This is a genomic window from Corynebacterium sp. ACRPE (assembly GCF_022347435.1).
GTDB lineage: Bacteria > Actinomycetota > Actinomycetes > Mycobacteriales > Mycobacteriaceae > Corynebacterium > Corynebacterium tuberculostearicum_D.
Genome location: NZ_JAKRNA010000015.1, coordinates 1 through 54,268, shown reverse-complemented (window position 1 = coordinate 54,268; position 54,268 = coordinate 1). Strand labels below are relative to the sequence as shown.

Genomic DNA, 54,268 nt, shown 5'->3' with positions numbered 1-54,268 from the left:
AGACGATAAAGACGTCTTTGACACCACGGTTAGAAAGATTGGCGCATACCTGCGCCCAAAATGAAGCGCCTTCTTCTTTGGCAATCCACAATCCTAAAATGTGTTTGATGCCGTCAAGGTCTACACCGATTGCCATGTACGCACTCTTGTTGACTACCCGGCCGCCATCGCGGACTTTAATGCGCAGCGCGTCCAGGAAAATGACCGGGTAGAACTCATCTAGCTGGCGGTTTTGCCAGACCATGACCTCATCCAAGACGGCGTCAGTAACCGCTGAAATCGTCTCATGGGAGATATCAACCCGCATCGCCGTTGCCATGTGGTGCTGGATATCCCTGATTGTCATCCCACCGGCGTACAAGCTGACAATCATGTCATCGACATCAGTTAAACGTCTCGAGCCTTTAGGGACCATAGTTGGGATAAACGTCCCAGTCCTGTCTCTGGGGATATCCACGGTGACCGGCCCGTAGTTAGAATCCACGGTCTTTGGATACGACCCGTTGCGGTGATTGTCTGTCCCAGCTGCAGCTTTGCCGCTCCTATCACCAGACTCGTAGCCGAGGTGGGCATCCATCTCGGCATTCAAACCCCTAGTAATCGAGGCTTGCAGCATGCCGCGAACCAGGTCATTGGCATCCGTTGTGGACGTGCCTAGGTCGTCAATCAGTTTCGCGATTTCAGGGTTAGCAAGAAGCTTCTTTTCAATCGCATCAATCTTGGCCTTATCGGCCGGATCTCGTCTTGTCACAGTAGTCATTCTGGCTTATCTCCTTATGCGGGATCGGTTCCCACACACAAACCATCAGACACTCTCTCAGCGGCCATCGCAGGGTACTTCCTTTCGAGGATAGGTAAGAGTTGATTCGAAAGGTACCCGCGATGGTCGCCTTCATGCACACCGGCACAAGACTTACCGCGGGCTACAGATACACCACGTTAGGGGACGCAACCAATTCAGCTCCATCCAATTCGGTAAAATTGACCATGCCATGACAAGTCGCTGGAATCACAACACGGCCTACCATTCTGAACTGCTCGCCGCTGCCCCGGGGCCGGATTCGAAAGTCCTTGACGTTGGTTCGGGAGACGGACTGCTAGTCAGCAAATTCGCGGAGGTAGTCCATGACGTAAGAGGCATAGACTCAGACCCCCATGCAGTCAAACAGGCTAGGGCCCTTCTGGCCACCGTCCCAAACGCAACTGTAATTCTCGGCGATGTTTTCGACGCCCCAGAACTACTAGGACAGCAGTTCGATCTCATCACGGCAGTGGCAACACTCCACCACCTCCCACTCGAACCGGCACTCAAACGGCTCGCAGAACTCCTATCACCCGGAGGAGAACTATTCGTGATAGGGATTGCCTCCAACAAAACTGCGGCCGACTGGTTCATCTCCGGAGCACTCGTCATCCCAGTACGTTTGATGAGTAAAGCCCATCGTGAGGAATATTATCCCGGTATGAAGACTTCAAAACCACAAAAGTCGCTGAAAGAAATTTGCGACATAGCCAAAATTGTTCTCCCCGGATGCCGCATTCAACGACGTTTTTACTACCGATACACACTCAGGTGGACTAAACCATCCGGCGGATTTACTAACTCCTAATCCAGCAACCCAACCACCTGGCACCGACACATTCGACAAGTCAGTAGCCCCTCGGTCAGGCCGGTAACCTTCCACCCCTGCACGAAACGGGGCGAGTGAAAAGCATTTTTGGAACCTCATCGACTTTGCTCTCCAAGAGAGCCCAGCACCTCTACTCACACCCCAAAACCGGAAAACCAAAACAGCAGATTGGAGACTCTTTCAAGCTTTCTGCTTTAAGAACGAGCCAAAAGGAAAGATCGACTTACAGAACCGACTTTCCCCTCTCTGTTAGGAAAATTCATAGCGATCAATAAGCGTTGATTTGACCTTTCCTAGGCATTAAATGGTTGTCATTGTGTAAAGTATATTTACGTCACCGACGTTAAAGACATCCGAGGAGGAAATGTGACTAAGCAACGCACCCTGGTAGCAACCGTAAACGTCTTAATCATGATGGCCCTAGTGACTCTTTACTCTCAGGGTTGGGGCAATATCTATGTATACGCTGGCCTGGCAATGCTAGCGGTGGTTTTTGGCGGTGTTGCAGTGGCTCAGGCCGTTGATGTCAGTGACAAAGATGCAAACGCCCGATAGAACAAACAACATGCTAAGAACCACGCGAATTCGGAAAGGGCTAACCCAATCGAAACTTGCGGAATCCGCAGGAGTATCACGCCAAACAATCTATGCCGCTGAGCAGGGAGCCGATCTGCGCCTTTCGGTAGCAAAAAGGGTGGCAAATGTTCTTCAATCAACAGTGGACGAGCTTTTTAGCCACAGCCCGCGGTAAGACGTACGCGCATTCGCCCGATAAAGTAAAGGCTAGGGCATCTCTTATCAACAGGCTGAGGCTACCGGGCTGAACCCTTGAAAGTGGGCATCGGAGATTGAATCTATGCCGTCAATTTGAGGGTACGGAACAAAACCCGGGGCACTTCAATTCACAAATTCGCTATGCGCGATTTACACATTGACCGTAGGGTAAGAGTATGCCGCTGACACTCGTTTCCTTATCAACCGCCCCAACACCCGACTTGCTTCGAACACGCATCGGACAAGCACTTCGCCAAACGCGGATAGCACAATCCAAGACTCTCCAAGACGTAGCCGATGAGGCAAACCTGTCACGATCCCACCTATCAGATATTGAACGTGGCAGGAAAGAAGCATCCTCAGAAGTCATTCGCAGCATCCACCAATCCTTAAACCTCAGCATCGACGATTTACTCGACCGCGCCTCACACTCGTCGAATCAGGGCCTGTGCCTAGCAGCCTAAACACATCCAAGCACCGATTTACAGTCCGCCTGAGGCCGTAATCATTTGGCCAGTAACCCAGCGCGACTCTGGCCCCGCAAGGAAAGCGGCTACCTTTGCAATATCTTCCGGGCGGCCCAACCTACCCATAGGGGTCATCTGTGCGAGCTGTTGCCTTAGTTCCGGGTCCGGATTGGCCTCTTGCTGGCCGTCGGTATCTGTTACTCCTGGCCGAATTGCGTTGACCGTAATATCTTTAGCTGCAAGTTCTTTAGCAGCTACTTGCGTCAGTGCTTCCAAAGCAGACTTCCCCGCGCAATACTCAGCGATCCCAGGTTGCGGCAACAAAGTATTCAACGACGAAATATTAATAATGGAACTTCCCTGAGGCATCGAAGGAGCAAGATGCTTAATAAGCAGGAAAGGGGCCGTCGCATTAATAGTGATGGCCTTATTCCATTCGTCTAACTCAGTATCAACTATGGGCCCGATCTCAGTTCCGGCACTGGCGTTGTTGACAACGACATTAAAAAGACCTTCTTGCGCTAGCTCTTTAACCGTTTCTTCGACAGAATCACTGGCACTTAGATCTGCACGTACAGCACGAACCTGATAGCCCCGGGACGACAAATCAGTGACCGCCTCATCCGCAGCGGTGCGGTTACTATTCCACGTCAGTACAACGTCGTACCCACCCCGTGCAAGGGTTTCTACTACCGCACGTCCAATACCACGCGACCCACCAGTAACTAATGCGGCTTTCTTCGTTGATTGTTCCATGCCGTCAATAATCCCCATCCCCACATGAAAAAGCCACGGATTCCGCTCCTAGCGAAATCCCTCCGAACTCGCGAACCCATACCCCATCGTCACATCAAACATTGCCCTCAAACGGGATGTGCGCCCTCAATCCCCGCACGTTCAATCCTCGGCCCTTAAAAACCGGAAAACGAAAGAAACCGGAGGTAACATACCCTTTCGAGTTTGTTACTTCCGGTCGTGCAGTTTGTTCAACTGCTCATGGTGCCCGGGGCGGGACTTGAACCCGCACGTCCTTATCGAACACTGGCACCTGAAGCCAGCGCGTCTGCCAATTCCGCCACCCGGGCAGGGTGTGAATGTCTTAGCGACTTGATAAAGATACCACGAATGCTCCTCAGAACTACAAATCTGCAGGAAAAATAAACTATTTCGGGGAAGGAGCGGCGAAATTTCTGGGAACTTTCGCGTCGCCATCTACGTTTCGAGGGGGTGAACAAACTATACTGATCGCTACTGATCGCTGCATGGTGGAAAGGAGAATGGCTCGTGGCGTTTTTGGAAAAGCTGGCGAAGCTGGACTCTGCCATGCAACGCGGCCTTGATAACGGCATGGCCCTTGTTTTCGGCGGCAAGGTCGTTCCCGCAGAAATTGATGAGCTTTTGAAGCAAGAGGCTCAGGACAATCTCGCGCGCGGCGACGATGACAACCTTTATAGTCCGAACGTAATGACTGTGGGTGTCTCCTCCAAGGATTTGGAGAACTTGTCGCAAGATCGCAATGTGCCGGCCGATTGTGCAGACCAGTTGACGCGCTTTATTCGCAATAGCGGATGGTCCCTCGCGGGCCCCGTGATTGTGCGAGTGGCAGAAGAATCTGGTTTGCGCACGGGTCAGCTTCGCGTGTCCTCGTTTATTGATCACGAGCCCACGGAAGAGACCGGTTTTGAGGCTATTTTCCACGACTTTGATGGTCAGGAGGACCAGATGACAGAGCAGCACGAGAATACTGCTGATGATGCGGTAACTACCGCTTTCATTGCTCCAGATAGTCAACCCGCCCCGCAGCCGCAGGGCCCCGCAGTCAACCTGATGCTGCAGGATGGCTCCTCGCGCGTTTATCACGTGCAGGAAGGCTCCAATATTATCGGCCGCAGCAACGACGCGGACCTGCGCCTTCCGGATACGGGCGTATCCCGCCAGCACGCGGAAATCACCTGGAACGGCCAGGATGCGGTTCTGGTGGATTTGCAGTCCACTAATGGCACCACCGTGAATGAAACGCCGATTGATAATTGGCTGCTGGCCGATGGCGATGTGATCACCATGGGCCATTCCCACATCGAGGTCCGCATCACGGGCCTTGATTCGCACAGCTACTAAGTTCAGTTAAGGAAGGGAGGTCGCCATGGATGCAGTCATCATGCTGGCGCTTCGCATCGGCTTGTTGGCTCTGCTTTGGATTTTTATCCTGGTGGCCTTAAACGCCATGCGCCGCGATACTAATAAATCTGCTGGGGCTATCCGCCAGCAATCGAAGAAGGTGGGGGCACCGCGGCGTCGGGAAGCGATTAAGCAACTGTCCATCGTTGAGGGCCCCTTGCAGGGATCCCATATGGAATTGGGCACGTTGGAGGACTGCACGCTAGGCCGCGCCTCTGACTGCGACTTTGTCACAGGCGATGATTATTCTTCCGGCCACCATGCTCGGCTATTCCGCCGCGGTAGCGAATGGGTTGTGGAAGATTTGGAATCTCGCAATGGCACCTTTGTCAATGGCGTGCGCATCGACCAACCCGAGGTAGTCGGCGCGGACTCCGAAATTAAGCTGGGGCGCACTACCGTGAGGTTGAACGCATGACACTGAAGCTGAACTTCTTTGCTAAGTCCGATCGCGGCCTCATTCGCGACAACAACGAGGACTCAGGCTACGCCGGTCCTCACCTTTTGATCTTGGCCGATGGCATGGGTGGCCACGCGGCGGGCGAGGTTGCCTCCGAGCTGATGGTCAACCACCTAGAAATCTTGGACCAAGATCCGGGCCAGGAAGACACCAAGGCCCTGCTGGAAGCGGCCGCCGAGCAGGCCAATGAGGCCATTAGTGATCACGTCAAGGCCCACCCAGAAACCGAAGGCATGGGCACCACGCTGTCCACCATGCTCTTTAATGGCACTGATTTCGGTGTCTGCCACGTAGGCGATTCCCGCGGCTACCTGCTGCGCGACGGCAAGCTCAAGCAGATCACCAAGGACGATACCTATGTGCAATCCTTGGTGGATAAGGGCGAACTGGACCCAGGCGACGTCTCGTCGCACCCGCAAAAGTCCCTCATTCTAAAGGCCTATACGGGCCGCCCGGTCGAGGCAACGCTATTTACCCTCGACGCCAAGCCCGGCGACCGTATCCTGTTGTGCTCCGATGGGCTTTCTGATCCGGTAACAGCCTCCACTATTGAAACCGCACTGGGGCAAGGCAGCATCGAACAGGCGGGATCCGCGCTGGTAGACCTGGCCATCCGCTCCGGAGGTCCGGATAATGTCACCGTGGTTATCGGTGAAGTGACCGAGGAAAGCCCCCAGGAGCACGAACCATTCCGCGTAGGCGCCCTCGCGGGTCCTACGGAAGAACCAACCCATCCGGATTCTTCCGCCTCGCGGGCGGCACAGCTCTCCCGCAAACCCCAGGTAATCCCCCCAGCCGTTATGGCGGACAGGGAAGACGAGCGCACTGAGGCGAGCGATGACGAAGCGGAGGAGGAAACTTCCGGCCGAAAGATCGGCTGGAAGGTACTCATTGCCTTGCTCATCGTCCTAGCGTTGGTCATCGGTGCCGGACTGTGGGCGAAGAACTTCTTGTCCAATAATTACTACGTGGCTACCAACGAGGCACAGGAAATCACCATCCAACAGGGTGCTGATTACTCCGTCTTTGGCAAGGAACTACACTCCACGCACCAAAACGTGTGCATTAATGACAGCAACTCGCTGCTCTTTTCTAGCCAGCCGTGCGAGGGCGACTTCACGCCGCTGAAGGTCACGGACCTACCGGAATCTGAACGCAGCGCCGTCGACCATCTCTCCACTGGTGATCTAGGTGAGGTACAGCAGCAAGTCAATGATTTGGGCGATAAGGCGCTCAAGCCATGTATCACTGCGCCGAGCCAAAAAGATAAAAAAGATGCCAAGAAGAACAAGCCTGGCGTCACCTGCCGGGAGGTGTAGGTTGTGAAAAAGTTTTTTAGCCGAGGAACCGAACTCGGCCTGCTCATCCTAGCCGCCATCGTCTTTGCTATCACTTTGGTCAGCCTGGAGCTATCCCAAGACAACGCGCTGACCATGGATCTGGTTTATCTCATCGGCGGGTTCATTGGAGTCTTTACTGTCGCCCATTTGGTGATGTGCTTTTTAGCGCCTTATGCCGATCAGATCATGCTGCCAATGGTGGCGATCCTCAATGGCATCGGGCTCATCATGTTGGCCCGCCTGGATCTGGTCAATGAAAGCGGCCTCGCCGTGCGTCAGGTCATGTGGACCATCGTCGGACTCGTGCTCTTTGTGCTGGTCTTAGCTATTTTGAAGGATCACCGCTCGCTGACGCGCTACTCCTATATCTTGGGCGCCGCCGGCCTCGTCCTGCTGGCCCTGCCGCTAGTATGGCCGCAGCCCCCAGACGTGGAGGCACGCATCTGGCTAAATCTGGGGCCCTTCTCCATTCAACCGGGCGAGTTCTCCAAGATCCTGCTGATCTTGTTCTTCGCCATGCTGCTGACGCAGAAGCGCTCCCTCTTTACCGTCGCAGGCTACCGCGTATTCGGCATCTCCCTGCCGCGCCTGCGTGACCTCGCGCCCATCCTGATCGTGTGGGCCATCGCGATCGTCATCATGGGCATCTCCAATGACTTCGGCCCAGCGCTGCTGTTATTTAGCACCGTCCTTGGCATGCTGTTTATGGCCACCGGCCGGGTGAGCTGGCTGCTTATCGGCGTTGTCCTCGTCGGTGTGGGCGGTTTTGGTATTTATCAGATCTCCGCGAAGATCCAGCAACGCTTTTCTAACTTCCTAGACCCGCTGGGCAATTATGATGGCACGGGCTTCCAGCTTTCCCAGTCGCTATTCGGCATGTCTTCTGGCGGCATCTCTGGCAGCGGCTTGGGCGAGGGGCATCCAGAACTAGTTCCGGTGGCCCACTCGGATTTCATCCTTGCCGCAATCGGTGAGGAGTTCGGCCTCATTGGCCTAGCCGCCGTACTGGTGCTTTTCGGTATGCTGGCCACCCGCGGCTTTGGCACTGCGCTGCGCACCCGCGATACCTACGGCAAGCTGGTGGCTTCCGGTCTTTCTCTTACCTTGGCAGTTCAGGTCTTTGTGGTCACCGGCGGTATTTCTGCCCTGCTGCCGATGACCGGTTTGACCACGCCATTCATGTCTGCCGGTGGTTCCTCTCTCATGGCTAACTATGTATTGTTGGCGATCTTGCTGCGGATCTCTAACGCGGCTCGCCGCCCCATGCAGGAGACCTCGAGCAATGCGCCGAGCGATACCTCCATGTTCCCGTCGGTCCAGGAGGCTCACCGATGAATAGATCCATCCGTCTAGTGTCCTTATTTGCCGTCATTTTGACCGCTATTTTGCTGGTCAATTTGACGGTGATCCAGGCATTTTCTGAAGATAAGTACGCCCATAATCCACGGAATATGCGCGGCTTCATGGAAATGCAGACCACTCCGCGCGGCCAGATCTTTGCGGGCAATACCGTGTTGGCACAGTCGACGCAGAACCCGGATGAAACCTACTCGCGCTCCTACCCCATTGATTCACCGGCCTTTGGCAACTTGACCGGCTACTTGTCTAGCCAATTTGGTGCCTCGGAACTGGAGTCCTCCCAAAATGACATCCTCAATGGCTCTGATGATTCTTTAATGAAGCAAAACTGGCTGGATACTCTGGCCGATAAGCCGAAGCAGGGCGCAAATGTGGAGGTCACCATCGATCCTGCGCTCCAGCAGGCTGCCTATGATCAGCTGGTGGGTCCTGGCTACGAGGGCTCTGCGGTTGCCATTCAACCTTCCACCGGCAAGGTCCTGGCCATGGCCTCCAACCCTGGCTATAACCCCAATGATCTGATGGGCGATTCTGCCGAGGATAATTGGGCCAACCTGCAAGAGCAGGAGGGCCAGCCGCTGGTCAACCACGCCGGTGCAGAAACGCTGCCCCCTGGCTCCATCTTCAAGATCATCACCACTGCGGCAGGCCTAAACAATGGTTTTGATCCCTCTTCCACGCTGACCGGTTCCAACGTCATTACTTTGCCGGATACGGTTACGGAGCTGACCAACTACGCCAATCAAAAGTGCAATGGCCAGGATTCGGTAACGCTCCAGACCGCGTTTGCGCTGTCCTGCAATACCGCGTTTGTGGAAATGTCGGAGCAGATCGGCGCGGATGAGCTGCGCAAGTACGCCAAGGCCTTTGGCGTGGGTGAGAACTACGACCTTGGCGTGTCCACCTCCGGCGGCACCTTGGGCGATTTGCCGGACGGTGCGGCCACGGCGCAGTCTGCCATCGGCCAGCGCGATGTCACCATGACCGCGCTACAGGCCGCAGTCATGGCAGGCACCGTGGCCAATAAGGGTACCCGCATGCAGCCTTACCTGGTCAATCGCATTACCGACGCCCAGATGAAAGATGTCCGCACCACCAAACCCAAGAAGGCAGACCAGGCGGTTAATGAGGAGACCGCGGCTACGCTTACTGATTTGATGTATGCCTCTGAGCGTTCGTCCTGGGGCTATGACGGTAACGGCTTTGCCTCGAAGACCGGCACCGCCGAGCACGGCGAGGGGCTGGCCCCGCACGTGTGGTACGTTGCCTTCGATCCGGAACGCGATATCGCCGTGGGCGTCGTGGTGAAAAATGGTGGTAACTTGGGTGAGTCCGCTACGGGCGGCAAGGTTTCCGGCCCGATTGGCCGCGCCATCCTGCGCGCATACCAGGGGGAGCAGTAATGAATAGCGCTGAGAATAAAGAACATCTCCAAGAACTTATTGGCAGCGACTACGAGCTCCAGTGGATCATCGGCCACGGCGGAATGTCCACCGTGTGGCTGGCCGATGACACCCGCAACGATCGCGAGGTGGCGATCAAAGTCCTGCGCCCGGAGTTTTCCGATAATCACGAATTCCTCTCCCGCTTCCGCAACGAGGCGAAATCGGCCAAATCCATTCAATCCGAGAACGTGGTGGCCACCTATGACTACCGCGAGCTAGAGGATAACGGCCGCAAGTTCTGCTTCATGGCCTTGGAGTATGTGCGCGGCGAATCCCTCGCAGACCTTTTGGCGCGCGAAAATACGCTGCAAGAAGAGCTCGCTCTCGACGTCCTCGAGCAGGCAGCACATGGCCTATCCATCATTCACCGCATGGAGCTGGTCCACCGCGATATTAAGCCCGGCAACCTCCTCATTACGCAAAATGGCCAGGTCAAGATCACGGACTTTGGCATTGCCAAGGCGGCCGCGGCCGTGCCGCTGACCCGCACCGGCATGGTGGTGGGTACCGCGCAATATGTATCGCCCGAGCAAGCACAGGGCAACGACGTCACGCCGGCTTCCGACGTCTATTCGCTCGGCGTCGTCGGCTATGAAATGCTCGCCGGCAAGCGCCCGTTTACCGGAGATTCCTCCGTGTCCATCGCCCTGGCCCACATCAACCAGGAGCCGGAGCCACTATCGACGAATATCAGCGCCCCGGCTCGCGAGCTCATCCGCATTGCGTTGCGCAAGGACCCAGCGACCCGCTACGCCGATGGCAATGAGTTCACTCTGGCCATCTCCGCAGTTCGCTTGGGCAAGCGCCCGCCGCAGCCTAAGTCCGCACCACTAACACAACGCGCACCCGAGCCCTCGCCGTCCGCATCAACGGAGATGTTGGGCAACGTTGCCCAGCCCACCACGATCCATCCGGCTGCGGGCACCGCTCCGCACAAGGAGTCCAAGGGCGGATCCTCCTTCCTGAAGGGCCTGGGTATCACCCTGCTCCTCGCAGCCGTGGCCGGTGGTGGTTACGCCGCCTACCACAACTTGAGCGATAACGAGGGAGAAAGCGAACCCTCCAGTACCCCGGAGACCTCGGTGGTTACGGAGTACCGCGATCCCACCACCACCCCGCAGAACACTCCGGAGGAAGAGACGGAAGAGGCCCCGGCACCGGTGACGGTGACAGAGACCGAGCCGCAGGAATCCGATCAGGAAGAAGCCCCGCGTACCACTACTCACCGCGAGACACCCACGCGCCACTCGCCTACCCACCAGGAACAGCCCCCGGCCGTACCAACGCAACAGAATCCGCAGGATACGCACGTTGAAACTACACCTGAGCTGGATACTCCAGTAAACTCGCAGGCTAATGAGCTCCCCGGAGACTTAGCCGATCTAATTACACAGGAGGGTGACTAAGCGATGGTCAATGACCGCTATCGGAGAGGCGAGATCATCGGCGCCGGCGGCATGTCTGAGGTCTATGCTGCCGAAGACACCGTCCTAGGCCGCCAAGTAGCGGTAAAGATGCTCCGCCCGGAAATGGCGCGCGACGTCAACTTCCGCGAGCGTTTTTACCGCGAGGCGCAAAACTCGGGCAAGCTGAATCACCCCAATATCGTAGCGGTTTATGACACCGGCGAAACCGAACTGGATGGCATGACCATCCCTTATATCGTCATGGAGCGGGTCAACGGCCGCACTCTGCGCGATATCATTCGCGAAGACGGAGCCCTGTCCGCTCAAGAAGCGGCGGATATCCTCAAACCGGTAGCGGATGCACTGCAAGCCTCGCACGAGGCCGGAATTATCCACCGCGATATCAAGCCGGCAAATATTATGCTCACCAACACCGGCCAGGTGAAGGTGATGGACTTCGGCATCGCCCGTGCCTTGGATGATTCCACCTCGGCGATGACGCAAACTTCCGCCGTTATCGGCACCGCCCAGTACCTTTCCCCGGAGCAGGCCCGCGGTAAGAACGCGGATGCCCGCTCCGATGTCTATGCGCTGGGCTGCGTTCTCTATGAGGCGCTCACTGGCCATACGCCTTTTGAGGGCGAAACCCCCTTTGCGGTTGCGTATCAGCATGTGCAGGAAGAGCCGACGCCGCCGTCGGAGCTCATTGCGGATCCCTCGCTGACTCCTACCCAACGCGTCAATATCGATGCGGTAGTACTTACCGCTATGGCCAAGCACCCGGCGGATCGCTATCAGTCCGCTTGGGAGATGGCCGGCGATTTGGAGCGCCTGCGCAATGGGCAGGTCACCGCTGCAGCGCGCATGCACGTCAACGAGGAAGAAGACGAGCAGCCTACCGAAATGGTCGGCGCCGCCGCACCAGCTGCGGCCGCGCACCGCGCGCCAATCCAGTCCACCCGCCCCACCGAGGACGATGACAATCAGGGTGGCGGCTGGATGAAGTGGCTGGCAGCCTTCCTGGCCGCACTCTTGGTGGCCATCGTGGGCTACTTCGCCTGGGATTTCTTCTCCAACGATAAAGACTCTGAAGATAAGCCACGCCAGACCCAATCCGCTCAGCACGACAAAATTACCGTGCCCGAGGTGGAAAACCGCCCGCGCAACGAGGTGGTTAAGGAACTAGAAGACATGGGTCTGCAGGTCACCGTCAATGAGGAGGCCAACCCGGATATTCCACGCAATAATGCCATCCGCATTAATCCGGCCCCAGGCTCCGAGCTGCAGAAGAATGCCTCAGTCACGCTGACCGTTTCCTCTGGCAAGGAGATTACGGATGTCCCGGATATCACCGGCATGACCTTGGATGAGGCCGCCCAGGCACTCGAAGGGGCAGGCTTGGTGCTCAATTCCGATGTCTCGGAGGAAAACGATGAGTCCCCGGCCGGCCAAATCATCAAGCAGAACCCGGCCGGCGGCACGCAGTTGTCCAAGGGATCGAAGGTACGGGTAACGGTTTCTAAGGGCGTCGAAAAGAAGCGCGTGCCCAATGTCGCCGGCATGGACGTCGAGGATGCCCAGAGCCGTCTCGAGTCGAATGACTTTGATGTAGACGTCCGCGAGGTGGATTCCTTGGAGCCGAAGGGCACGGTGCTGAGCGTCTCCAACCAGGGCGCGGAGCTGGAAAAGGGCAAGCCGGTTACCGTTGAGGTATCCAATGGCATGCTCTTTAAGGCCCCTGACCTGGTACGCAAGAATCAAGGCCAGGCCGAGGCCGCGTTGCGGGAGGCTGGCTGGACCGGCCAGTTCGTCGTCGGCGAGCCGGCTCCTACCGGTGCCTTGGTGGATGCCAATAAGATTGGCTGGGCGTCTGTGAACCCGGGCGATACCATGCGCAAGGATCAAAATATTGATATCCGCCTGTGGAGTTTCGACCCCGCTGCACTTCTGCCGCAGCCATAACTGCTGGTATCCTAAGGCCTCAGTACGAACTTAGATAAGACTTTAAATCTAGAAAAGGTATCTTATGCCGAAGTCAAAGATTTCCCAGAGCTCCTCCGTCCCTACCTCGAGCTCTGCTACCAACCGCACGCCCGTCAAGATCAATTCTGAGGGCACCCCGAAGTGGTACGTCGCTATCATGCTGGGCCTGATGGTCATCGGCCTGCTGTGGCTTGTGGTCAATTACCTCGCTGGCCAGGACATCCCGTTCATGGCGGACCTCGGCGCATGGAATTACGGCATCGGCTTCGGCCTGGCCATCATCGGCCTGCTAATGACCATGGGTTGGCGCTAAGCTAAACGCCACAGCCTATTCCCTCGCTCCCTACTTTTTGTAGGTGGCGAGGGTTTTTCATATCTAGGAGCCACATGTCTCGCCATATTCTTGCCGCTGGCCTCATCATTTCGGTGGCCTACGCGGCCGTGCACATCGCGTTTGCCGACGCCACCCTACTCACCGGCGCCGCTCCCCTCCGCCTTTCCGTGCGCAACTACCTAGGCAACGTCTTGGGCTCGGGCATGGTGTGGGGAATCTTTAGCTACCTCATGGGTAAGGAATTTCCGGGCCGGTGGCTCAAGGCACTCCTGGCCGGTACGGGAATCATCGTGATGATGCTGGCGGTGCACTACACCTTGCTCGTGGTCTTCGGCGTGTATAACTGGCACGAGGCATTCGAGTACAACGCCCAGTGGTTCTTCCTGGCGCTCTTCTCTGGACCGGTACTGGGGCTGGCCGGCGCGGCCTCGGCACGGTTCCGCTGGTTCGATTACCTCGCCGTCCTTGGCTTCCTCCTCGAACCCGTGGTTGCCGGACTCGTCCCAGGCAGTTCCTACCTGCCCCGCACCACGACCATCCCTGGGTACTTCGCCGCCGCGACTCTCTGGCTCATCGGCGCCGGCTTCATTATTTGGCAGCGGCGAGCACGACCCAAGGCACAGCAGGATTAACCGTTAAGTGCGACCAAAAATACCACGGCGTTGTTTACGCAGTGTATGAGAAACGGTGCTGTGAGGGATCTAAACCACAGTCGCGCAACAATAAGTGATGTGCCTGCAAAGATTAAGTAGACCACCACCATAGGGATGCCGTGCATTACCGCAAAAATGGCCACCGTTAGAGAAGCAGCTATGGCAGTTGGCATTCTTCCTTGCAACCAATCAAAAAGAACTCGCCGGAAGACGACTTCTTCGATGAGGGGAATAACCACTGCACCGCACACGGCCGCGAGCACAGCAGCAACAGGACTGATGTCTATGCCATCAGCAATACTTGAAGATTCTTGCTCGGTACCGAATTGCCATCCAATCACTCCCGTAGCCGCACCACCGCCCAGCAGGGTAAGCGGTATCCACCATAGGAGGTGCCAAAGCGAATGTGTACAGGGAAGAAAGCCGAAGTCGCGGCGGGACCAGCCAAGACGCCGATAGAAGCCGTACCATAAAATGCCCAACCCACTAATCGCGCCGCCTAGTGAAACTCCCAAGGCAATCCAGGAACTATCCCCGTCGCAGGACAGCCCAAAGGCAATTCCGACAATCGCCGCGCCGGCGAACATGGCGGCTACACTTGCTGCCGCCCACGCCATATGCACGCCTCGGACCGGAGGGTGAAGCTGAGAATTCTTCAACGCTATAGTCATACAGCCTAGCGTTCCATCCCCCGTCTCATACTTGTGGATGAATTTATTTGTGAGCTAAGCGCTTCCTCCGCTGCCCACCACCCCGGCATGCCATGCACGCCAGCGCCGGGAGCGGCCGAGCTAGAGGCTATAAATACTCCCGGGGCGAGGCGGTGCGGATGGGCCGACAAGCGTGGTCGCAGGAAGGTTTGCAGTCCGGTCATGGAACCGCCGGCAATATCACCGCCCACCAGATTGGGATTCCATCGCTCCAGATCGGCCGGGCTCGTAGCGTGGGTCGACAGGATGGTATCCCGAAAACCGGGGGCAAAGCGCTCGATCTGGGCGGCAATCAGCTCGGTGACCTCACCCGGATAGCGCTCCACATAGCTGTGCGGGACATGCGCATAGGTCCACAGCGTTTGCCCCCGGGAGGGGTCTGCCACGTATTGCTGGCATGCTAAAACCAAGGGTCGCTTAGGCATTCGCCGCTTGCCGACGTCCCCCTCAGCCCCACATATTTCCTCCAGCGTTCCTCCCACATGCACGGTACCGGCCTGGCCCACGCAGGGATCGGTCCATGGCACGGGCTCACTGAGGTGGAAGTCCACTTTGAAGACGGCGCTGCCATAGCGCCAGCGCGTCAGGCTCCGCCGAGTGCCGTCCCGCAGCTCCAGCCCGCCCAGCCGCAGAACCTGGCGCGGGGTGAGGTTTAAAATGACCGCATCGGCCGGAGGCAGCTCCCGCAGGTCGGTGACCTCGCATCCGGTATAGAGGCGGGCGTGGTGGGAACGGAGGAGGTTAAGGAGGGCGTCGATAAGAGCGCCGGTGCCACCCTCCACCACGGGCCAGCCGCGGGTCATCCCTAGCCCGCCAAAGAGCAGGCCGAACGCCGAGGTAAAAGGCGTAGTCGGTGAGGCGATCGCGTGTACTGCGCTGCCCGCAAAGAGGGCGCGAGCCTGGGGTGTGCGGAAGGCCGCGCGCGCCAAGCTGCTGGCGGGCAACACCCCGGCCGCGCCAAATTGCGCCAAGCGCACAGGGCGATTGGGCCAGCGCACCAGCGGGGTAAGCGCATTATCCACATGCTCATCGATGTGGCGGACAATGTGCCCGTGCAGCCGCCTCCATGCCTTGGCATCGGTCCCCAATTCCGCCGCCGTGTCCGCCAAGGAACCGTGCAGGACCCCAGCCGGCGCGCCTTCTAACGGATGGGCCATGGGATAAGGAGCATTGCGCCACCGCACACCGTGGGCTTCCAAGTCGAGGGCGCGAAAGGCCGGGCTCGCTACGCCAAAGGGGTGCCCGGCCGCGCCGAGATCCACAATCGTGCCCGGGAAAATCTCCGCGGAGGATGCCGCTGCACCACCGGCCCGGCCGGCGCGCTCGTAGATATCCACACTCCATCCGGCCATAGCCAGCCGCGCCGCGGCCGTGAGCCCATTCGGGCCTGCGCCGACGATCACAGCGCGAGGTTGATAATCCACAATGCTCCTTATGCAGGTCAATGCCCAAATTTATCAGTCTTGTTAACACAATGGGTAGAAAGTTATCCACAGGCTGTGGAGAAAACCTGTGAAATGTGAATTTCACACAATTATTAACACCCTGTGGATAACTGTTTTCACGGGCTTCCACAGGCTGATTTTCACACTTTCGCACGGGCTAGACCAGCGTGATCAGGGAAAACTCCGGAAAAGCGTTCGGTAAATTACAAAAATGTAGTTATCCACAATGTGGATAACCATTGTGGAATTCTTTCGCACACGCTTTCCAGTGATCAAATTCCACAGTTATCCCCAAACCCCAGCTTGATGGGCTAATAGCGCGAGGACTACCACGGCCACCGCAGCAACGCCGCCCCAGCGGAGGGCGGGACTTTTTCGATAGAGGAAGAGGCTCAACACGATGCCTGTGCACAACCCGCCAAGGTGTCCCCACAGGGATACGCCATCGGCTAAAAAGGTATAGGCCACATTCGCCAAAACGAGGGCGATGGGTGCGCGGAGATCGAGCCCGCGCTGGCGGTAAGCACCCACCAGCATGGCCATGAGCGCGAAGAGCGCGCCCGAGGCGCCGACGGTGGGGGTCTCAAAATCGAATTTCAAGATCATGGCGGACGCGCCGAGGCAAGAAATGAGGTAGGCAGCGAGGTACAACCCGGTGCCAAGGGCCCGCTCCACCTCCTTGCCGATGAGCACAAGCATGATCATGTTCACCGCCAAATGGCCCGCGTCCAGGTGCATAAACGCGGAGGACAGGGCGGTCTGCGGCGCAATCGGGTATTGCGGGCCCCACAGGCCCCAGTCCACCGCGAGGTCGGATTCATAGAAGGTAGCGCCCAGCGTCCGTGCCTGCACCGCGGTAATAAGCCAGGCAATGATGCAGACGGCGGCGATGAGCGCGGTCGCCGGGGTGGCGCGTACATAGTTTCTCACCATGGTCATGAAGTTGTCAGTCCTTGGGGCGGATCTAGTGGTGGGTGGCTTGGGGTAAAACTGCAACGAGCCCGCCGCCGCATGGATAATGCGGTGACGGGCCCGAGGGAAAAGGTGATTACGCGATATCGATGGACTCGATAACAACGTCCTCGTGCGGACGGTCCATGCGGTCGGTATCAACCTTGGCGATCTTGGACACAACCTCCTGGGAGGCAGCATCGGTAACCTCACCAAAGATGGTGTGGTGGTTGTTCAGGTGCGGGGTCGGCGCCACGGTGATGAAGAACTGGGAGCCGTTGGTGCCTGGGCCGGCATTAGCCATGGCCAGCAGGAATGGGCGGTCGAACTGCAGCTCCGGGTGGAACTCGTCCTGAAACTGGTAGCCCGGGCCACCGCGGCCGGTGCCGGTAGGGTCGCCGCCCTGGATCATGAAGTTATCGATGATGCGGTGGAAGATTGCGCCGTCATAGAACGGGCCGGACTGCTCGCCCTTTGCGTTCTGGGTGGAGTAGTCCTTCTCGCCCTTGGCCAGGCCGATGAAGTTTTCAACGGTTACCGGTGCGTGGTTACCGAAGAGATCGATAACAATGTCGCCGTAGTTGGTATGCATCGTTGCAGTTGCGGTCTTCTGAGTCATGCCAGCCATTGTAAAGAATTTAACGCGCGCCTGCCGCGCATGACATAACGCTGTCAGCGATCGCGCTAGCCTGAAGGCATGATTCGCGCGCTACTTTTTGATCTGGATGACACCCTGCTCGACCACACCGGCGCGGCCCGGGACGCAGTGGATCAGTGGTGCCGCGAGCTAGGACTCCCCGAGGGCCAGCATGCGCGCTTTGCGGCCATCGAGCGCACCTGGTTCAGCGCCTACGAGCGCGGCGAGGTCACCCACCAGGGTCAGCGGGCGGCGCGCTGCCGCGAATTCCTCAGCCGGGAGATGAACGATGCCGAGGCGCTGGCCGCCTATGACGGCTATCTTTCCGCCTACCGGGAGCAGTGGCGCGCTTTTGCCGACGCCCTGCCCACCCTCACCTGGGCCCTCGAGTCCGGCTTTCAGGTGGGCGTGCTCACCAATGGCGAGCGCGAGATGCAGCAGGCCAAGCTGGAGGCCACGGGCCTTGCGCTTGCCGACGTCCTCCTCATCCCCACCGTCGACCTTGGCTGCCCCAAACCGCAGCGGGAGGCCTACCTCGCCGCCTGCGATCAGCTGGGTACGGCCCCCGTGGACACGCTCATGGTGGGCGATTCCCTAGCCAACGATGTGCAGGGCGCGCGCACGGCGGGGCTGCACGCGCTCCACCTCGACCGTGCGGGCGATGGGGATCTGCGCTCGCTTAGCGCGCTGAAAGAGGTTCTCCCCCAAAGAGCCAGCTGACCACGAGGGCGCCCGGATCGATTACTCCCTTGCTGCGATCTCCCAGATAGGAGGCGCGACCCTTCTTCGCGGCGAGGTCCTCGGTATCGAGGGCTCCGGCATGGGCAGCTGTGAAAAGCGCCTGCAAAGTCTCCGCATCCGGATCCTTCGCCCCCAGTTCGCGGGCCTTTTCGGCGGCCGGGATGAGGGCATCGAGCATGGTGCGATCGCGGCGCTTCGCGCCACCAAGCTCATGGATGAGGTCGGCCGCATCATTGAGCCCATCCGCCAGCGACTCCGCCCGAGCCAGCTCAGTAAAGAGCGTGCCGAAGACGGCCCCGGAAGTACCGCCGGCGAGGACGAGCAGGCGCTTGGCCAGCCCGGTGAGGATCTCCGTATCCGTACCGCGCAGGGGAAGCTCGATGCCGCCGAAGGCCGCCTCCATGTTCTGGCCAAAGTCGCCGTCGCCGGCCTTGCGGTCCAGCTCGGTCAGCGCCTCAAAGGATGCTTGGAGGCGTTCCACAAAGGCGGTAAGCCACTGGTTCTCCTCGCCCTCGGTGGGCAGCTCGTCCTGGAAGGTGATGGTGGCCGGTTCCACCGCCTTCGCACCGCCTAGGGTATGGGGCCAGGCGGGGGCGGAGGTGGGGGCGTCGATAAGCTCGAGCAACTCCACGTCCGCCTTGAGCAGCGTAAAAGAAGCGCCGTGCATATTGACCGCAGTGACATAAGAACCCACCAACGACCGGGCGACGGTGATGCCGCGCTGGGCCAGCTGCGCGGAGGCCTCGCCAAAGAGCAGGCTCAACTCCAGCGGGGTGGTACCGCCGAGGCCATTGACCAAGCACACCACCTCATCACCCTGGCCCAGGTCAAGGGCGGGCACGATCTTTTCCAGGACCTGGTTCACAATGGCACTCGCGCTACCCACCTGCTCGGTGTGGGTGCCCGGCTCGCCATGAATGCCCACGCCCACCTCCATCTGGCCGGCCTCGAGATCGAAGGTTTCGCGGCCGCTGGTCGGCATGAAGCCGGCGCCCAGCGCCACGGACATGCTGCGGGAATTCTCCGCGGCACGCTTGCCCAACTCAGCGACTGTGTCCACGTCATCGCCGCGGTAGGCGGCGGCGCCTGCGACCTTTTCCACCAGGATGGTCGCGCCGGTACCGCGGCGGCCGGGGCCGTCCTCATTGCCATCGGTGGCAAGATCATCGGCCACCAGCACCGTGCGGGTGTCTACCGCCTCGGCGGCGTTGCGGGCGACGGTGAAGTTCATGACGTCACCGGTGTAGTTCTTCACCACGTGGACTACTCCCCTGCCCTGGTCAGCCCACTGGGTGGCCTCGCTGACCTGGACCGCGTTCGGGGAGGTAAAGAGCAGTCCCGGGCAGGCCGCTGCGAGCATGCCCTGGCCGACGAACCCGGCATGCATCGGTTCGTGACCGGAACCGCCACCGGAAATCACCGCCACTGCCGGATCGCCGTCCGCGGTGCGCAGCGGCGTGGTGCGGCCAATGAAGCCGACGTCGTGCCAGCGAGCATCGGGATGGTTGGCGATGAGCCCAGCGAGGGCATCAGAGAGGAAAGTGTCTTGGCTATTGCGGAATGCGGAGTGGTTCATACCTCCACGCTAGTGATGTCGCTTACCCGGAAGCTAGGAGGAGAAAAGAAACATACCGGTTCCATTCAGACACCCAGCGGATTCGCAGCCACTTTGCAGTTTGCGGAGGATACTAAAAGAACTACTAAGAAAGGATCCACTCATGGATTTCTTGTCCTCCCTCCACAACCTCATGGACGCAGGCTCGCTGCTCCAGAGTTTCGGACCTTATATCCTCCTCGGCGTCGCCGTCGTCATCTTCATCGAGTCCGGCGTGCTTTTCCCATTCCTGCCGGGTGATTCACTGCTCGTAACCGCGGCCATCCTGCGCCACGAACTCGATATCAACGCCTGGCTGCTCTTTGTCGTGGCCGCGGTGGCCGCATTCGCCGGCGACCAGGTGGGCTTCTACTTAGGCCGCCGCTTTGGCCGCAAGCTCTTCAAGGACGATGCCCGCATCCTGCGCACCGAACACCTCGATAGCGCGGAGGATTTCTTCCAGCGCCACGGCCCGGTGGCCCTGGTATTGGGCCGCTTCGTGCCGATTGTGCGCACCTTCGTCCCCTTCGCCGCGGGTACCGCAGAAATGGGCTACTCCTCGTTCCTGCGCTGGAATATCCTCGGCGGCGTGGGCTGGGTAGGTTCCATGCTGCTCGTCGGTGTCCTGCTGGGCGGCATCCCCGGGATTGCCCACTCCATCGACATCATCATGCTGATCGTGGTGGCAATTTCCGTGCTGCCGATGATCATCGGCTGGATCAACAAGCGCCGCAAGGAAAAGCGCGAAATCCCGGCCACGTAAGAACTTTTATTCTTTACCCGGCCGGGATTGTGGTGCGATAAGGGAGGATTTAGAGGGACTCGCGCACCTCATCGCGAGCTAGCACCATATTGCGCAGGGAAGCCTCGGTCTCCTCGTAACCACGGGTCTTCAGGCCGCAGTCCGGGTTAACCCACAGGCGCTCGACCGGCACGTGCTTGAGCGCGGCGCGGATGAGCTCGGCCATCTCCGCCACGGAAGGCACGCGCGGGGAGTGGATATCGTAGATGCCCGGGCCGATTTCAGAGTGGAAGGTCTCGTCGATATCCTCCAGCAGCTCCATGCGGGAGCGGGCCGCCTCGATAGAGGTGACATCGGCATCCAGCCCAGCAACGGCATCGATGATTTGGCCGAACTCGGAGTAGCACAGGTGGGTGTGGATCTGGGTGGTCGGCTTGGCCTTGAGGGCTACCAGGCGGAAGGAACGCACGGCCCAGTCCAGGTAGGCCTTGCGGTCTTCCTCACGCAACGGCAACAGCTCGCGCAGGGCCGGCTCGTCGATCTGGATGATGTCGATGCCGGCCTCTTCCAGGTCATGCACCTCATCTGCCAGCGCGACGCCGAGCTGATCCGCGGAGACGGACTGGTGTACGTCATCACGGACGAAGGACCAGGCCAAGATGGTCACCGGGCCGGTGAGCATGCCCTTGACGTGGTGCTCCGAGAGCGACTGGGCGTACTTGGACCACTCGGTGGTCATCGCAGCCGGGCGGGAGATATCACCAACCACGATTGGCGGACGGGTGCAGCGGGAGCCATACGACTGGACCCAGCCGTTTTCGGTGGTGACGAAGCCATCGAGCAGCTCGGCAAAGTACTGAACCATGTCATTGCGCTCCGGCTCGCCATGGACGAGGACGTCGAGGCCGAGGCGCTCCTGCAGCTCAATGACGGACTTAACCTCTTCCTTGAGGGCAGCGTTGTAGTCGGCGTCGGAAAGCTCGCCCTTGCGGTGCGCCGCACGCGCCTGGCGGATCTCCTTGGTCTGGGGGAAGGAGCCGATGGTGGTGGTTGGCAGCTGCGGCAGGCCTAGTTCCTTCTGCGCCTCGTTGCGCTCGGCAAAGGCGGGCTCGCGCTTGACCTCGCCGGCCGGCAGCTTCTCGATGCGCGCCTTCACCGCCGCGTTGTGGATGCGCTCGGATTCGGCACGGGTGCGCACTGCGCGGTCGCTGATGCTATAAGCCTCCGGTGCCTCCAGCGGGCCCTGGGAGATGGCGACGACTTCCTTGACCTTCTCATTGGCGAAGGAGAACCAGGTGGCGACGTCTGCAGGCAGCTTGGTTTCTGCCTCCACGGTGTGCGGCACGTGCTGCAAGGATACGGAAGTCGATACGGACAGGGAGTCGAGGCTGCTCTCCAGGTCCTCGTACTTGGAGCGCAGGTCGCGCAGGTTGGCGGCCCAGACATTGCGGCCGTCGATAAGGCCGGCAACCACGTGGGACTTCAGGTTCTTCACGCGATCGAGGTACCCCTCATCGAGTGCCAGGGTGCCCACGGAAAGGTCCACATGGACGGCCTCCGGCTTGAGCTCGGCCAGGACCTCGAGGCCCTTTCGCACAGAGCCGTACGGCGTGGTGAGGTATACCTGCGGGCGGTTGTCCGCGGCCAAGATGGCCTCATAGGCGCGTTTGGTATGGGCGGCCAGTTCCTCATCATTGGCAATGGTCAGGTCCGCTACTAGGGCAGGCTCGGCGAGCTGTACCCACTTCACGCCGGACTTATCCAACTCGGCCAGTACCTCCTGGTAGGCCTTAACGGCATCATCCAGGCGGTCGAACGGAGACTTGGTAGCACCCTCTGCCTGCTTAGACAGAGCCAGCAAGGTGACCGGACCGACGAGGTATGGGCGCACGGTGTGGCCTGCCGCGCGGGCCTCTTCTACCAGCTTGATAACGCGCTGCGGGTGCGCCTTGAAGTCCTGGTCATCGGCGATTTCCGGGACGATGTAGTGGTAGTTGGTATCGAACCACTTGGTCATTTCCAGCGGCGCGGTGTCCTTATTGCCGCGGGCCAAGGTGAACTCATCATCCAGGGTCTCGCCGACCACGGCGCCAACGGTCAGTGCGGTCTCGAGCACCTGGTCGTAGTAGGCGACGTCAGCAGGAATGGCGTAGTCCTCAGTAAGGCCCAGGTCGCGCAGGCGGTTATAAGTATCCAGGCGCAGGGAATGTGCGGCGGACTCGAAGGTTTCCGCATCGATGCGCCCGGCCCAGTAGGATTCCAGCGCACGCTTAAGTTCACGGTTAGCGCCGACGCGAGGGTAGCCCTCAATCGTCGCCTTGGGGAAGTTAGTGTTCGTCATTGTCTACTCCGATTCGAGATAACAGGTCTTGCGTAATGTCCGGGTTGTTGTGGGTATAGATATGGAGGCCGTCCGCGCCGCCGGCCACGATGGTGCGGGCCAATTGGGCGGTAAGCTCCATGCCGATTTCGTATTCCTCTTCTGGGGTTGTCGCTGCCGCGAGCTGAGTGCGCACCCTCTCGGGTACGGTCAGCCCGGACAGCTGCCCCATTCGCTCCAACCGGCGCAGGCTGGTCATGGGCATAATCCCCGGAATGAGGGGGATCTTCACCCCGGCCAATTTCGCCCTTTGGGCGAAGCGGAGGAAGTCCTCCGCATCGAAGAAGAGCTGGGTGATGGCGAAGTCCGCGCCGAGACGCTGCTTATTGAGCAGGACGTCGAAGTCTTCGTCCTCGTTCTTGGACTCGGCATGGCCGCTGGGGTAGCACGCCACGCTTACCGCGAGGCGGCCGGCGGCGAAGCGGGCGGCTTGGTGGCTTTCCAGCTGGCGGATGAGGCGAACCAGCTCATCGGCATGTTGCAGGTAGTGCTCAGGCATGCCCCCTTCGGGGAGATCGCCGCGCAAGGCCAGCAGGCCGCGCACGCCGGCATCCACCAAGCGATTAATCCACCCAATGAGCTCGTCGCGCGTACCAGCCGTGCAGGCCAGGTGCGCCAGTGGGCGCATAGAGGTGTTCTGCGAAATCTTCTCAATGAAGGCCGCGGTTCCCTCCAACCAACCGGAGCGCTGGGAACTGGTCACCGCGATGTAATCAGGGTGATAGCTTTCCAGCACCTCTAGTAAGCGGTCGATCTTGGCGGCATCGGCATCGTGGCGCGGCGGGATTACCTCAAAGGAAAGGGCCAGGCGCTCGGGCGCAGGTGCTTCCTCTTCGCTTTCAAAATCCAAGGGCGCGGAAGCCGAAAGTCGCGGGCTCATGGTCACCTCCTTTGCTGGTCGTCGTTGGTGTGTTGAGAAAAAACGTACCAAGCTGTTCAGTTTGCGCGGTAGCGATTCTGTAATGGTGACACCTTTGCAAGCCTGCAAACTGCGAGGTTGACGAAAAATCAGGTGAATAATAATCATGAATTCTGAACCAAGCGGTCTATTTCTAGCGCGTTCTCGCTGCACGCCATGACGCCAACGGTGGTACACCGCCCAACACGTCACTATGCTGGGTGAAAGCGAATTGATAAATCTGAGTTAAGGAGTGTTCCACCCCATGAACCCCACCACGCTGAACGTGGCCTTTAAGACCGCATCGAACCTGTGGAGCCAGTTCAATAACTACCGCGAGGAAAAGTCCCGCGAGGCCTACACCGCCCTGGAAGAGGCCGCACAGAAGATGGACGAGCGCGATAACAGCGCCTTCGCCGAGCCGCGCCGCCAAGCAGGCGCCGTTACCCGCGCCGCACACTCCCGCCTCGAGCGCGCCCTGGAGGAGTTCAACGACTACCGCGAAGACGCCACCGAGCGCCTGAACGACGCCAAGGAAGAGGCCACCAAGAAGGCTAAGAAGGCCCGCAAGCAGGCAAAGAAGGATTCTCAGAAGGCCCAGAAGAACCTCAAGAAGAAGTCCGCCAAGGTAGCCAAGAAGCAAAAGAAGAATAAGAAGTCCTCTAAGGGCTGGATCTTCGCCGGCATCATCGCCCTGCTGTCCGCTGCGGCCGGCGGTGCCTACTACTGGCTGCGCTCCAACGACAAACCTTCCCAGACCCCGCCGCGCGTGGATGACTTCCAGGCCGATTCCCACACCGCTCCGGAGTCCACCTTGGTCTACACCTCCACCAGCGAGAATGACACCCAGTCTGACCTCGTTGAAGAAGGTGCCGTACGCGATGAGGAGCTCCTCGGTTCCATCGATGAGCAGCTGGCCAAGCACCGCGAGGAAGAAGCAGCTCAGCCGGCCGATACCACCCGCGTTACCGATGACCACCAAAACGAGGGCAAGCACCGCCTGTAAACCTAGGAATAAATACGCTTACCACCCCGCCGTGGGGGTATGCGTAGCGTTGTCTAGATCTCATTGCTTTGCCTAAACAAAAATCTCTTGATTGAATTCCCACATTAGGGATCTTTCTACAAGGAGATGAACAATGAGCTTTGAGTCCCTCACCGTCAAGCTCAAAGACGGCTCAACGTACTACTTCCCGGCGGGTGCTGTGTCCAAAGACCCTTCCTCTCGCGTGGACAACCTGCGCTTCGCCATCGATAACGGAACCACCTTCCACTCCGTGGATGAGGCCGGCATCGAGCGCGAGTTCAACGGTCACGACGTCCGCAATTACCACTTAGCCTAAGCGTTAGCACAATCCTCTCCCCGCAGGTCACCAGCCTGTGCGGAGGGGATTTTCGCATGCCCACCCCACGCTGCTGCCCCGCCGTCTATCGTGGATCTTATGGAACTTCGCGCAACGCAGGAATCTGACCGCACCTACCTCGCCCGCCTCAATTTCCTTACCGATACCTTCGGTGACGAGCACGGCGAGCTCTCCCCCGACTTCGCCGATGATTTTGCCTTCTACGTGGAAAATTGGGATCCCAACCAGGGCGGTTTCATCGCCTGGCAGGAGCTCGTCCCGGCGGGCGGCGTGTGGCTCAACTGGGGTACGGAGGACAATCACGGCTTTGGCTTTGTCGAGCCCGCCATTCCGGAGCTCGCCATCGCGGTCGAGGCACGCTACAAGGGCCAGGGCATTGCCACCGCGCTTATCGACGCCGCCATTTCCCTCGCCCAGACCCTGCGCGCCCCCGGCATCTCGCTAGCCGTCCACCCCGATAATCCCCGTGCCAAGGGTCTCTATGAACACCTCGGCTTCGAGCACGTGGGCAGCCACGAGGATCACTTTGTGATGGTCAAGCGCTTCTAAAGCGAACGCAGGCGGGCGTGGGTGACGTAAATCGGCTCGTTATCCACGGCCGTCTTAAATTCCTCGGTCAGGCCAGCCATAACCGCCTCACGCGCATCTTCGCGGGTGCTGTGAAAGCTCACAACCTCACCATCTACCGCAGCCTCGCCGCGCTTGCGCACCACAACGAATTCCGCGCCCTCCGGCGCCGCAACTTCCTTATCTGCGGAGGTAAAGGGATCGCTGTAGCGAACGTTGGCGGTCATGGTTGGTCTCCTGGTGATATCGGGGGACAGTAATGATTCCCCATTCACTGTACTGAAAGATTCTCCCCGCGACCTTGCACACTTCCGCCCTCTTCTTTCGCAGATCACGATTTTCGTCCATATAAACCAGCACAACCGTCGACGAAAACCACGGTTTGTATGGACGAAAATCGCTAACTCAACCCCCTGAGCCCCACCACGTAAAAAGTCCGGCCCCTCCGAAGAGGAAGCCGGACTTCATGCTGTGGAGCATAGGAGAATCGAACTCCTGACCTTCTGCTTGCAAAGCAGATGCTCTACCAATTGAGCTAATGCCCCAGTACCTAAATACTTTACTACCGCAGGCGAAGTAACTCCAAACCTGAACCACGCAAACCACTTTGGTCACTTTAGGCATGTCCTATCACTTCCGTAACACGCAGGCGCTAGGGTCATGGGCACATCGTGTCCACTTTCCCTCATCCTTAGGAAGACTATGCGCCGCATTCTCACCTCCGCCCTCACCGTGCTCGTCGCCGCTGCCGTTCCGGCGGCCGCTAACGCACAGTTGCCGCAGATTCCACAGCTGCCTGTGTCCTCCAGCTCGAATATCCAAGATGACATCAACCACCGCATCGAGGACGCCCGCGCGCAGGTCGAGGACATCTCCTCCAAGGCCTTCTCCCCAAAGGCTCCTAAACAGAAGGCGCCCACCCCGGCCCAGGAGAAGAAAACAGAGACGCGCAATAGTGGTGGCGTCGACTGTGCCAACTGCGTAGCTATCACCTACGACGACGGCCCAGGCGCCGAAACCAACCGCCTGCTGGACAAGCTCAAGGCCAAGAACGCGCATGCAAGCTTCATGGTTCTCGCCCCTAGTGCTGAGCAGCACCCTGAGCTCCTCAAACGCATGAAGGCCGAGGGCCACACCATCGGCAACCACACCAAGAGCCACCGCCAACTCAATACGCTGTCCTACGAGCAGGTATCCCAAGAGATCGACGCCGGCAACGCCGCTATTAAGAAGGCCACCGGCCAGGGCACGCGCTGGGTACGCCCGCCCTACGGCGCTACCAACGCCACCGTGGATCAGGTAACCCGCGATAAGGGCGTCTCCCAGGCGCTATGGGACGTCGACACCGTGGATTGGAAAGACCGCAACTCTGAGCACGTCTGTTCCTCGGCCGTGCAGGGTGCCCGCGCCGGCTCCATCGTCTTGATGCATGATATCCACCCCACCACCGTGGACGCCGCCGATTGTGTCATCGATGGCCTACGCGCCAAGGGCCTCGAACCTGTGAGCCTGGATCGCCTCCTGCGCACCCCCGTGGCAGGTAAGCGCTACTACGCTCGTGGTTAATGATTGATTTTGCCCTGACTGCCGACGCCGTCGCTCCCCAACTCCTCGGCTGCACCCTCACCCATGCCGGGGTGAGCATCCGCCTCACTGAGGTCGAGGCTTACCTAGGCGCCGAGGACTCCGCGGCACACACCTTCAATGGCAAAACCCCGCGTAATGCGGCCATGTTCGGTCCTCCGGGCAGGTTCTACGTCTATATTTCTTACGGCATCCACCGCAACGTCAATATCGTCTGTGCCCCTGAAGGCACTGGCCAGGGCTGTCTGCTGCGTGGCGGTGAAATCATCGAGGGTGCCGACATCGCCTTCGCCCGCCGTGGCACCTCTGATTTTCATAACCTCGCCCGCGGACCGGGAAACCTCGGCAAAGCCCTCGGCTTCACGCTCGAAGACAACCACCAACCAATACAGCTTGTCGAGCGAACCACCGAACCAGAATGGGTGTGCGGACCGCGTATCGGTATCTCCAAAAACCAGGAAGCGGCCCTCCGGTTTTGGATCCCCTTCGATAAAACCGTCTCGGGCCGCCGCGGCTATCCCAAGAAATAGCCCTGCTCGTTTCGCTAGCTAATAGCGCCCACCGTAGCGCTCATCATTCTCGATGGCCTTAATGATCCGCTGATTAATCTGCAGCATCTGGCGAATCTGCGTACGGGTCAGGCTATCCATTACGGACCTCCTCGCCTGCTTAGCGTGTCCAGGCGCAGTCTCTACTACTTTGTCCCAGCCGCTATCCGTGAGCTTTGCCATGGTGGTGCGGCCATCAGTCGGGCACGGCTGGCGCACGACCCACCCCTGCTTTTCTAGGCGCGTAACGACCTGGCTCAAGCGGGACAAAGATCCATTGGCGGTAATCGCCAAATCGCGCATACGCATCTCGCGACTTTCCGCCTCCGATAGCCGAGATAGCACTGTATATTCAAAAAAGCTCAAGCCTGCGTCATCGCGCAGCTGAGCATCCAAAATATTGGTTAAGCGAATATTTACGCTCATTAGAGACATAAATGATGTGAGTTCTTCATCATCCAGCCAGTAGTCATCGCGCTCGGTCATGGGATTTATTCTATCAACTTGGCTTTAATTCTAAAGTGACTCGTCACTGTCCTAAACGCAAAGGCCTTAGTGTCCAGAGGACGGCTCGATCGGCCGCTGCCTTCTCGGCAGCTTCTCTACCACCAAACGATAAGAATCCGTGACCAACTCCTCTATCAGCTGTTGGTGCAGCTCTGCGTGTGGATAGACGGAAACCCAATGCCGTTTATTCATGTGGTAGCCCGGCGCAATGAATGGATACTGCTGCTGTAGCGCTTGGCAGTCCTCCGGCTCGGCCTTAATGATCATTTGCTGTTGACCGGTCACCGCTGTCAACAGCAAGAAAATTTTGCCGCGTACTTTGAATACGTCCCAGTCGGGACCAAAAGGATGCAGCACCTGCGAGCCGAACATCTCTTCGGCGCGCTGCCGCGCAACCTTGTAGATGCCGCTCCCGTCCAACATCGCCCCCCATTTCGTTGTTAGCAGTTCCACCTCAGGGCGCCGAAGATTCATAGTCTGTCCACCCGATTGGGCGGGCTATGTTTATTTCCGTTCCCTCCGTCTGAAAGGACAGTAGAACTAGTCGCGGGCTTCGGTATGGCTTATTCCCGCCCCTGTCTGAAAATGATCTGGGGGTGATGCCGCCGAAGACAGTGACATACTCAAACTGCTAATAGGAACCTGACCCAGCCCAGGTGGTATGAGGTCTCACAGTAATGTAGATGCCAGTACTAAGTATGTCCGACCACCCCCAGCGATGAAGCTCAAATAGTCCAACTGGGGTTGCCCGCAAATCGTGGACACGTAGTGGGGCTACCTAGTGTTTAGGCAGCTATTTCTTTTCTACTGGTGGTTAGACCAATGTGGTTTTCGAAGTCGACGGGACTGACCATCCCTAGTGCAGAGTGCCGGCGCCGACGGTTGTAAACGACTTCCATCCAGTAGGCAACGGCCTTGCGCGCGGCATCACGGGTTGGCCAACGCTTACGGTCGTAGAACTCGGTTTTAAGCGTCGACCAGAACGACTCAGCCATCGCGTTATCAAAGCACACACCAGTACGCCCCACAGACTGAGCAATGCCCAGGTTATGGCAGACTTCCCAGATCTTCTCGCTGGTAAATTGCGTTCCGCGGTCAGCGTGGAACACCAGCCCATCAGGAACGTCACCGCGCAGTGTATATGCCATCCGCAGGGCCCGTTCGACCAGGCATGTATCTTGAACGCTATCCATCGCCCAGCCCAGCACCCTGCGGGAATGGCCGTCGCGGACCGCACACAAGTACAACCATCCCTCGCTGGTGCGTAGGTAGGTAATATCCGACATCCACACTCGGTTGAGATCACCAGTATCAAACACGCGCTTGACCAGGTCAGGAAGACTCGACTGACGCTTAGCTTGAATCGTTGTCACCGGGACAAAGGCACGCGGTGAAATCCCTTCAATTCCCATCAGGCGCATCCGCTTAGCCACAGTCTTGCGATTCAGGGTGATCCGGTAACGCTCGGTAAGTTCTGCGGTGATCCGCGGAGCACCATAAACCTCATCGGAGTCTTTCCAAATCTGATGAATCTTTCGGTCAACGCCATCGTAAAATGCAGCACGATCATTTTCGCCAGATAGTCGCTTCTGCTGCGTATCAGCCCATTTGTAGTATCCAGACCGAGACACTTTTAATAGCCGTGCCATGCGTTTGATGCTGTAGTTTGCCTTCTCCTGCTGCATCAATTCGAACTTTTCTGCTCGCGTTGCTTCGCGGCGAAGAAGGCTGTCGCTTTTGACAAGAACTCATTATCCATCTTGGCTTCCGCCAACTCACGGCGCAGACGAGCATTCTCAGCACGAAGATCAGCCTCACTCATCCCATCCGAGGCCCCTCGGCGTTCACGCTCGAGTTTGACCCACCGGCCTAAAAGCCCGGCGGAGACGCCAATCTCCTTAGCCACATGAGCGATCGGGCGCTCTGACTCGATTACAAGGTTCGCGGCTTCACGCCGGTACTCCGGCGTGTACTTCTTGCGCTGTTGACTCACAATGAACATCCTCTCCTACGGACACAAGATCCGCACAAATAGGGTGTCCACTAAACGAGGGTAACCTCACAACTTCTAATTCATCGCTAGGAGGAACACACCCATGGCCTATGACTTCGTCATTGGCGTGGACGTCGGCAAATACTTCCACCACGCCTGTGTCCTCGATCCCCAAGGCAGACAAGTCCTGCCCAAACGCATCAATCAGCATGAAGGCTCGCTACGCAAGCTCTTCGGCCAATTCCTCGCCGACAACACCTCGGTCCTTGTCATTGTCGATCAACCCAACAACATCGGCCGATTAACCGTCGCAGTCGCCCAACACATAGGGCAGACGATCGCTATCTACCAGGGCTTGCGATGCGACAGCTCTCTCGCATCCACGTCGGCAACTCCAAGACCGATGTACGCGACGCCTACGTCATCGCCCATGCCGGTCTTAACCTTCCAGACGCCCTGCGCAGCGTCGACCGCGTTGAGGAAGTCTTTACCCAGCCAAAAGTTCTCAACGGTATCGACGAAGACCTCGCCCGAGCCTACACACGCCTAATTAACCAGATGCGATCCGCGCTCGTGGGAACCAATCCTGCCTTCGACCATGTCCTGCACGGACAGATGATTCACCGAAAATGGATCCTCCACCTACTTGCAAAATACGGCGGCCCCACCAAGATTCGACGCATCGGTAAAACACGCCTAGCAGCCTTTGCGCGCAGTCACAAAGCGCGCAATCCCGAGCCTGTCATCCATGCCATGCTTGCTGCCATCCACACACAGACCGTGTCCATTGCCGGCGCAGAATACCCCGAACTTAGCGTAGCAATGTCCGCCAAAGACGCACTGGCCAAACTAGCACATCGCAAGGAAATAGAAGCACAGGTACTCAAGCTCATTCAAGACATTCCTCAAACCGAGATTCTTTTATCCATGCCCGGCATCGGCCCACGTAGCGCAGCACAGATCCTCATGACTGTTGGCGATATGTCCGACCTCCCCGATGCAGCGCACCTAGCGTCCTATACAGGCCTATCACCACGGACAAATCAATCAGGAACGTCCATTATGCCGAATTCACCCAACCGCGCTGGCAACAAAAATTAAAGAACGCCCTATGGCAATCGTCTTCTGCATCGACCAGATTCCACGAGCGTTCCCGGCAATTCTATGAACGAAAACGCAAAGAAGACAAAAGACACAACGCCGCAGTCGTCGCACTCGCACGCCGACGCCTCAACGCTCTCTTCGCCATGATGCGAAACGGCGAGCACTACCGAGACATCCCCACAATCCAGAAGGCCGCAGCAGCCTAAAGCCACCAGACCCCCATCCAAGCCGATTGCACAGCAAGCCCAACCGGCTCCTCAAGGTACCCAAAACAACATCTACGAGACGAAGCAGAAACCCTTCACACCACCAACAAGCCCACCCACGGAGTTGACAACCTATATAGGAACACCCCCGACGAGGTGACGAGAATCCCCTCGTCGCTGTCGGACGGCGGTTTCCCGACCGGTGGCCCAGCCGCCGGCAAACCTCACCCGCGGCCGCCCGGGCCCTGTCCATGGCCAAGCCCGGTCTGGTGCCCCCGGCACCAACGACTTCCGGTGCCGCCCCGGGACGGTGAATTGCCCGTCATCCTCATTCCCGGGACCGGGGAGGACGCCTACGCGAAATGGGCGGGCCTCGCGTCCCGCCTCGCCCGGGCCGGGCTGTGCGCCTACACGTTCACCGACAACCCGCTCGTCGTCGATGGACACCCCGTCGAATGGGCCGTGTTCAGCGGCGACATCCGCCACAGCTCGAAAACACTGGATTCCGTCGTCGACCGGGTGCTGGCCGCGACCGGAGCCCCGGCGGTCAACCTCGTCGGGTATTCGCAGGGCAGCGGACCCCTGCCCCACCACTACATCCGGGAGCTGGGCGGGGACCGGGTCGTCGAACAGCTCATCGGTACCGGTGCCTCGAACCACGGGCCCCGGGCGCACAGCGCAGCCGATCGCTTTGACGTCCACCCCGAGATGCGCCACGGATACTCCCGAAACGCCGGCAAAACGAACGCGCTTGCCTGGGAACAGCAGATCTCCGGTTCCATGCTGCTGAATGAGCTGACCATCGGCGACATCACTCGACCGGGCGTGCGGTACACCTTCCTGGGCCCGCGGCACGACAATGCCGTGCTCCCCCACTAAAACTCCTTCGTGCGGGAACCCGGCGTCACCAACATCACCGTCCAAGACGTGTGCCCCGCCCACCGCACCGAGCACTACGGCTTCAATTACGACCCTGTCGCCCAGGGCATCGTCGAGGACCCGCTGACCGGGACGGCGTGGCGGGACCACTGCACCGGTACCGGACCGGAGCGATGGTCCTCGACGGACGAGAGGATCAGGCGCCCGGGGAGCCTCCCGTCCGGCACGTCCACGACTCGGCGTAGCGGCCGCCCTTCGCCAGCAATTCATCGTGCGTGCCCCGTTCTGCGACCGTCCCGTCCTCCGAAAGCACGACGATGAGGTCGGCATCGCGGACGGTGTGCAGGCGATGGGCGACGACGATCACGGTGCGATCGCCGCGCAACGCTTCCATCGTGCCGACAATCGCCCGCTCAGTGGCCGCATCCAGCGAGGACGTCGGCTCGTCGAAAAACACCACCGGGGAATCCTTCAGAAGCGCCCGGGCGATGGCGACGCGCTGCCGCTCGCCTCCCGACAGCAGCGTCCCCTCCTCCCCCACCGGGTTATCCCACCCGGAAGGCAGTAGCTCCACGATGCGGTCCACCCCGGATCGCCGGGCGGCCTCGCGCAAGCGGTCTCCGTCGCCGGGCCCGGAACCGAATCCGGGGTCGGCGAAGACCACGTTGTCCCGCACGGACGCGTCGAAGAGGAACGTCTCCTGGAACACCGGGGTCACCAGCGAGTTCACGCCGTCGGTGCCGATCCGAGGCAAGGGCACCCCGCCAATGAGGATCTCCCCCGAGTCCGGATCATGAAACCGCGACAGCAGCCGCATGACCGTCGTCTTGCCCGCCCCCGAAGGTCCCACTATGGCGACCAGCGCTCCCTGAGGCGCACGGAAGCTGACGCCGTCGAGGACCTTCTTCTCCCCGTACCCGAAGCTCACGCCGCGGAACTCCACGTCATGCCCGTCGGGCAGCTCCGGTGCGGCAGGCTCGGGAAGGACGGGGATCGCCCGCAGCTCACGCAGCGCAGCCAACGTGTTGCGGCCCGCGCCGAAACCGCCGGACAACGCTCCCGCCGTGGTGATCGGTCCGGTGAACTGGACGACCACAATGAGCATCGGCGCCAAATGCGCCGGTGACATCCCGCCCGTCGCGGCGACCGCCACGGCGACGACCACCGCCGCCGTGAACACCGCATGGACGACCGAGCCCAACCGTCCGATGGCCGCGCCTTGCGTCGACGTCGCCTTCGCGAACGCATCGTGTTGGGCCTGGATCGCCTCATCCACCATCGCGTCCGCCGCCGAACCGTCGCCCGCGGCGCGAATCACCTGCTGGCCGCGGGTGAACTCGATCAGCCTGCCGGAGACGGCAGCGACGGCGTCAGCATGCGCTTCGTCCGACTCCCCGCCGACCCGGCCAATGGCCCGGTAGGCGAAGAAGAGCACCGGCGCCGACGCGACGAGAACCAACCCGACGCGCCAATCCATCGCCAGAATTCCGAGAGCGATGACGGTCGGCGTAACCACAGCGGCGATGACGGGCCGCAGGATCACGTGCGGCACGGACGCCGCGAACGCCATGCCCGAAGACGCCATCTCCGAAAAGCGGCCGGCCGTGGACTTGGTGACGTACCCGAGTGGCAACGTCAGCACGCGTTCGCCCAGGGAACGCAGCAGGGACGACAGCACCGCTGCGGAATTCGCCCTGCCGACCGTCCCCGCGGCGAGGGACAGCACCGCATGGGCGGCCGCGAGGCCGGCGATGACGCCGGTGAAACGCCACGCCGTCGCATCATCTCCCTCGGCCAGAGCCGACAGCAGCGGCAGCAGCGCGACGAACGCCGCTCCCTGTGCCAGCGCGGCAAGCGCGGCCAACGCAATGAGCCACGCCAGCGTCATCTTCGAGTGCCGATCCGTCATCGACCACAAGTCCCGGATCATCGGTTCCCTGCCTTTTCATCGTCTGCTTCAGTGCCCCGCGGGGCGGATGGTTCGTCGTCGAGGGCGAACGCGCGCCACAGATCCCGGTAGCGGCCACCGCGCGCAAGCAACTCGTCGTGGGTGCCCGCCTCCGCGACCGCTCCCCCATCGAGAACGAGGATGCGGTCAGCGTTGCGGATCGTGCTCAATCTGTGCGCAATCACGATCACCGTCCGCGAACGAGCCAAACGCTCGATTGCGGACTGAATGAGGGCCTCGGAAGCCGGATCCGCGTAAGCGGTTGCCTCGTCGAAGATGAGCACCGGCGCGTCCGTGACAATCGACCTCGCGATGGCCACGCGCTGCGCCTCACCACCGGAAAAGGTTACGTCGACGTTGACCACCGAATCCAGGCCCTTCGGCAGCGCCGCGATGACCGTATCGAGGTTCGCGAGCTTCGCGGCCGCCATGATTTCGCCGTCGGTGGCGTCTCTCCTGGCCAGCCGGATGTTCTCCCGCAAGGGCAGCGTGAGCAACTGCGGATCCTGGAACACCACCGACACCGAACGGTGCACGTCGCGCACGGCGATGTCGCGAAGATCGTCGCCGCCCAGCAGCACCGAGCCTTCGACAGGGTCGTGGAAACGCGCCAACAGCCGGGCGACGGTGGACTTTCCGGAACCGGAGGGTCCCACCAGCGCCGTGAGGGCCCCCGATTCGAACGTCGCGGACATCCCGTCGAGGACCCGCGGCCCATCCCCGTAGGAGAAGACCAGGTTCCGGACCTCGAGCGCGCCTCCGTGCACGGGCACCGGCTCGGCGGACTCGGTGATCGGCGGCGTGCCCAGCACCTCCGCGATGGACTTCAGGGCGGCGATCCCCGCGATGATGGGTTCGGAGTTCATAGCCACCCTCACGATCGCCGCGGAGAGTCCAAGGCCGAGAACCAGCCCGGCGACGAGACCCTCCGGTTTGCCGCCCGCGGTGTCCCTCAAAGCGAGGCCGGCGCCGCACACCACTGCGAGGACCGTGATCGGGGACGTCACCACGTCGATGAGCCCGAGATAGATGTTCGACTGCCGGGACCAGGCGGACCACGCGCGGACGAACGACGACGCCGCGGCATCGTAGCGGCCCGCGCCCTGGCTGGCGCGTCCGAAGGACTTCATCACCGGGATGCCGCGCACCAACTCGATGACCGCAGCCGTCACTTTTTCAGAGGCTCGCTCGTAGTCGCGCTGAAGACCGGCTCCGCGCGAAATCATCACGCCCATCAGGGCGAAGGTGACCAGCACCGGGACGACCGCCACCGCCGCGATCCGCCAATCGACCGCGACGAGCGCGATGAGGGAAAGCAGGGGAACCAGCACCGCCACCACGGTCTCGCCGACGGTGTGGCCCATGAGCTGGTGGACAGCCGCGACGTCCTTCTCAACCGACCCGATGATCCCCGACGAGCGCCGGGCGTCCAGCCAACCCAGCGGCAGCTTCCGGATATGGGCAACCAACCGGCGCCGGAGGTAGAGCTGCAGGTCGTTATCCGCCCGGTGCGAGAGCATGCCGGCGGCGCCGTCCGCAGCCATTCGCACCGTCGCGGCGACGACGATGACAACCACGGCCAACCACGTCCGATGCACCGGGGCCTCCGGGTACGTCATCGCGATGTCGATGATGCCGACCAGCGAAGCGACGGTAGCCACCGACGACAGGACGGACAACGCGACCACCGCACGCATCCGGGTCCGGATCGGGGCGAGCAGCGACCACGGGCCGACGGTCCCGTCCACGGCGCTCACTTCCCCGCCTCCCCGATCGCGCTTTTCTTCGCGAGAGTGCAGAAATACACCGTGCCGGCGCGTGAGGCTCCGTCCAGCTTCAGCCCGTTGGCTTCGGCGAGGTCCTCGAGCTCGCTGCCCCGGAACACCCGGTGGCCCATCTTCGCCATGACGGCCATGTCGACCCGCTCGTTCACGTCGGGATCCTCGACGAACGTCTGCACGTAAGCGATGCCGCCGTCGGCGAGCAGCCCGGAGACCCTGCCGAGCGCGGCTCCCGCATCCTTCATTTGGTGGAGCGCGCCACACACCCAGATTTCACAGGCCCCGCCGGGCTCTCCCGCGAGCGGCGTGAGGATGTCGGCAACGTGGAATTCCGTCCGGGCCCCGAGCCCGTCGGCGGCGGCGCGTTCGCGGGCGATGCGGATCGCATTGGGCGACAGGTCGTAGCCGACGATGTTCGCCCTGCGATAGCGAGACTCAGCGGCGAGCGTGCGGGCGAGCCACCCGGTTCCGCAACCGAGGTCGAGGACCCGGGCCGGCGCATCCGGCCCGGGATCCAGCGCACGGAGCTTCCGGTACACGGCGGCGGCGTCCATCGGTTCGCGCGCATAGCGGCTTAGGAACCTCGGCTGGACCTTGTCCTCGTAGGCCGCGAGGAGCCTGCGGTTGTTCTGGACGATCTGGGCGATCGACTTCATCTGGTTCTGTCTCCGGGTGTGTGGGCCGCGTCCACGCGGCGGTTTCGGGTTAGATGCTCGGATTCGCGGGCCGTCATGCAGACTCCCCCGGCCTCGTTTTCACGGCGATGCCCCACGCCGCGAGCACGGCGATACCAAAGAACCAGGCCGCGCAGACCACCAGACCCGCAGCCCCGGTACCGTTGACGGCCTCGCCGGCCGCAGATACGGGGGTGTGCCCGGCGATTCCGCGCAGGAGGGGACGGAAGTGGTCGGCGGGCATGAGCACCGTGTTGACGAACATCGCAACGATTATCAACGGGATAAGGGCCACGGATCCCTGGGGGCTGGTGATGGAGAACGCGATGTACGTGCCGGTGCATGCGGCCGCCGCGGCAACCATCGCGCCGGTCACCGTGATCCTCCACCACCAGGACACCTCCAGGGGGCCGTCGGAAAGCAAGGCGGCCACCGCCGCGACGACGATCGTCATCGCCATGATCCGGATGAACTCGGCGATTATCCGTGCGGTCGGCACGGCCGCGTACGGTGCCGGCATTGTGATCAACCGCTCGTGGAGGCCATTGCTGCGTTCAACGAACACGGTGGACGATCCCGTGATGGCCAAGATGAACGCCCACGCCGTTACGACAAGGATGACCGCGTTCCGGAGTTCGAACTCTCCGGTGAGCTGCCTGACCAGGCTACCGAACATGCGGTTGACGATGAACAGGTACACGAGCGGAGCAATGAACGTCATGAACCAGAAGTCAGGGCGCCGCAGCCAAGTGTGGACGATGCGCCGCAGATGCACGAAAATGGCGTCGATCATGATTCGCTCCTCGAGGTGAACAGGCGGATGAACAGGACGATTCCGACGACCGTCGCGACACCGAGCCACAGGGCGGCCTCTTCCCCGGCGTGATTCGGGAAGGCGCCCGGGGACGCCGCCCTGATCACCTCGATCACCGGCGAAAAAGGCATGTGGCGCACGATGTCGCGCAGGGAGCCGTCCACAGCGGTCGTCGGAATGAACGCGGTGGAGAACATGAGCAGCAGCATTTCCAGCGCCTGGATCGATGAGGCCGTCGACACCGGAGCGGGCACCATCAGGATCACCCCGTCCGTGACCAGGGACAGGACCGCGGCAGCGAGCAGTGACCACAGGACTGTCCACGCGACGTCACCGAGAGCCATGTCGAGGCCACAGGCCCACGCGACGATCAGCAGCGCCGCGATCGACGCGGACATCCGCAGCACATCGGTGGCGAGCCTGCCGGCGACATAGCCGCCCGTGGCCCCGGGCAACACGCGCACACGGTCGACGAGCCCGGATTCGACGTCCTGTCCCACCGCCATCGCCGACGCCGCGGCGGTGAACATCGCCGCCTGGAACAGGCAGCCGCCGAGCACGAAACGCAGGTACCCGAAGCCGGATTGCCCTGCTGAGTACCCAAACACCGCGTACAGGCACAGCAGGAAGAGGGGAGGAACGACGAACATGGAGATCAGCGACGCGGTGTTGCGTCGCAACAGCAGCAGATCCCGACGGAGGAACGCCGCGACCGACGTCGCACTCATCGCGCCGCACCCCCCGCGTTCATCGATATGAACACCTCGTTAAGGGTGGGCGGCGACACGCTCAGCGAATCCGGCAACGCTTCCGAGGCCTCCATCGCCCGCGCCACCGCCTCGAGGACCTGCGGTCCGGGGTCGACGTCGAGGGACACCATCTTCCCCGCGACGCGGGCGCGGTCCAGACACGCTCCCCTTAGGCAGCGGGCGAATGCCTCCGCCCCGGCGGCGGTGGCGAAGGACACGCGGAGCACGTGCGACCCGAAGTCGCGACGCAATTCCTCCGGCGTTCCGCTGGCGACGATGCGGCGGTCCTTGAGCAGATGGACGTGGTCTGCCAGCGCCTCCGCCTCTTCCAGGTACTGGGTGGTCAGCACCAGGGTCATTCCGTCGTCCCGCAGTTGCCGGATGAAGCCCCACAACTCTTCGCGGCTGACCGGGTCCAGCCCCGTCGTGGGTTCGTCGAGGAACAGCAACCTGGGCACGACGCACAGCGACGCGGCGATGTCGAGGCGGCGCCGCATGCCACCCGAATAGGCCGACGCCAACGTCGAGGCACTGTCCGCGAGCGAGAATTGCGCGAGCAGTTCCGTCGCGCGGGCGGCCGCGTCGGCGCGGTCGAGTCCGCGCAGACGCCCGAAGAACTCCAGGTTCTCCCGGCCGGTGAGGTTCTCGTCGATCGCCGCGAATTGGCCGGTGGTGGCAATGTCGGCGCGCACGCCCGCCGGATCCTCTTTCACATCGCGCGAGAAGATGCTCACCTCGCCGGAGTCTGCGGTGATGAGCGTCGACAGGATTCGGATGAGGGTGGTCTTGCCTGCGCCGTTGTGGCCGAGGAACGACACGATCGACCCGGCGGGCACGGTGAAACTCACGCCGTCGAGCACATGCTTGCGCATCCGGGCGCCGCGCTTTCCCTTGCGCCCGCCGTCCGGCGGAGCACCTGCCCCGCCTTCGGGCGCGGTGCCGGCTTTGCCCGCAATCGGGTAGCTCTTCGTGAGGTCGCGGACGACGATCGCCGCACCCCGTTCAGCTTGATCCGTCATCGTTTCTCCTTTTCTTTAGTGTCGCATTGGGCCGCTGCCGGCAGTGGCCCCGTGGTCGGGTTGTCATGCGGCGTTTCGATATGGATGCCCGCATCGCGGGCGAAGGCGAGGACCGGTTCGAGGAGCCGGGGGTGGCCGACGAGATCCCGGCACCCCGGCGCGACCGGCTTCCCCGCGACCGACGCAACGGTGGCGGCGGCAATGGCCGCGGTCATTTTGTAGGAACCCGGGCCAGTCGCCCGGACGACGGTTGTCTCGGCCGCCGACCCCGCATCGCCCGCGCCGGCGGAGGACAGTGCGACGACCAGCTCGGCGGGTTGCGGAGTGCCCTTCGCCCGCGCCTTCCGCGACGTCACGGCCGCCCCGAGACGGGCGAGCAGACCGGAGACGACGGGCATCGCGTACAGTCTCGACGTGCGGATCTTCTCCACCGACTCATCGGGGAGAGCATCGAAGGCGACGTGGTAGGAATATCCGAGGATCGAGGGGCACACCTCGCGTACGACGTCGATGTCCGGGCATTCGTAGCCGATTCCGCTTTGCGACGACACCAGGTTGCGCCGCACTTCGACGATGGCGCCGCCGAGCATCGCGCGGTATCCGCCGCGAATGGTCCGGAACATCGACTCGACCGACGCGGCCCCGGATTCCTGGTCGGCGCCAATTCGCAGATCGACCCGCACATCGCGGACCTCTTCGGCCCCCGCAGCGCGGGCCCCGAGCATCAACAGGGCCGTCGACAAGCCCGGGCACAGGCCGAACCCGGTGAGCACGGGAACCCCCTCCCGCCGAGCATCCCCGTCGAGGGCCATGATTGCGCGGCGGGCGTCGATCGAATCGTTGACGTCGATGTACCCGGTGCCTGAGTCGATGCAAGCACGGGCGAGTGAGTCTGCATGCACCTCGAACGGGCCGGTGCAGTTGACCACCCAATCGTGTTTGCGGAAGACCCTGCAGATCTCGTTGTGGCCGGCGGCGATCCTCAGCGGGAAGTGCCGCCCCGGGCCATCGTCCGGTTTCTGCCGGGAAGTGTAGGCCAGCTCAATCCCGTCGACGACGCCGAGCATCCCCCGGACGAGCCGTCCGGTGACGCCGGTACCTCCGGCCACCAGCACTTTCACGGGTTCGCCCCCGTCGCGGTCCCGTGCTTCCCCGCCGTTTCGTCGGTCAGTCACTTTCTATCTCCTTTCCCCGGTCCCGCGACCGGTCGATTCCATCGGACGACGGGTCCACTGCCCTGTCATCCGTTTCCGGTGCCCGGCGCCGGCGTTCGATGTACTCCCCGATGAGAGCCCCAGTCAGCGCGGCATCCTCTCCGAGGACGAACGAATAGTGGTTTCCCGCGACGCCGACAACGCAGAGGTCATTGACGAGGTGGTCCCGCCACTGGTCGTGGTTGTGGGCCTCGCCGTCATCGGGGAGAACGAACAACGCCTCCCTCACCCGCCCCTCGGGCCGGTACCGGGTGCGGGCATCGATGAGCGAGCGCAGCGAGTTAAACTCCGTAGCCGTCACCCGGTCGCCGGAAAGCCCAAGGTCCTCCAGGAGCGTCGGTGCGACCGCCGCGGCCAGGGCACGCAGGCGGGCCCCCCGTTCCCCGTCGGTCTCGTCGACCCCGTCGAACTCCGCCCAGAGGCGGGAAACCGGCGTTCCGTGCGGGAGATTGGCGATCGAGGGCACCACCCGGGACAGCAGTCCCTTTTCGGATTCCGCGTCGAAATCCCCGACGTCGACCGCGATCCCCGGAGCCAGGCTGTCGAGAAATACCAGCGCGGGATCGAGATCGGCCAAACGGAGCACCATCTCGGCTGCGATGGTGCCGCCGAGGCTCCATCCGACGATCGCCGGGGCGGCACCGTCGACGAGCACCTCGCGGACCCGGCCCGAGTAGTGGGCCGCGATGTCGCCGATGCCGGTAGCGTGGGGGAATGGTCTCTCGAACTCCGCGAAGCCGACACCCCACACCTGCCCGCCACCGGGGATCGCGAGTGCCAGGTCTCGGTAGATGTCGACGGTGCCGAATCCGCCGTGGACGAGGAAGATCGGGCGCGCCTCATCGCCGCTGCGCAATAGGACCAGCGAACGGTCCGCGGCCGACGCGCCGGGGTCATCCGCGTCCCGCCGGTCGGTCGGCGTGGCCGTCGACTGGTCGACGAGCTCGGCCACGCCACGTGGCGTCGGCTTGGCCAGCGCTTCCGCGAGCGGCACCGACGCCCCGGTGATGTCCTGAATCCGCTGCATTAGCTTCACGAATCCCAGGGAGTCGTAGCCGAGGAGGAACAGGTCGTCGTCCGCGCCGGCTTCGGCGCCGCCGAGATCGGCCCGGACCATCCCGGTGATGACCGTCAGGTATCCGCGAGCTCGGCCCAACAGGTCCCCGGATGCGATCCTCGAGATCGCGCCCGATCTGTCGCGCTCCGCCGATGACGCGCCCGCGACGCCGTCGTCGATCGCCCCACCGCCGGAAGAAGTGCCCCCGACCGCCAGGCGCAGGTGCCGAACCTGGCCGACGCTCAGCGGCGCCGCTTCGGGGCAGCCCCCGGCGAAGCCCGACACCGACCTGATGTAGTGGTCGAAGATGTCCTCCACCAGTTCCGGTTTCAGAATCTGCTCGACGAAATCCCAGGCGACGTTGATACGCCCGTCGACCTCCATCACCTGGTTGTCCAACAGCACCTGCGGGGTCTGGGAGATGGCGTAATCGACGTCTCCCAGGACGTGGGCATCCCTGCCCGAGCCATCGCCTGCCGCGGAACCCTCGCCGAACAGCAACGAGGTGTACACGAACGGCGCTACGGCCTGTCCGACAGGCAGACCCCGGTGGCGCGCGATGGCACCGAGCAACGACACCCCGGAGTACCCGGCCGCCATGTGCCCGAGCAGCCGGTCGCGCAGTTCCGCCGTCCACCAACGGAGATCATGGTCGGCGGCCGCTTTCACCGGCATCAGAATCACGCCGGTGAAATCACCGAAGACGCCGGCGACGTCGGCGATTTCGGGATCACGATTGTACGTGGTGATGTTGATGCCGACCGAATCCCCCCTCGACCACAGCGACAGGCTCGTCGCATAGCAGGCGAGAAGCAGTGCGGACACGCTGCCGTCGGCGGCGCTGGCCCGTTCCCGCAACAGTGCGGTTTCCGCAGCGGTGAATGTGTACGTCAGGCGACGCATCCGCGGCACATCCACGTCCGCGGCCGCACCGCTTGATGGAAGGGTGTTGCCGGGCGGGAATTCCTCGACCACCGTCCGAGTCAACGTCTCTTCGCCCCGCCCGACCGCCGAAGCTTCCCGGCGCTTCATCTCCAAGACGTACGTGCGGTAGTCGCCAGTGACGGGGGGAAGCTCCATTCCCCGGTACAGCTTGTCCAGGTCGTCGATGAAAATCCGCTGGCTCGCCCCGTCTCCGATGATCATATCCACGCTGAAGAACAGGCGGTGCCGCCCGTCCGGGAGCGCGAACGCCGACAGATGGAACAAGGGCCAGCTGCCCAGATCGAATACCTGGTGGCTCAGCTCATCGCGCTTGCGCCGCACCGCCTCGACCACGGTCGCCTCATCGGCGGCCCGGTAGTCGGCGACGTCAATGCGGTAGCGCGGAACCTCCGGCAGGATCCGCTGCGTGGCTTGTGCGGTGAACACGACGCGCAACATCGGATGCCTGCGGATTAGATTGTCGAGGGCTTCCTCCAGGCGGTCGATGTCGATACCTGGTTCTGTGACGGATTCGATGTAGTAGTGCTCGGTGACGCCGCCCAGCTCGAACCCGGAGTTCCGGCCAACGTAGTAGGCCTTCTGCATGTCGGTCAGGGGGAACGGCGCGTGGGGGTCGTCCCCGAATTGTTCCACCGGATCCTTCCCGTGGGCACTCGCGGAACATTCTCGGGCGCCTCCTGCGGCTGAACCGGCACCGACGGCACAATCGGGGGAAGACATTGCCTCGGCGACGTCTTCAGACTCGGCCCTGGACTCCCGCATGGCTTCCGAGACAAGGCCGGCGATGTGCGCGATGGTCGGGTCGGCGATGACGTCGCGGAAACGGAGCCGGACTCCCGTCTTCTGCCGGATCGCGCGCATCATAACCTGGAATTGCAAGGAATCGCCGCCGCGGTGGAAGAAAGACTCTCCCGCGCCACACGTCGGATCCGCGGCACCCGTCGACGGGGCTTCCCCGAGGATCTCGTCGAAGACTCCGGACACCAACTCGATCGCCCCGGGGTCGGCGACGGAACCAGGCGCGCCCACGGCTCCGGCCCCCACCCCGGCGGCCTCGCTATCGGCCGTTGCCCCGCCGCCCGCGGCGCCGACGTGCCTACGAATTTCCTCCTGATCCAGTTTCCCGTTGACGGTAACGGGCAGGTGCGCCACCGGCAGCAGGACCGTCGGTACCATGTACGCTGGCAAGCAGCGGGCAAGCTCGGCCCGGACGGCATCCCGCGAGCCGGTCATGTCGTCCGCCGGAACGTAGAGGCACGCCAGGAGTCCCCGATCGCCCGATTCGACGACCGCCGCCATCGACGCGGTCACCAGGCCGGACCGCTCGAGGACCGATTCGATTTCTCCAAGTTCGACGCGGAAGCCCGCGATTTTCACCTGACGATCGCGGCGGCCGAGAAATTCCACAAAACCCTCCGCATTGAACATGCCCACGTCTCCGGTCCGGTAGCAGCGCCCGATACCTGGGACATGCCCGAAGGCGGCAGCGGTCCGCTCCGGATCGGCCGCGTACCCCTGCGCGACGCCGAGACCGCTGATGTGGATTTCCCCCGGCACGCCAACGGGGCAATGCACCCCGTCGGGCGCGAGCACGTGGATGCCCTGGTTCGCCAGCGGGTACCCGTAGGGAATGCGGTTTTCCAGGCTGTCGCGTTGCAGCGGGCAGTGGATGGACCAAATGCTTCCTTCGGTCGCACCGCCGAGGCTATTGATCGACGCGTTCGGGAACATGGCCATGGCGCGTGCCGGAAGCCCCGCTGCGATGCGATCGCCGCTGAGCAATACGGTGCGCACATCCGGGAACACGTCGTCGTCCGCCGCCCGGACCAGGGCGAGCTCCAACAGGGCGGGCGCGGAGTTCCACAGCGTGACCCGCTCTTCCCGCAAGACGTCGAGGATTTCATCGGCGTCGCGTTCGTCTCCGACCATCGTCACCGTCGCGCCTGCCGCGAACGCACCGAACACGTCGTAGACCGACAGGTCGAATCCCAGCGACGACAATCCGATGATGCGATCGGCGGAGGTGACTCCATACCGCCGGTTCACGTCGAGGATGGTGTTGACGCAGTTGCGATGACTGATCCGCACACCCTTTGGACGGCCCGTGGTCCCCGAGGTGAAGATGACGTAGGCAAGGTCGTCAGGGGCAGTGCCGGGCGAAGAGTGCGCACCCGCGCTGCCCGCGCGGTCGCAGACTTCCGCGGCTGCGGGCTTGCCGACGCCCGCCACTCCGCTTTGGTCCAGTTCATCGATCATGCCGGTGTCCAGAATCGGGCCCGCCGCACCTGAGGCTTCCACGACGTATTCTTGTCGCTGGGTCGGCATGCCCGCGTCGACAGGCACGAATGCGGCTCCCGCACGCAATACGCCGACCATGTTGACGATGTCGTCGGGATGCTTGGTGTAGCGCACGATCACCGCATCCCCCGCCTCGACGCATGAATCCGAGAGTTGGCGGGCGATGCGTCCGGCCCGGGCCCAGACCTCGGCGTAGGTGTACGAGATGCCCCGGGCAGCGAGGCGCACGGCCGGTGCGTCCGGAGTCGCCGCGCATGCGGATTCGACAAGCGAAACCAGGGTGTCATCGTGGATCGGTCCCGCAGCGTCGTTGTAGCGGGCGACGGCCCCCTCCGTCTCCGCATGACGGATGGGCAGAGCCTCTCCACCCTCCGCCACCACGTCCAGGGCCTCCGCAACGGCCCCGAACATCGCATCTACCGCAGGGAAGTAATCGTCGACCACGTCCCACGACAACGCCATCCCGCCCGATGCCGGCATCACCTGAATGTCGAGGCACACCTGCGCGGTTTGCGTGTAGACGCGTTCGATGACCGGGCTGCGCCCGCTTCCCCGCTCGCCGCCGAGGTAGCTGGTGAACACCACTGGAGCAGTGGCCTGGGACTGATTGGCCGCGTCCCGAAGGAATCGCTGTAGCACCTCCACACCGGAAACGCCGCGGTGGGACAGCCCTTCGCGGATGTCCAGGTCGATCACCTCCGCCAACCCGTCGATGGTCGCGGCTCTCCCGGCGTCGACGCCGACGAGCATCGATGAAGTGAAATCTCCCATCACCCTCGTGCCCGCAGCGAGGCCGCTGCGTTCGCTGACAGTCACATTGACCGTCAACGCGGATTCGGGCAGCCACCTGCAGACGACGGCGGCGTTGACGGCCATCACCAGCGACGACAGGGTAACTCCAATGCGGCGGGCACGTTCGCCGAGCTTGGCGGTGACCTCCGCGTCAAGCACCGTGCCCAAGCGCCGGGTCGACCAATCGTCGCCACCCTCCACGGCCGCCGGGAACTCCGGGCGCCGCGGCAGATCTGCGGCCTTCTTCTCCCAATAGGCGAGGTCCTCGGGCCGTTTCCCGTCGCGCCGGCGCGCGGAGATTGCCGCCACAGCATCCCCATATCTGGAAGCCGGAGCCGGCGACTCCCCGGCCAGCAGGGATTCGAGCTCGTCGAAGAACAGGTACACCGAACCCGCATCCATGACGATCATGTTGAAGTAGATGAACATCCTGCACCCGCCCGCATCTGCGAGCAGCCTCGCGGCGACCATGGGACCATCCTCGTTCGACGATCGCGCCGCGGTTCGCATGTCCCGACGGATCTCCCCCACCGCCGCGTCGACATCGTCGCCGGACCCGACTACCTCGACGGTGGCGAGGCACGCGCCGGTCGGGCTCAAGACCCCGGCATCGACGTCGAGCCGATGGAACAGCACGTCGTGACGCCCGAAGACCGCCTGCACGGCCTCCTCCACCTGCGGCAACGGATGGTCGTGCCGGGATTCCGCGTAGATGTACGTCGCTTGGCCGCCAAGCTCGATGTCCTCGTCCGCGCCGAGCAGATAGGCGGTCTGGATCGGATTGAGCGGGACCGCATCCGCGGGATCGGCCCCATTTTTGCCGGCCCCGCCGTCATCCGACTCATCCGTCGCCGCAGCGGGGTCGGCAGCGGCGCATGCGGCAGATCCGGCATCAGCGCCACCCCGGGCCGCGTCGATGGTGGCCGCCAAATCAGCGACCGTGGCCCCGGGGTCCATCGCCGCGTAATCGATGCTGACCCCGTACTCATCCTCCAGCGCCAGCAGCATCTGGAGGAAAGTCAGGGAGTTCGGGATGTGGTCGCGGAGTTTCACGTCCGCCGAATCCAGGTGCACGCCGATGGCGTCGGCGATGGACTCCGACAGCCGTTCGGGGGCGACTCGGGCCCCGGTGCGGGTTCCTCCCACGGCGGTAGATGCGACGGCCGGCGCGATCGTTTCATTGGTCATGGTCATCGCCTCAGAGCAGAGCCTCGAGCTTGCGGCGGAGCTTCTTGCCGTTAGACGCGACGGGCAGCTCGTCGACCCACAGAACCCGGGAAGCGGGCACCCCGGCGACGCGCATCAGCTCGGTCATCGCGGAACGGGCCACCGCCTGTTCATCGATCGGAGTTTCATCCGCGTCCGATTGCCCGACACCGGTCGCACCGTCGGCCGCACGATCGGTCGGGGTCTGCCTGGCCAGGAACACGGCGATCTCCTCTTCGCCCGTGGCTGGGTTGCTCCGGCCGAGAACGGCGACATCGCGGTCAAGCACATTCTCCAGCACGGCTTCCAAATCGGCCGAATAGTAGTTCCGGCCGTTGACGAAGATGATGTCCTTCTTCCGGCCGAGGACGAACAACTCGCCGTCGCGGAGAATGCCCATGTCCCCCGTGGCGAACGCCCCGTCATCGGTAAGCTCGTGCTCCACGATCCCCTCTGCCGTGATCGCGGCGCGGGTCATCGGAGCGCCGGCGATGTGGATTTCACCGACGGTGCCGTCGCCGAGGACCCCGCCCCCGTCACCGCGGATGGTCAACGAGATCCCCGGGACGGCCTTGCCCAAGGCGACGAACTCAGCTCCAGACTCGCTCTCGATGTCCTCGAAACGCTGCCCCATGGTGATGCCCTTCCGGTCAAGCCGCACCGTGGACAGACCCGAGTAGATGTCCCGGGTCGTGACCAGCAGGCAAGCTTCAGACATTCCGTAGGCGGAGGTCAGGGCATCCTCCCGGAGGCCCAGGGCGGACATCGCCGCGAGGAACTTCCGGGCCAATGGAGCGTCGATGGGTTCAGAACCGCTCATCAGCTTCTGGACGTTGGAGAAGTCATAACCGTGGTCGGGCCCGAGGGGCCGGCGCTCGAGATGGCGCAGGAAGTGCTTGAACGCGAAGTTCGGGCACACGGTCACCGTCGGCCGGTGCCTGGTCACGGCCTCGAACCAACTCCGGGGATCGGCGATCACCTCGGAAACCGGCAGCAACACCTGGTCGTACCCACGGAAAAGGGCGTAGACGTGGAAGCCGATCAGCGAAAGGTTGTGGGTCAAAGGCAGCCACGTGAGCATCTTGTTCTCGTACCGGTGCGCGTGGCGTGGGATCGTCGCGCGCAGACCGTTCAGCACGGACTCGTTGGTTACGATGACGCCCTTCGGCGATCCCGTGGAACCGGACGAAAACTGGATAAGGGCTTCGCCGCCCGTCCCACCCCGCACCGGGAACACGGGGACCGCGCCGGCGCCCTCCCCGGAATCCACGTCCCCCGGCTGAGAGAAGTCCGATTCAGCATCACCCGGCATCGCCGCCCCCGGTTCCGCGGCGGCGTCATTGACTATGGACACGTCGAGCAGCCGGTCCTCGTCCACGACTACGGCACCGTTTGCGCCGGTGAGCAGCGTGTGACTGCGTTCATCGACCAGGATCGGGGCCCCGGGCATCATGTCCAAGAGCGTCCGCACCCTGTCGACGTCAGCCGGGCCCGACACCGGCGGCGCAAGCGCCGGAACCGCGCCGACGTAGACGCAGCCCCAGAACGCCCGGATGAGCCCGCGGTTCTCCGAAACCTGGAAGATTATGCGGTCGTCGGGGCCGATGCCGGCTTCGGCCAACCGAGTCGCAACCGCCACCGCCTCCGCATGGACCCGGCCGTACGGGACGAAGACGTCCCGCCGGTTCTCGACGAAGGTGATCCCCTTCTTCGTCTCATCGGCCTTGTCCCGAAGCACGTCGCTGATGGTCCGGATCGTGTTCACTGGTACCTCTTTCGGTTGTCGGCGCCATGCAGGTGCCGGGCGGACCGGGCCCGCATGGCGTGACCCGGAGGGTGTGTCTGAAGGGTTGAAGGGGTGAAGCAACTGGGTGGGGCGCGTCTCCGCACAGGCTCGGAAACGCTCGCGGGCTCGGGGCCCGCCGGTTCCGGGTGCCCGTCAAGTCACTGCGGACACCAGGGCGGCAACGAAGGCCGCGGCGGACGCTGCGGCCGCGAAACCGTCACGCACTCGCCAGGGATGATCGGTGCGGAAGGTACGCCGCGGATGGCGGCCGAAGTTGCGCATCGCCAGGGTCAGGGACAGCTTTTCGGCGCCGCGCACGGCGCTGACGAACAAGGGGAAGGCGATGCGCGCGGGCGTCGTCGCGCGAATGAAACCGGAGCGGAAAAACTGCCCTGGTCGCATCGAGCGCAATCTAATCGCCCATGTCAGCTGGGGGATTTCGCTGCGCAGGAACGCCGCGATGCTCACCCCGGAAATCGCTATGGTGCACCATGTGTAGGGCACCCGGAGGCGTTGCACCATGGCGTCGAAAAGCTCCTCGACGCGCATGCACGCGGAGACCAGGACTGTCCCCGCGAACACGGCCGTCAACAGCAGTCCGTGATGGATGCCGTGGCGGACGGCCTCCGCCGCATCCCCACCTCCATAGAACTCGGAGCGCCACCCGATCAAGCCGAAGAACACCCCGCTCAACAGGACGAGGAGGACCTTCCCTGCCGTCGCCCGAACGTCGCGTTCCGCGATCGCAGCGAGTGCGAGGAACGCGACCACCGTCAGCGCGACAACGGCGTCTCCGCCGGAGAGCAGCCCGGCGGCGACGACGAGCATCACCGCCGCGACAATCGTGATGGCGTTCAACCCTGCGCGTCTTCGAGGGGCGGCTTCACTGGTCCAGGGGTTTTCATTCCCGGACGTCCCTGCGCCGGCCGCGGGCAGTGCGCGATCCCGCCGGGACGGCTCCGGGGCAGCCGGCACGTCGGCCGCGGGACCAGACCAGGCGACCTTCCCTTCGGCGACGATGCTCGCCCGATCCGCCCACGTTCGCGCGGCACGGCGGTCGTGGCACGTGAACACAACGGTTCCGCCGGCCCCGGCGTATTCCGCCAGCGCATCCAGTACGATGCGCGAGCTCGGCGAATCCAGGTGCGCCAACGGCTCGTCGAGAAGCAGCAAACGGCGATTGGCCGCCGCCGCTAGGAAGATTCCCAACAGTCTTTTCTGTCCGCCCGACAGGACGAACGGCGAGACAGGGTCAAGTGCCCGGGGGCACAAGGCTTCCCGCAGTTTCCTCAGCTCATCGGCGCCGAGTGGTCCGTGCGGGTCCGTGCCGGCCAGCGCGGAGGCGATTTCCGCGGCGACGGTCGCACGGGTGAACTGGTGCTCGGGGTTCTGGAACGCCCACGACGCGAAGGCGTCGGGGGCGCGCCGGGCGGACTCGCCGTCGATCCGTATGTCCGCTCCCGCCTTCATCTGGCCCGACAGCACCGCCAGCAAGGTGGACTTACCGGCTCCGTTGGCGCCGACTAGAGCATGGATCTCGCCCCGTTCCAGTGTCAGATCAGCCCCGTTCAGGATCCGCTCCCCGCCCCGGGCCACGTTGGCTCCGGTCAAGGCCAGCAGCGGAACGGCATCCGCCTCCGAATCCGGATCGGTGCCATTCCCGGCCCTCCGGGACTTTCGCCGCCGGTCCGGACCGGGACGGTCCGGCGCTCCCGTGCCCGGCGTACTGTCGTCCGGCGTTCCGGTGGTCGCGGCCGTCGTCGCAATGCCCCTCACCGCGATGCCCTCCGACGCTCGTTGGGCGGCGACGCTCCCGTCCACATCAAGGATTGTCACCGTGTCGACCCACCCGTCGAACGGGCGGAGGTCGTGCTCGATGAGCAGGATGACGCGCCCCGGAGCCCGCAATTCACGGATAGCGGCGAACAGCGACCGGCGACCATCCTCGTCGACGTGGGCCGCGGGCTCGTCGAAGATCATGACCTCCGGCGCACTGGCCACCGCACCGGCGATGGCCATCCGCTGGCGTTGCCCGCCCGACAAAGCCCACGGATCCTTCTCCGCGAGCTCTGACAGCCCGAGCTCTGACAGGGCCGCGGCTGATCGCTTGGCGACGATGTCAGCTTCCACGAGGGAAAACTCGAGGGCCATGGATACGTCATCGACGACTCGAAGCGTGAGCACCTGCGTCGCTGGGTCTTGCCCGACGAAGGTGACCCGGTCCCCGTCCACGGGGCATTCGGTGCCGTCGGCATCGACGATATGCACGGATCCGGCATGGTCGATGGGGATGTGCGAGGGGATCAGTCCAGCGATGAGGTGGGCCAGGCTCGTCTTTCCGCATCCCACGGGTCCCGTAATGACGTTGATCGTGCCGAAATCGAAGGAGAGATCCACCATGTCAGGTGCCCATCGCCCATCGGCGTGCCGCACGCCCGCGCCACTGACCCGTAACCGGGCCGGGGCCGTCCCGCGTGTCGCACCGGCGCACACGGGTGCTCCGCCGGTCACCGGGTGACCTCGCGGCTGCGAAGACCCTTTGCGACGGCAAAGCCCAGGACCAAAAACACCAGGCTCGATGCCAAGGCTACGCCGAAGCTGATCAGGGTCATGGGCGTGGTCGGCGAGTTGACGCCAACTGCGCGCGGGGCCATCGTTCCCATCATCGCGGAGAACAACATCGCCGACGCCACGAACTGGGGACGCGTCCACCGCCGGTACAGGGTGACCATGAACGGAAGCTCGATGAGCAATCCTTCCATGATCAGCGCCCCGATCGCGGCGACGCCGAACGGAGTGGTCGCCGCGGACACGACGCCCATGGCAAGGCACGCGATGAGGCTCGCGCCAGGCTTGCGGACGACGATGAGGGGAACGACGCACTGCAGGAACCACAACCCGAGCGTCGCCGCGACGAGATAAACGTGGGCGATGCCGGCGAACACCTGCAGGTAGGTCAGGGGCACGACGACGAGAGACCCCGCGACGCCGATCGCGGCGGCGACGAGCATATCGCGGGTGGATGGTCGGCCACCCGCTGCGACCGGTGCGACGTGCACCAACCGCCCGTCGTCCGTCCCGTCCGGGCCCGCGTCCCCGACTCCCCCTCCGGAGAGGGGTTCTCTGGTCGATCCACGTTTTCTGTTCATCGTCGCCGCCTCGCTTCCGTTGCCGATTCCCGATCGGGACCACAACTTGAAACAGTATTAGGTTAGGCAATCCTTATCAACTTATGCCAGACTCGAATTATTGACTTTGCCCCCCGTTCCCCCCCATTTCGTTGTTAGCAGTTCCACCTCAGGGCGCCGAAGATTCATAGTCTGTCCACCCGATTGAAGTGTCCCAGGTTTTGTTCCGTCTGAGTAGATGGGAAAATCTGGAATATGCCAAGAAAATTTGACCAGGATGCGAAGGACCGTGTGGTCCGTCTTGTAGAGGACCGTATCTTGGCGGAAAATATGTCGATGCAAGCCGCGTGCCAGGCAGTAGCTCCAAAGTTGGGGGTTTCATGGCACACGGCTCGTCAGTGGACCCAGCAGGCCCGTCGTGCGGGAAGCATCCCAGAACCTGTGCCTGAAGACTTGGCCGCGGAAAACGCGAGGCTACGCCGTGAAAATCAAGAGCTACGCGACACCAATGAGCTACTGAAGGCTGCCTCGGCTTTTTTCGCGTCGGAACTCGACCCAAAACGTCGGAAATGATCCGGTTCATCGATGAGTATCGGGATCGTTTCTCCATCGAGTTCATTTGCGAGACGTTAAACACCCACCGTGTTGGCGGTTTCATCACGTCCCGTGGATACCGCCAATCAAAAGCCCGTGGTATGAGTGCCCGCAGTCTTCGTGACGCTGCTCTAGTCGCGCACATCGCCGAGGTCCATGAAGAAAAGTTTGGCGTCTACGGCATCCGTAAGATGTGGCATACTCTGCGCCGTGAAGGAATCGACATTGGCCGTGAGCAGACCGCACGCCTGATGCGTCTTGCTGGAGTCAGAGGCAAAGGTAAAGGTAAGTCTCCTATTACTACCCGCAAGCCGAAGGGACCAGATCTGCGTCCTGATTTAGTTAATCGCAAGTTCAACGCCCCGGCACCGGCCCGATTGTGGGTGGCCGATATTACTTATGTGCGCACTAGAAAAGGATTCGTGTACACCGCTTTTGTTACCGACGTGTTCTCCCGAAGGATCGTCGGGTGGGCACTATCTGATTCAATGCGTACCGAGGCGCTGCCGCTGCAGGCGCTTAATCAGGCGATTGTCAGCGCGAAGGAAACAACGGGGCTGATTCATCATTCAGATCATGGCTCACAGTACGTCAGCATTGTCTACAACGAACGGCTGGCTGAGTATGGAATTGCTGCCTCTACCGGGACAGTAGGAGATTCCTATGACAATGCTTTGGCCGAAAACGTCAACGGTTCCTACAAAAATGAGCTGATTCATCGGCGGTCGTGGGACAGCGTGGTTGACGTGGAGATCGCGACGTTTGAATGGGTTAATTGGTGGAACGAGGTACGGCTTCACCAAAGTCTCGGCTATCGCACGCCAGCTGAGGTTGAGTCAGAGTTTTGGGAAACCAACCCGGCCCAAGAAATAATGGAAATCAAGGCAAATGCCTAGGAACAAAACCCGGGACACTTCAGGCGGCATCAACAAACAACTTAAAGACTTAGCAGGCAATCATCGTGGCATGTTCGATGAGCATCAGCGCATCACCATGGACTGGTGGCTTTTCACCCACACCGAAGACCCTGTACCGCCACTGGATATAGCCAAGCAACAAGACTTCGGACGCCAAGGAGAAAAAGCCGCACGCGCTGCCTGGGCGAAAGAAGAACTTAAACGACACGGCCACCCAGACGGGCGACCAGCCACATATGACACCCACATCGACAGCGAATGGAACCCCAGCTTAGGCATAAGAAAAGGCTGGGCCGGACGCGCCTAAATCCACACGAAATGTCCCTTAACGCGACACGCCGCAAATGGGTTAAGGGTCAAAAAGTGTGTCCGGAATCGCGGATTTTCACGGATTGACCTGTAGGTTTCCGGAAAGTATATGCTCCGGAAGCATATATCTAGCCCCCGACGGGAAATCCTCGGTGTG

The 54,268-nt window shown here is 61.8% G+C and carries 47 protein-coding genes, 2 tRNA genes and 2 pseudogenes; 25 read left to right on the top strand and 26 right to left on the bottom strand.

Annotation, left to right across the window (positions count from 1 at the left end; translation table 11 throughout):
- On the bottom strand, window positions 1-760 hold a 760-nt coding region (locus MHY13_RS08400; protein WP_239282838.1), incomplete at its 3' end, for an IS256 family transposase.
- A 232-nt stretch (window positions 761-992) separates the two neighbouring features.
- On the opposite strand from MHY13_RS08400, the gene MHY13_RS08395 reads away from it, so the two are divergent.
- From MHY13_RS08395 to MHY13_RS12280, 4 genes are all read left to right on the top strand, one after another.
- On the top strand, window positions 993-1,610 hold the full coding sequence (locus tag MHY13_RS08395; protein ID WP_204610596.1) for a bifunctional 2-polyprenyl-6-hydroxyphenol methylase/3-demethylubiquinol 3-O-methyltransferase UbiG: 618 nt from the start codon (window positions 993-995) through the stop codon (window positions 1,608-1,610).
- Window positions 1,611-1,997: 387 nt separating this feature from the next.
- Window positions 1,998-2,186, top strand: coding sequence for a hypothetical protein (locus tag MHY13_RS08390; RefSeq protein WP_204611472.1), 189 nt, complete (start codon window positions 1,998-2,000; stop codon window positions 2,184-2,186).
- On the top strand, window positions 2,155-2,382 hold the full coding sequence (locus MHY13_RS08385; protein WP_367398079.1) for a helix-turn-helix transcriptional regulator: 228 nt from the start codon (window positions 2,155-2,157) through the stop codon (window positions 2,380-2,382). The genes MHY13_RS08390 and MHY13_RS08385 overlap by 32 nt, the downstream gene beginning before the upstream one ends.
- 199 nt (window positions 2,383-2,581) lie before the next feature.
- On the top strand, window positions 2,582-2,869 hold the full coding sequence (locus tag MHY13_RS12280; RefSeq protein ID WP_367398078.1) for a helix-turn-helix domain-containing protein: 288 nt from the start codon (window positions 2,582-2,584) through the stop codon (window positions 2,867-2,869).
- Between the two features lie 18 nt (window positions 2,870-2,887).
- Here MHY13_RS12280 and MHY13_RS08380 read toward each other — a convergent pair whose 3' ends face one another.
- Together MHY13_RS08380 and MHY13_RS08375 are read right to left on the bottom strand one after the other, a co-directional pair.
- Window positions 2,888-3,628: an SDR family NAD(P)-dependent oxidoreductase gene (locus MHY13_RS08380; RefSeq protein ID WP_204610598.1), complete on the bottom strand. Its 741-nt coding sequence runs from the start codon at window positions 3,626-3,628 to the stop codon at window positions 2,888-2,890.
- Between the two features lie 241 nt (window positions 3,629-3,869).
- Window positions 3,870-3,957, bottom strand: a tRNA-Leu gene (locus MHY13_RS08375).
- Window positions 3,958-4,156: 199 nt separating this feature from the next.
- Between MHY13_RS08375 and MHY13_RS08370 the strand changes: the two genes are divergently transcribed.
- The 9 genes from MHY13_RS08370 to MHY13_RS08330 all read left to right on the top strand — a co-directional run bounded on the left by MHY13_RS08370 (window position 4,157) and on the right by MHY13_RS08330 (window position 14,009).
- On the top strand, window positions 4,157-4,990 hold the full coding sequence (locus MHY13_RS08370; RefSeq protein WP_239207738.1) for a DUF3662 and FHA domain-containing protein: 834 nt from the start codon (window positions 4,157-4,159) through the stop codon (window positions 4,988-4,990).
- A gap of 25 nt (window positions 4,991-5,015) precedes the next feature.
- Window positions 5,016-5,468: an FHA domain-containing protein gene (locus tag MHY13_RS08365; RefSeq protein ID WP_005329668.1), complete on the top strand. Its 453-nt coding sequence runs from the start codon at window positions 5,016-5,018 to the stop codon at window positions 5,466-5,468.
- Complete coding sequence (locus MHY13_RS08360; RefSeq protein ID WP_239282836.1) at window positions 5,465-6,829, top strand: PP2C family serine/threonine-protein phosphatase; 1,365 nt, start codon at window positions 5,465-5,467, stop codon at window positions 6,827-6,829. Before MHY13_RS08365 ends, MHY13_RS08360 begins: the two co-directional genes overlap by 4 nt.
- Before the next feature lie 3 nt (window positions 6,830-6,832).
- Window positions 6,833-8,185: an FtsW/RodA/SpoVE family cell cycle protein gene (locus tag MHY13_RS08355; RefSeq protein WP_239282834.1), complete on the top strand. Its 1,353-nt coding sequence runs from the start codon at window positions 6,833-6,835 to the stop codon at window positions 8,183-8,185.
- Window positions 8,182-9,612: a penicillin-binding transpeptidase domain-containing protein gene (locus MHY13_RS08350; RefSeq protein WP_204610601.1), complete on the top strand. Its 1,431-nt coding sequence runs from the start codon at window positions 8,182-8,184 to the stop codon at window positions 9,610-9,612. Before MHY13_RS08355 ends, MHY13_RS08350 begins: the two co-directional genes overlap by 4 nt.
- Window positions 9,612-11,060 carry a serine/threonine-protein kinase gene (locus MHY13_RS08345; protein ID WP_239282832.1) on the top strand — a complete coding sequence of 483 codons (1,449 nt, stop codon included), beginning with the start codon at window positions 9,612-9,614 and terminating at the stop codon, window positions 11,058-11,060. Before MHY13_RS08350 ends, MHY13_RS08345 begins: the two co-directional genes overlap by 1 nt.
- A 3-nt stretch (window positions 11,061-11,063) precedes the next feature.
- Entirely contained in the window at window positions 11,064-13,022 is a 1,959-nt protein-coding gene (pknB, locus tag MHY13_RS08340) for a Stk1 family PASTA domain-containing Ser/Thr kinase (RefSeq protein WP_239282830.1), read from the top strand.
- Window positions 13,023-13,086: 64 nt separating this feature from the next.
- A complete protein-coding gene (gene crgA / locus MHY13_RS08335; RefSeq protein WP_005326260.1) occupies window positions 13,087-13,356 on the top strand; it encodes a cell division protein CrgA in 270 nt (89 codons plus the stop codon).
- Between the two features lie 74 nt (window positions 13,357-13,430).
- Window positions 13,431-14,009: a hypothetical protein gene (locus MHY13_RS08330; protein ID WP_239282828.1), complete on the top strand. Its 579-nt coding sequence runs from the start codon at window positions 13,431-13,433 to the stop codon at window positions 14,007-14,009.
- Here the strand turns inward: MHY13_RS08330 and MHY13_RS08325 are convergent.
- The 4 genes from MHY13_RS08325 to MHY13_RS08310 form a co-directional block, all read right to left on the bottom strand.
- Window positions 14,006-14,617, bottom strand: a complete 612-nt coding sequence (locus tag MHY13_RS08325) for a CPBP family intramembrane glutamic endopeptidase (protein WP_239235984.1) — start codon at window positions 14,615-14,617, stop codon at window positions 14,006-14,008. The genes MHY13_RS08330 and MHY13_RS08325 overlap by 4 nt on opposite strands.
- Window positions 14,618-14,706: 89 nt before the next feature.
- Entirely contained in the window at window positions 14,707-16,164 is a 1,458-nt protein-coding gene (locus MHY13_RS08320; protein WP_239282826.1) for an NAD(P)/FAD-dependent oxidoreductase, read from the bottom strand.
- Window positions 16,165-16,470: 306 nt separating this feature from the next.
- Window positions 16,471-17,124 carry a rhomboid family intramembrane serine protease gene (locus tag MHY13_RS08315; protein WP_239282824.1) on the bottom strand — a complete coding sequence of 218 codons (654 nt, stop codon included), beginning with the start codon at window positions 17,122-17,124 and terminating at the stop codon, window positions 16,471-16,473.
- A gap of 109 nt (window positions 17,125-17,233) precedes the next feature.
- Window positions 17,234-17,764: a peptidylprolyl isomerase gene (locus MHY13_RS08310; RefSeq protein WP_005326254.1), complete on the bottom strand. Its 531-nt coding sequence runs from the start codon at window positions 17,762-17,764 to the stop codon at window positions 17,234-17,236.
- A 69-nt stretch (window positions 17,765-17,833) separates the two neighbouring features.
- Between MHY13_RS08310 and MHY13_RS08305 the strand changes: the two genes are divergently transcribed.
- Complete coding sequence (locus MHY13_RS08305) at window positions 17,834-18,493, top strand: HAD family hydrolase (RefSeq protein ID WP_239282822.1); 660 nt, start codon at window positions 17,834-17,836, stop codon at window positions 18,491-18,493.
- On the opposite strand, the gene MHY13_RS08300 is transcribed toward MHY13_RS08305, so the two are convergent.
- A complete protein-coding gene (locus MHY13_RS08300) occupies window positions 18,453-20,090 on the bottom strand; it encodes a dihydroxyacetone kinase family protein (RefSeq protein WP_239282820.1) in 1,638 nt (545 codons plus the stop codon). The genes MHY13_RS08305 and MHY13_RS08300 overlap by 41 nt on opposite strands.
- A gap of 142 nt (window positions 20,091-20,232) precedes the next feature.
- On the opposite strand from MHY13_RS08300, the gene MHY13_RS08295 reads away from it, so the two are divergent.
- The gene (locus MHY13_RS08295; RefSeq protein WP_239282818.1) at window positions 20,233-20,871 is read left to right on the top strand and encodes a DedA family protein; all 639 of its coding nucleotides are present in this window, start codon (window positions 20,233-20,235) and stop codon (window positions 20,869-20,871) included.
- 49 nt (window positions 20,872-20,920) lie between these two features.
- Here the strand turns inward: MHY13_RS08295 and metE are convergent, their stop codons facing one another.
- A complete protein-coding gene (gene metE / locus MHY13_RS08290) occupies window positions 20,921-23,191 on the bottom strand; it encodes a 5-methyltetrahydropteroyltriglutamate--homocysteine S-methyltransferase (protein WP_239282816.1) in 2,271 nt (756 codons plus the stop codon).
- Window positions 23,178-24,110, bottom strand: coding sequence for a methylenetetrahydrofolate reductase (locus MHY13_RS08285; protein WP_150851188.1), 933 nt, complete (start codon window positions 24,108-24,110; stop codon window positions 23,178-23,180). The genes metE and MHY13_RS08285 overlap by 14 nt, the downstream gene beginning before the upstream one ends.
- 283 nt (window positions 24,111-24,393) lie before the next feature.
- Between MHY13_RS08285 and MHY13_RS08280 the strand changes: the two genes are divergently transcribed.
- The 3 genes from MHY13_RS08280 (at window position 24,394) to MHY13_RS08270 (ending at window position 26,041) form a co-directional block, all read left to right on the top strand.
- Window positions 24,394-25,134: a hypothetical protein gene (locus MHY13_RS08280; RefSeq protein ID WP_239282814.1), complete on the top strand. Its 741-nt coding sequence runs from the start codon at window positions 24,394-24,396 to the stop codon at window positions 25,132-25,134.
- 133 nt (window positions 25,135-25,267) lie between these two features.
- Window positions 25,268-25,471: a hypothetical protein gene (locus MHY13_RS08275; RefSeq protein ID WP_005326240.1), complete on the top strand. Its 204-nt coding sequence runs from the start codon at window positions 25,268-25,270 to the stop codon at window positions 25,469-25,471.
- A 99-nt stretch (window positions 25,472-25,570) separates the two neighbouring features.
- Complete coding sequence (locus MHY13_RS08270; protein WP_150851190.1) at window positions 25,571-26,041, top strand: GNAT family N-acetyltransferase; 471 nt, start codon at window positions 25,571-25,573, stop codon at window positions 26,039-26,041.
- Here MHY13_RS08270 and MHY13_RS08265 read toward each other — a convergent pair.
- Entirely contained in the window at window positions 26,038-26,286 is a 249-nt protein-coding gene (locus MHY13_RS08265; protein WP_150851191.1) for a hypothetical protein, read from the bottom strand. The two genes, MHY13_RS08270 and MHY13_RS08265, sit on opposite strands and share 4 nt — an antisense overlap.
- Window positions 26,287-26,531: 245 nt before the next feature.
- Window positions 26,532-26,604: transfer RNA gene (locus tag MHY13_RS08260), tRNA-Ala, on the bottom strand.
- Window positions 26,605-26,761: 157 nt separating this feature from the next.
- Here MHY13_RS08260 and MHY13_RS08255 point away from each other — a divergent pair.
- Both MHY13_RS08255 and MHY13_RS08250 read left to right on the top strand, forming a co-directional pair.
- On the top strand, window positions 26,762-27,625 hold the full coding sequence (locus tag MHY13_RS08255) for a polysaccharide deacetylase family protein (RefSeq protein WP_239282812.1): 864 nt from the start codon (window positions 26,762-26,764) through the stop codon (window positions 27,623-27,625).
- The gene (locus MHY13_RS08250) at window positions 27,625-28,173 is read left to right on the top strand and encodes a DNA-3-methyladenine glycosylase (protein ID WP_005326236.1); all 549 of its coding nucleotides are present in this window, start codon (window positions 27,625-27,627) and stop codon (window positions 28,171-28,173) included. The genes MHY13_RS08255 and MHY13_RS08250 overlap by 1 nt, the downstream gene beginning before the upstream one ends.
- A gap of 18 nt (window positions 28,174-28,191) precedes the next feature.
- Here MHY13_RS08250 and MHY13_RS08245 read toward each other — a convergent pair whose 3' ends face one another.
- From MHY13_RS08245 to MHY13_RS08235, 3 genes are all read right to left on the bottom strand, one after another.
- On the bottom strand, window positions 28,192-28,677 hold the full coding sequence (locus MHY13_RS08245) for a MarR family winged helix-turn-helix transcriptional regulator (RefSeq protein ID WP_005326234.1): 486 nt from the start codon (window positions 28,675-28,677) through the stop codon (window positions 28,192-28,194).
- A gap of 66 nt (window positions 28,678-28,743) precedes the next feature.
- Complete coding sequence (locus MHY13_RS08240; protein ID WP_150851362.1) at window positions 28,744-29,172, bottom strand: MmcQ/YjbR family DNA-binding protein; 429 nt, start codon at window positions 29,170-29,172, stop codon at window positions 28,744-28,746.
- 311 nt (window positions 29,173-29,483) lie between these two features.
- A protein-coding gene (locus MHY13_RS08235) for an IS3 family transposase (protein ID WP_239282810.1) occupies window positions 29,484-30,700 on the bottom strand; the annotation gives its coding sequence in 2 pieces (ribosomal slippage) (window positions 29,484-30,439 and window positions 30,439-30,700; 1,218 coding nt in all).
- Between the two features lie 94 nt (window positions 30,701-30,794).
- On the opposite strand from MHY13_RS08235, the pseudogene MHY13_RS12275 reads away from it, so the two are divergent.
- The 3 genes and pseudogenes from MHY13_RS12275 to MHY13_RS08225 all read left to right on the top strand — a co-directional run.
- Window positions 30,795-31,219 (top strand): annotated as a pseudogene (locus tag MHY13_RS12275) (IS110 family transposase); the annotation flags it as partial.
- A gap of 30 nt (window positions 31,220-31,249) precedes the next feature.
- On the top strand, window positions 31,250-31,792 hold the full coding sequence (locus MHY13_RS12270) for an IS110 family transposase (RefSeq protein ID WP_366512281.1): 543 nt from the start codon (window positions 31,250-31,252) through the stop codon (window positions 31,790-31,792).
- A 524-nt stretch (window positions 31,793-32,316) separates the two neighbouring features.
- Complete coding sequence (locus tag MHY13_RS08225; protein ID WP_239282808.1) at window positions 32,317-32,880, top strand: triacylglycerol lipase; 564 nt, start codon at window positions 32,317-32,319, stop codon at window positions 32,878-32,880.
- 196 nt (window positions 32,881-33,076) lie between these two features.
- Here the strand turns inward: MHY13_RS08225 and MHY13_RS08220 are convergent, their stop codons facing one another.
- The 11 genes from MHY13_RS08220 to MHY13_RS08170 all read right to left on the bottom strand — a co-directional run bounded on the left by MHY13_RS08220 (window position 33,077) and on the right by MHY13_RS08170 (window position 52,174).
- Window positions 33,077-34,810 carry an ABC transporter ATP-binding protein gene (locus MHY13_RS08220; protein WP_239282806.1) on the bottom strand — a complete coding sequence of 578 codons (1,734 nt, stop codon included), beginning with the start codon at window positions 34,808-34,810 and terminating at the stop codon, window positions 33,077-33,079.
- Window positions 34,807-36,585, bottom strand: a complete 1,779-nt coding sequence (locus MHY13_RS08215) for an ABC transporter ATP-binding protein (RefSeq protein ID WP_179387189.1) — start codon at window positions 36,583-36,585, stop codon at window positions 34,807-34,809. The genes MHY13_RS08220 and MHY13_RS08215 overlap by 4 nt, the downstream gene beginning before the upstream one ends.
- Complete coding sequence (locus MHY13_RS08210; protein ID WP_179387188.1) at window positions 36,582-37,265, bottom strand: trans-aconitate 2-methyltransferase; 684 nt, start codon at window positions 37,263-37,265, stop codon at window positions 36,582-36,584. The genes MHY13_RS08215 and MHY13_RS08210 overlap by 4 nt, the downstream gene beginning before the upstream one ends.
- A gap of 73 nt (window positions 37,266-37,338) precedes the next feature.
- Window positions 37,339-38,076 (bottom strand): ABC transporter permease, encoded by a 738-nt coding sequence (locus tag MHY13_RS08205; RefSeq protein WP_005325972.1) that lies wholly within the window; start codon window positions 38,074-38,076, stop codon window positions 37,339-37,341.
- Complete coding sequence (locus tag MHY13_RS08200; protein WP_005325973.1) at window positions 38,073-38,825, bottom strand: ABC transporter permease; 753 nt, start codon at window positions 38,823-38,825, stop codon at window positions 38,073-38,075. The genes MHY13_RS08205 and MHY13_RS08200 overlap by 4 nt, the downstream gene beginning before the upstream one ends.
- Entirely contained in the window at window positions 38,822-39,865 is a 1,044-nt protein-coding gene (locus MHY13_RS08195; protein ID WP_086589202.1) for an ATP-binding cassette domain-containing protein, read from the bottom strand. The genes MHY13_RS08200 and MHY13_RS08195 overlap by 4 nt, the downstream gene beginning before the upstream one ends.
- Window positions 39,862-41,040, bottom strand: coding sequence for a saccharopine dehydrogenase (locus MHY13_RS08190; protein ID WP_179387187.1), 1,179 nt, complete (start codon window positions 41,038-41,040; stop codon window positions 39,862-39,864). Before MHY13_RS08190 ends, MHY13_RS08195 begins: the two co-directional genes overlap by 4 nt.
- Window positions 41,033-47,359, bottom strand: coding sequence for a non-ribosomal peptide synthetase (locus MHY13_RS08185; protein ID WP_239282804.1), 6,327 nt, complete (start codon window positions 47,357-47,359; stop codon window positions 41,033-41,035). Before MHY13_RS08185 ends, MHY13_RS08190 begins: the two co-directional genes overlap by 8 nt.
- Window positions 47,360-47,369: 10 nt before the next feature.
- On the bottom strand, window positions 47,370-49,142 hold the full coding sequence (locus tag MHY13_RS08180) for an AMP-binding protein (protein WP_179387185.1): 1,773 nt from the start codon (window positions 49,140-49,142) through the stop codon (window positions 47,370-47,372).
- 174 nt (window positions 49,143-49,316) lie between these two features.
- The gene (locus tag MHY13_RS08175; protein ID WP_236587137.1) at window positions 49,317-51,563 is read right to left on the bottom strand and encodes an ATP-binding cassette domain-containing protein; all 2,247 of its coding nucleotides are present in this window, start codon (window positions 51,561-51,563) and stop codon (window positions 49,317-49,319) included.
- Window positions 51,564-51,670: 107 nt separating this feature from the next.
- Window positions 51,671-52,174 (bottom strand): ECF transporter S component, encoded by a 504-nt coding sequence (locus tag MHY13_RS08170; RefSeq protein ID WP_236587136.1) that lies wholly within the window; start codon window positions 52,172-52,174, stop codon window positions 51,671-51,673.
- 372 nt (window positions 52,175-52,546) lie between these two features.
- Here MHY13_RS08170 and MHY13_RS08165 point away from each other — a divergent pair.
- A protein-coding gene (locus tag MHY13_RS08165; RefSeq protein ID WP_239282802.1) for an IS3 family transposase occupies window positions 52,547-53,781 on the top strand; the annotation gives its coding sequence in 2 pieces (ribosomal slippage) (window positions 52,547-52,835 and window positions 52,835-53,781; 1,236 coding nt in all).
- Window positions 53,782-53,803: 22 nt separating this feature from the next.
- A pseudogene (locus MHY13_RS08160) lies at window positions 53,804-54,109 on the top strand (IS256 family transposase); the annotation flags it as partial.
- Between the last annotated feature and the right edge of the window lie 159 nt (window positions 54,110-54,268).

What these genes read in the sequence shown, in the direction of transcription:
- MHY13_RS08265 (WP_150851191.1), bottom strand. Translation starts at nt 26,286, where the DNA reads ATGACCGCCAACGTTCGCTACAGCGATCCCTTTACCTCCGCAGATAAG.
- MHY13_RS08275 (WP_005326240.1), top strand. Translation starts at nt 25,268, where the DNA reads ATGAGCTTTGAGTCCCTCACCGTCAAGCTCAAAGACGGCTCAACGTAC.
- MHY13_RS08315 (WP_239282824.1), bottom strand. Translation starts at nt 17,124, where the DNA reads ATGACCATGGTGAGAAACTATGTACGCGCCACCCCGGCGACCGCGCTC.
- crgA (WP_005326260.1), top strand. Translation starts at nt 13,087, where the DNA reads ATGCCGAAGTCAAAGATTTCCCAGAGCTCCTCCGTCCCTACCTCGAGC.
- MHY13_RS08210 (WP_179387188.1), bottom strand. Translation starts at nt 37,265, where the DNA reads ATGAAGTCGATCGCCCAGATCGTCCAGAACAACCGCAGGCTCCTCGCG.
- MHY13_RS08270 (WP_150851190.1), top strand. Translation starts at nt 25,571, where the DNA reads ATGGAACTTCGCGCAACGCAGGAATCTGACCGCACCTACCTCGCCCGC.
- pknB (WP_239282830.1), top strand. Translation starts at nt 11,064, where the DNA reads ATGGTCAATGACCGCTATCGGAGAGGCGAGATCATCGGCGCCGGCGGC.
- MHY13_RS08205 (WP_005325972.1), bottom strand. Translation starts at nt 38,076, where the DNA reads ATGATCGACGCCATTTTCGTGCATCTGCGGCGCATCGTCCACACTTGG.
- MHY13_RS08300 (WP_239282820.1), bottom strand. Translation starts at nt 20,090, where the DNA reads ATGAACCACTCCGCATTCCGCAATAGCCAAGACACTTTCCTCTCTGAT.
- MHY13_RS08220 (WP_239282806.1), bottom strand. Translation starts at nt 34,810, where the DNA reads ATGATCCGGGACTTGTGGTCGATGACGGATCGGCACTCGAAGATGACG.
- MHY13_RS08395 (WP_204610596.1), top strand. Translation starts at nt 993, where the DNA reads ATGACAAGTCGCTGGAATCACAACACGGCCTACCATTCTGAACTGCTC.
- MHY13_RS08350 (WP_204610601.1), top strand. Translation starts at nt 8,182, where the DNA reads ATGAATAGATCCATCCGTCTAGTGTCCTTATTTGCCGTCATTTTGACC.
- MHY13_RS08325 (WP_239235984.1), bottom strand. Translation starts at nt 14,617, where the DNA reads ATGTTCGCCGGCGCGGCGATTGTCGGAATTGCCTTTGGGCTGTCCTGC.
- MHY13_RS08250 (WP_005326236.1), top strand. Translation starts at nt 27,625, where the DNA reads ATGATTGATTTTGCCCTGACTGCCGACGCCGTCGCTCCCCAACTCCTC.
- MHY13_RS08310 (WP_005326254.1), bottom strand. Translation starts at nt 17,764, where the DNA reads ATGGCTGGCATGACTCAGAAGACCGCAACTGCAACGATGCATACCAAC.
- MHY13_RS08170 (WP_236587136.1), bottom strand. Translation starts at nt 52,174, where the DNA reads ATGCTCGTCGCCGCCGCGATCGGCGTCGCGGGGTCTCTCGTCGTCGTG.
- MHY13_RS08200 (WP_005325973.1), bottom strand. Translation starts at nt 38,825, where the DNA reads ATGAGTGCGACGTCGGTCGCGGCGTTCCTCCGTCGGGATCTGCTGCTG.
- MHY13_RS08255 (WP_239282812.1), top strand. Translation starts at nt 26,762, where the DNA reads ATGCGCCGCATTCTCACCTCCGCCCTCACCGTGCTCGTCGCCGCTGCC.
- MHY13_RS08365 (WP_005329668.1), top strand. Translation starts at nt 5,016, where the DNA reads ATGGATGCAGTCATCATGCTGGCGCTTCGCATCGGCTTGTTGGCTCTG.
- MHY13_RS08345 (WP_239282832.1), top strand. Translation starts at nt 9,612, where the DNA reads ATGAATAGCGCTGAGAATAAAGAACATCTCCAAGAACTTATTGGCAGC.
- MHY13_RS08385 (WP_367398079.1), top strand. Translation starts at nt 2,155, where the DNA reads ATGTCAGTGACAAAGATGCAAACGCCCGATAGAACAAACAACATGCTA.
- MHY13_RS08360 (WP_239282836.1), top strand. Translation starts at nt 5,465, where the DNA reads ATGACACTGAAGCTGAACTTCTTTGCTAAGTCCGATCGCGGCCTCATT.
- MHY13_RS08285 (WP_150851188.1), bottom strand. Translation starts at nt 24,110, where the DNA reads ATGAGCCCGCGACTTTCGGCTTCCGCGCCCTTGGATTTTGAAAGCGAA.
- MHY13_RS08295 (WP_239282818.1), top strand. Translation starts at nt 20,233, where the DNA reads ATGGATTTCTTGTCCTCCCTCCACAACCTCATGGACGCAGGCTCGCTG.
- MHY13_RS08330 (WP_239282828.1), top strand. Translation starts at nt 13,431, where the DNA reads ATGTCTCGCCATATTCTTGCCGCTGGCCTCATCATTTCGGTGGCCTAC.
- MHY13_RS08305 (WP_239282822.1), top strand. Translation starts at nt 17,834, where the DNA reads ATGATTCGCGCGCTACTTTTTGATCTGGATGACACCCTGCTCGACCAC.
- MHY13_RS08175 (WP_236587137.1), bottom strand. Translation starts at nt 51,563, where the DNA reads ATGGTGGATCTCTCCTTCGATTTCGGCACGATCAACGTCATTACGGGA.
- MHY13_RS08185 (WP_239282804.1), bottom strand. Translation starts at nt 47,359, where the DNA reads ATGACCAATGAAACGATCGCGCCGGCCGTCGCATCTACCGCCGTGGGA.
- MHY13_RS12280 (WP_367398078.1), top strand. Translation starts at nt 2,582, where the DNA reads ATGCCGCTGACACTCGTTTCCTTATCAACCGCCCCAACACCCGACTTG.
- MHY13_RS08240 (WP_150851362.1), bottom strand. Translation starts at nt 29,172, where the DNA reads ATGAATCTTCGGCGCCCTGAGGTGGAACTGCTAACAACGAAATGGGGG.
- MHY13_RS08245 (WP_005326234.1), bottom strand. Translation starts at nt 28,677, where the DNA reads ATGACCGAGCGCGATGACTACTGGCTGGATGATGAAGAACTCACATCA.
- MHY13_RS12270 (WP_366512281.1), top strand. Translation starts at nt 31,250, where the DNA reads ATGCGATCCGCGCTCGTGGGAACCAATCCTGCCTTCGACCATGTCCTG.
- metE (WP_239282816.1), bottom strand. Translation starts at nt 23,191, where the DNA reads ATGACGAACACTAACTTCCCCAAGGCGACGATTGAGGGCTACCCTCGC.
- MHY13_RS08195 (WP_086589202.1), bottom strand. Translation starts at nt 39,865, where the DNA reads ATGACGGATCAAGCTGAACGGGGTGCGGCGATCGTCGTCCGCGACCTC.
- MHY13_RS08380 (WP_204610598.1), bottom strand. Translation starts at nt 3,628, where the DNA reads ATGGAACAATCAACGAAGAAAGCCGCATTAGTTACTGGTGGGTCGCGT.
- MHY13_RS08280 (WP_239282814.1), top strand. Translation starts at nt 24,394, where the DNA reads ATGAACCCCACCACGCTGAACGTGGCCTTTAAGACCGCATCGAACCTG.